Consider the following 55,432-nt stretch of genomic DNA (forward strand, 5'->3'; position numbering starts at 1 on the left):
GCGAGGGCGGGGTCGAGCTCGATGGCTCGTGCGGCGGAGGCGCGCATCGCTTCCACGAAGGTGCCCATCGGAAGCGAGTCGACCTGGGTCTTGAGGTCGAGCAGCTCGACGCGGGCCGCGTGGGCGTGGGCGAATTCGGGATCCAGCCGGATCGCCCGGTCGAACAGCGCGAGCGCCCGCTCGATCGACGCCGGGGTCATCTGCCAGTAGAAGTACCTCCCTTCCAGATACGACCGGTACGCCTCCGGATCGACGGGCCGGCGCTCGGCGATCTGCTCCTCCTCCTGCGGAGAGAGCGTCGCGCGGACCTCGGACGCCACCGACCGCGCGACCTCGCTCTGCACTACGAGAATGTCGCGAGTGCTTCGATCGAACCGCTCCGACCACAACGTTCGCTCGTCCTTCGTGCCGACGAGTTGCAGCGTTACCGCCACGCGGTCCCCTGCGGGGGTGACCGAGCCCAGGAGCAGGGCGTCGACCTTCAACTGCCGTGCGATGGCGGGGAGCGGCTCCTTCGACCCCTTGAACCGCATCACGGAGTGGCGCGCGATCACCCGCAGCGAGCCGACTCGGCCGAGGTCGGTGATCAGCGCCTCCGTCATGCCGTCGGCGAAGTACTCGTTCGCAGGATCGCCCGAGAGGTTCTCGAGCGGGAGGACCGCGATCGACTCGATCGGGGCGGGAGCCAGGAGCCACCCGAGCGCGAGAGCGGCGGCGGCGACGGCGGCCGGCGTCGCGATCCAGATCCAGGCCCGCCCGCGCCCTGTGGGGCGCGGCTGGGGCAACGGCGGCGCGACGATCGGCTCCAGGCCGCGCCGGAGTTCCCGCAGGTCGTCCCGGAGCTCGGCGGCGGAGGCATAGCGGTGCGCGGGGGACTTCTGAAGGGCCTTCGCGATGACCGCAGCCAACCCCGGCGGTGCGGCGGGGTTGAGCTCGGCGACGGGCGTGGGCTCTTGATGCAGCAGTCGGTCGTACACGACCGCCGGGGTCTCGCCGTCGAAGGCGGGCCGGCCGGTCGTCATCTCGTAGACGACCGCACCCAGCGAGAAGAGATCGCTGCGCGTGTCGAGCGCCTCGCCGCGGGCCTGCTCGGGGGACATGTACCCGAGGGTGCCTACGGTCGCGCCGTCGACGGTGAGCGGCGACGCCCGGGTGTCGTGAGCCGTCGGTGCGTTGGGCCCGAGCGCGATGGACTTCGCGAGGCCGAAGTCGAGGATCTTCGCCTGGCCGGCGTCGGTGACCAGGATGTTCGCCGGCTTGATGTCGCGGTGAAGGAGCCCCTTGCCGTGGGCGGCCTCGAGCGCGTCGGCGACCTGCTGTCCGAGGTCGAGGACCTCGTCGATCGCGAGCGGCCAGTCGGCGATGCGGTCGTGCAGGGTGGCCCCGTGGAGAAGCTCCATCGCGATCAACTGGCGGTCGTCGACGACGTCGACTTCGTACACCGTCACGATGCCTGGGTGATTCAGGGCGGAGGCGGCGCGGGCCTCCTGCAGGAAACGTCGCTGGCGCGCGGGATCGGCGGCCTTCTCGGGGTCGAGGAGCTTGAGGGCGACGAGGCGGTCGAGCTTGAGGTCCCTCGCCTTGTAGACGACACCCATGCCGCCCGCGGCGATGCGCTCGAGGATACGGTAGTGGGAAACCGTGCTCCCCGGCTCGGGGGAGCCCGTGGGCAGCGGGAACACAGGCGACGTATCCCACGCCGGTCGCACGGAGGAATCCTCCTTCCCGAACGACCTCGGATCGCGGGGCCCGCGAACGCCTCGATTCTAGCGCCGTCCGGACGGCGACACAGGGGTCCGAACCCCTCCTGCACGGTACCGGGTTCGGACCCCCGCGTCGCCGAAAAATCCGACGGGCTTCCCGGACTACGAGACGCGCCGCGCCGCGCGCGCCCGCTCGATCTCGTCGCGCATCCGGGTGGCTGCATCGATCACCGCGTCGGCCTTCGCCTTCGCGGAGACGAAGTCCCCGGCGTCGAAGGCGGTGCGCGCCTCCTTGAGCTGCGCGTCGAGGCTGGCGGCGTCGGTCCTGAGGCCGGCCAGATCGGCCTCGGTTCCCTTCCCGCGCGGCGCTTCGGCGACGGCCTTCTGGGCGGAGGCGATTTCCGCGGCGGCCCTGTCGAGCAGGGCGGCGACCTCGGTCTTCATCGACTCCTTCTTCGCGACCGCCTCTTGGGAGGCGGCCTGTCCGGCCCGGTCGAGCTCCGCCGCGAGGGCCGTCACCCGGTCGTAGGAGCGGAAGAGGGCGACCTTCTGTTCCTGCGCCTTGAGCTCGGCTTCGAGGGCCGCCTCCGTTCCGGTGGCGGTGTTCCAGGCGTCGGGGGCGTAGTCGGGGGCCTGGGCCTGACGGGCGGCCTCGAGGGAGGCCTTCGCGGCATCGATCTCCTTGACCGGGGCCTGCGAGCAGCCGGTCAGCGCGAGCAGGGCCAGGCACGGAGTGGCGAACACGAGTCGGTTCATGGGGCACCTCCGCGTCAGACCCCCGGCAAGAGGGTTGCCACGACGAATTCCGGCGCCGTCCCGTCAGTTCGCGAAGGAATTAAAGGAATGCGAGCCGCACACGGGTGTGGAATCGACACGGACCGGGGGAGCCCTTTCCCTCGCATGGGGAAACCGCGCCCCATCCCACCGAGGCCCGGGCCGTTGCGCCGAATCCGGCGATTCCGCTAGAATCCCGCGGTTCAAACCCCGGAAGATCATGAGGTTACGTCGATGAAGGCCCAGATCCACCCCGAATACCACGACGTCACGGTCGTCTGCGCGTGCGGCAACACGTTCCCCACCCGCTCGACCAAGAAGGAAATGCGCGTCGAGATCTGCTCCGCCTGCCACCCCTTCTTCACCGGGAAGCAGAAGCTGGTCGACTCCGCCGGGCGCGTCGAGCGTTTCCAGAAGCGGTACACCAAGGGCGAGGCCAAGGCCTCGAACTGATGGAACCCAAGCTCGAAGAGCGACTGCGCGGCCTCGTCGCCAAGCACGAGGAGCTTTCGCGGTCGCTCGCGGATCCCGAGGTCGTCTCGGACCGCACGCGCTTCCGCGAGGCCAGCAAGGCGTACGCGGACCTCGGGCCGGTGGTCGGGAAATACCGCGAGTACGACAAGCTCCGCGGCGACTTCCAGGGAGCGCGGGACCTCCTCGCCTCCGCCGACGACGCGGAGATGCGCGCGATGGCCACCGAGGAGGTCCGCGAGCTCGAGACGCGCCTGACGGCCCTCGAGGAGGAGCTGAAGGTTCTGCTCCTCCCGTCCGACCCCAACGACGCCAAGAACGTCGTGCTCGAGATCCGCGCGGGCACCGGCGGCGACGAGGCGACGCTGTTCGCCGCGGAGCTGTTCCGGATGTACGCGAGATACGCCGAGTCGAACGGCTGGAAGGTCGAGACGAGCGACCTCTCCGAGAGCGCGGTCGGCGGGATCAAGGAAGTCATCGCGATCATCGAGGGGACGCGGGTCTTCAGCCGGCTCAAGTACGAAAGCGGGGTGCACCGCGTGCAGCGGGTTCCGCAGACGGAGACGCAGGGGCGCATCCACACCTCCGCCGTCACGGTCGCGGTCCTGCCCGAGGCGGACGACGTCGAAGTGCACATCGACGAGAAGGAGCTGCGCATCGACACCTTCTGCTCGTCGGGACCCGGCGGGCAGAGCGTGAACACGACGTATTCGGCGGTGCGCATCACGCACCTGCCGACGAACACGGTCGTGCAGTGCCAGGACGAGAAGTCGTGGCACAAAAACAAGGCCCGGGCGCTGCAGGTGCTGCGTGCGCGCCTGTACGAGCGGATGCTGCGCGAGCAGCAGGAGAAGATCGCCGCCGAAAGGCGCGTCATGATCGGCTCGGGAGACCGCTCCGAGAAGATCCGCACCTACAACTTCCCCCAGGACCGCATCACCGATCACCGCATCGGGCTCACCGTGCACGACCTCCCCAGCCGCATGGGCGGGGAGATCGGCGACGTGATCGACGCCCTCGTCGCGCACGAGCAGGCGGTGCGGCTGAAGGAGGAGGTCCGCGCCTGACGACGGTGGGGGAAGCGCTCGCCGAGGCGAAACGCCGGCTCGAGCGCGCCCGCGTGCCCTTCCCGAACCGTGAGGCGGAGTTCCTCGTGGCGGCCGTCCTCGGCTGCACGCGCGGCGCGCTCCTCGCGCGCCGGCCCGATCCGATCGACGATCCGACGCGGCGGCGCCTCGACGCGGCGATCGCGCGGCGCGAGCGACGGGAGCCGCTCCAGTACATCGAGGGGGTGGCGGAGTTCCGCGGCCGGCCGTTCGCCGTGGACCGACGCGTGCTGGTGCCGCGCCCCGAGACCGAGCTCGTCGTCGACGCGGCGCTCGAGGGGTTGCCGGCGGGGGCGGCGGTCGCCGACCTCGGCACGGGGAGCGGCTGCATCGCGGTGTCGATCGCCGTCGAGCGGCCGGATGCGACCGTTCTCGCGGTGGACCTCTCCGCGGACGCCCTCGAGGTGGCGCGCGCGAACGCGCGCCGGCACGACGTCGACGATCGGATCGCGTTCGTGCACGGCGATCTCGCCGATCCGCCCGCGGAATGGCGCTCGCGCTGCGACCTCGTCGTCTCGAACCCGCCGTACGTGGCGGAGGGGGAGTGGGCGGGCCTCGAACCCGAGGTCCGGGACCACGAGCCGAAACTGGCGCTTGCGCCGGGGCCGACGGGAGACGAAGCGTATCCCCGGCTCGCGGTCGCGGCGGCGGCGCTTCTGCGGCGCGGGGGAAGGCTCGTCGCGGAGCTCGGCCACACCAACGCCGCCGGGGCGGAACGCGCCGCGCTCGAGGCGGGCCTGACCGCGGTCACGATCCGGCCGGATCCCCGGGGCATCGCGCGTATCCTGATCGCATGGCTTCCCTGATCGAGGTCGCCGAGGCGAGGCGTCTCCTGCTCGACGCGGTGGCGTCGACCCCCGCGGCCGACGTCCCGCTCGACGCCGCGCTCGGGCGCGCGCTCGCCGCCGACGTCGCGGCCGACCGGGACGTCCCCGCCACGGATCGCTCGGCCATGGACGGCTTCGCCGTCCGCTGCGCCGACCTCCTCGAGGCGGGGCGCCGGCTTCGCGTGGCGGGAGAGCTCCGGGCGGGATCGAGCGCCGCCGGTGTCCGCGTGGCTCCGGGGGAGGCGTGGCGCATCTTCACCGGCGGCGTCGTTCCCGAGGGGGCGGATGCGGTCGTCATGGTCGAGCTGACCGAGGAGGATCGCGGGACCGGGACCCTCCTCGTGCGCGAGGCGCCGTCCGCCGGGCAGAACATTCGCCGCCGCGGCGAGGACGTGCGTGCGGGAGAGCGAATCCTCCGGGCAGGATGCGTGGTCGGGCCGGCGGAGGTCGCCGCCCTGGCCTCGGTCGGGGCGGCGCGCGTGCGCGTCCACCGCGCGCCGACCGTCGCGATCCTGTCCACGGGCGACGAGCTCGTCGAGGCGGGGGAGACCCCCGAGCCGCACCAGATCCGCAACTCGAATGCCCCGATGCTCGCCGCGCGGCTGCGGGCGATGGCGATCGAGCCGGTCCCGCTCGGGAACGCGGGAGATTCCCCCGACGCGCTGGACGCGAAGCTCGCGCGGGGACTCGATCACGACCTGCTCCTGGTGACCGGAGGCGTCTCCGTGGGCGACTACGACCTCGTCGCGCGCCGCCTCGAGGCGGCGGGGGCGACGACCCTCTTCCACGGCGTCGCGATGAAGCCGGGAAAACCGATCCTCGCGGCGCGTTCCTCCGGCGGCATCGTCGTGGGGCTTCCGGGCAACCCGCTTTCCGCCTTCACCGGATTCGAGGTCCTCGTGGCGCCGGCTCTCCGGAGGATGGCGGGTGCGACGGCGACCGACGGGCTCGAGGTGCGCGCGATCCTCCGGGAGCGGCTGCGCCGCAGGCCCGGTCGGCTCACGTACGCCCTGGCGCGCCTGGTGTTCGAGGGGGGGCGCGCGTACGCCGATCCCGTGAAGTCCATGAGCAGCGGCGACGTGGTGTCGCTTTCGCGGGCGAACGCCTTCCTGATCGTTCCCGGAGCGAAGGACGCACTCGAGGCGGGCGTCGAGGTCGACGCCCTCCTCTGGGGGGAATTCCGACGATGAGTCCCTTCGATCGCCTCGTCGATGCCGCACGCGCCGTGCCGCGCGTGATCGCCCTTCCCGAAGCGGAGGATCCCCGGACGCTTCGCGCGGCCGCCCGGCTCGCGGCGGAGCGGATCGTCGTCCCGATGCTCGTCGGCGACGCCGACCGCATCTCCACGAGGGCGCGCGCCGAGGGGGTCGATCTCGCCGGCGTCGTCGTCGTGGATCCTGCGACGTCCGAGCATCGCGCCGCGGCTCGCGCCGCCGTGCTGGAGGCGGTTGCGCGGACGCGCCACACCCCGGAAGCCGCCCTCTCCTGGATCGAGGACCCCGTAGGGTTCGCCGACGCGCTGGTGCGCGCGGGGGTCGCCGCGGGTTGCGTCTCCGGGGCGGTGCACACGACGGCGGACACGCTGCGGATGGCGCTGCGCATCCTGCGCCCCGCGCCGGGGGTGTCGGTCGTCTCGTCGTTCTTCCTCATGGGGTTGCGCGAGGCCACGCCGGCGGGGGAGGACGTCGTCGCGTTCGCCGATTGCGCCCTGGTTCCGTACCCCGACGCCGGACAGCTCGCCGACATCGCCGCGGCCACCGCCGCGAGCTACCGTGGGCTGACCGGACGGGAGCCCCGCGTCGCCCTCCTGTCGTTCTCGACCAAGGGCAGCGCCGAGCACGAGGCCGTGGAGAAGGTCCGGCAGGCCGGTCGCATCCTCGCCGAGCGGGCGCCGGGGCTCGCCTTCGAGGCCGAGCTGCAGTTCGACGCCGCCGTGATCCCCGCGATCGGGGCGTCGAAGGCACCCGGAAGCGTCGTGGCGGGACGGGCGAACGTCCTGATCTTCCCGAACCTCGACGCGGGGAACATCGGCTACAAGATCGCCCAGCGGTTCGGGGGGGCCGTCGCCGCCGGCCCGTTCCTCCAGGGGCTCTCCCGGCCGGCGAACGACCTCTCCCGGGGGTGCACCGCCGACGACATCGTGCTCGTCGCGGCGATCACCTCCCTCCAGGCGGCGGGACGCTGATAGAATCGCCGGCCATGACGGATGATCGATCGCCCGAGGGTATCCGGCTTCCGCCGCCGCCGAAGCGGACGCCTCCTCCCGACACCACGGGGGAGGAGGCCAAGTACCTGCTGCAGCTGAAGGACTCGAAGGCCCGCGTGACCGTCGTGCTCGACGACGGCGAGTCGTTCTCCGGCTGGGTCGAGTATTACGACCGCGACATGCTGAAGATCAACCGCGACCCGGAGGCCGGGCCGAACGTCTTCATTCGTAAGGTCCACGTCCGGTACCTGTACGAGGACCCCGCGCGGTAGAAGCGACCCCCGCCGCTAACGCACGCGGGTTCCCGGCTCCACGTCCTCGTCGAACGTCGCGACGATCGGCCGCCCGCCGAGATCGGCCGCGAGCAGCATCCCCTGGCTCTCGATCCCGCGCAGCTTCGCGGGCTTCAGGTTCGCGACGACGATGATCTTCCGGCCGACGAGCTGCTCGGGAGCGTAGGCCTTCGCGATCCCGGCGACGATCTGGCGCGTCTCGGTGCCGAGATCCACGCGCAGCTTCAGGAGCTTGTCGGCCCCCTCGACCTTCTCGGCTTCGAGGACCTTCCCGACCCGAAGCTCCACCTTCAGGAAGTCGTCGATGGAGATCCGGGAGTCTTCCGCGGGCGCCGGGGTGGGGGCGGGAGTCGGCGTGGGCTCGGTCACGGTCTTGGTCTCCTGCTGGAAATAGGCGGCCTTGTCGACGCGGGCGAACAACGCGTCGCCGCGCCGGATCTTCCCTTCGGCGGGGAGGAGTCCCCACCGGAAGTCCGAGAGGTCGTCGGGGATCGTCGCCCCGAGACGGGAGGCGATCTCGGAGCAGGCCGCGGGCATCACGCACGACGCCATCGAGGCGACCTGGAAGAGGGCCTCCGCGGCCCCGCGCATCACCGCGGCGTGACGGTCGCGCTGGGAGGGATCCTTGGCGAGGGCCCACGGGGCGTGCCGGACGAGGAAACGGTCGAGCTCGCCGGCGAGCTTCCAGACCGACGCGAGCGCCGCGCTGAAGTCGTACCCGTCGAACCCGCGACGCCATCCCGCGTGCGCCTCGGCCGCCGCCGCCTCGAGCTCGTTCGCCTCCGGTCGGGCGGAGGGGGCGGGGAGCGTCGAGGCGAACCCCGTCTCGAGCAGCGCCAGGATCCGGCTCGTCAGGTTTCCCAGGCCGTTGGCGAGGTCGCCGTTGTAGCGGTCGAGCAGCTGCTCGTCGGAGTACGAGCCGTCGAGGCCGAAGGTCATCTCGCGGAGGAGGAAGTGGCGCAGGCCGTCGGCTCCGAAGGCCTCGAGGAGGGGGCCGGGGCGGACGACGTTTCCCAGCGACTTCGACATCTTCGCGTCGTCCTTCAGCCACCACCCGTGCGCGAAGACGCATTCCGGCAGGGGGAGGCCCGCGGACATCAGGAACGCGGGCCAGTAGACCGCGTGGAAGCGGAGGATGTCCTTTCCGATGAGGTGGACCTGCGCCGGCCAGTAGCTCCGGTAGAGCGCGTCGTCGGACGAGCCGAGCCCGAGCGCGCTGACGTAATTCGAGAGGGCGTCGAGCCAGACGTACACGACGTGCTCGGGATCGCCGGGCCAGGGAATCCCCCACTTGAGCGACGTGCGGCTGATGCTGAGGTCCTTGAGGCCTCCCTCGACGAACGCGAGGATCTCGTTGCGCCGCGAGGCCGGACGCACGAATTCGGGGCGGGAGGCGTACAGGTCCAGCAGCGGCTGCTGGTACTTCGACAGGCGGAAGAAGTAGGAGCGCTCGCTGAGCAGCTCGACGGGGTGCCCCTGGTCGGGGCACTTCCCGTCCACGATCTGGCTTTCGGGGTAGAAGGCCTCGCAGCCGCTGCAGTACCAGCCCTCGTAGCTGCCGAGGTAGACGTCGCCGGCGGCCTGCATCCGCGACAGGATCGCGTGCACGGTGAGGCGGTGCCGGTCCTGGGTGGTGCGGATGAAGTCGTCGTGGGAGATCGCGAGAACTCTCCAGAGCTCGTGGTAGCGACCGACGACGCGGTCGGCCAGCTCGATCGGCCGGATCCCGAGCTTGGCGGCGGCGCGCTCGATCTTCTGGCCGTGTTCGTCGGTCCCGGTGAGGAAGCGCACGTCCCAACCCGTCGCGCGCCGGTAGCGCGCGATCGCGTCCGCCACGACCGTCGTGTACGTGTGGCCGAGGTGCGGCTCGTCGTTCACGTAATAGATCGGAGTCGTGAGGTAGAAGGGTCTCCTGCCGCTCATCGTGCGTCCTTCCCCGTTCCCCGGAACGCGGCGAGCGCCGCCTGCTGCACGTCGAGTAGGCTCGCTCCCGAGCGGCGTGCCGCCTCGGCGCAGTCCTCGTATTCGGGCCACGCGTGCCAGGCGACGCCGTCCCGTCCCGCCGCCTTGACCCGGATCGGTCCGTAGGCCGTCTGCACGGCGGTGACGCTCCGCTCGAGCTCGACGCGACCCTCGCGGCGGAAACGCACGCCGATCGTCGTCGTTTCGCGCAGCACGGACTCGGTGACCGCCTCGAATCGCTCCGGTCGGGCGAGCAGCGTCAGCAGATGTCCCGCGCGCCCCTTCTTCATGACGACCGGCGTCGTGAAGGCCTCGAGGGCGCCCGCCGCGAGCGCGCGCTCGAGCGCGTAGGCGAGCGCCTGAGGAGTCGCGTCGTCGATCGTGCACTCCACGACGAGCACGTCCCCCTCGCCGGGAAGCGATCGCGAGCCCGCCTCCGCCTCGCCTACGATCAGGCGCACGCAGTTCGGCCGCTCGGGGAAGTCCCGCGTCCCGGCTCCGTATCCGACCGCCGTCGGGACCATCGCGGGGAGCGCGCCCCACCCGGTCGCGAGCGTGGTGAGCAGCGCGGCCCCGGTGGGGGTCAGGCGCTCGCCTTTCGCGTCGACGCCGGACAGCGGCACGCCGCGCAGCAGGTACGCCGTCGCGGGGCCGGGGACGGGGTACGTGCCGTGGGCGCATTCGACGGTGCCCCAGCCGGTCGTGACGGGGGAGACGATCACGCGGTCGGGGGCGAGGTGGACGATGCCGGCGCAGGTCCCGACGATGTCGACGACGGCGTCGGTCGCCCCGGCTTCGTGCAGGTGGACCGCATCGACGTCGAGGCCGTGCGCCCGTGCCTCGGCCTCGAACAGGCGGTCGAAGACCTTCGTCGCGCGGTCGCGGACCGGGGCCGCGAGGGATCCTCCGTCGAGGATCTCGAGGATCTCCCGGCGGGACCGTCCGTGATGCTCGTCGTGGAAGGGTCCGGGGCCGTCGGCGGGCCGGACGACGTGGGCGTCGGGGGGGCCGCCCGAGACGGAGACGTCCACCTTGGTCGCCGCCACCCCGCCGCGGATCACCCGTCGCGCCTCGAGGGTCCAGCCCGAAAGCGGGAGCGCGGCGACGGCGCCGCGGAGCACCTCGACCGGAACGCCGGCGTGCACGAGCGCTCCGAGCAACATGTCCCCGGAGGCGCCCGCGACGGCGTCGATCCACACCACGCGCTCGCGCGATCCGTGCGACATCAGGCGGCCTCGAACAACAGGGCGGGCAGGACCCGGCCCGAAGGACCCTCGACGTGTTCGTCGACGTCGGGGGTGAGCGCGGTGTTCTCGGGATTGACCTCGACGACCCAAGCGCCGCGGGAGCGCGCCAGGCGCGGGAGCTCGGCCGCCGGATAGACCAGCGACGACGTGCCCACCACGAGCACCAGCGACGCGCAGGCCGCGAGCGCGCGCGCGCGCTCGAAGGCGTCGACCGGGAGGCTCTCGCCGAACCAGACGACTCCGGGGCGCAGCGTCGCGCCGCACTCGCAGCGGGGGGGGAGCGTCGGGAACGGGGCGGTGGAATCGACGCGCTCGCGCCCCTCGCGCGTGCATCGCAGGGTCCACAGGCTCCCGTGCAGCTCGACCACCTCGCGGCTCCCCGCCCGCTGGTGCAGGCCGTCGACGTTCTGCGTCACCAGCGCCACGTTCGCGCGCTCGAGCTGCAGGCGGGCGATCGCCCGATGCCCGGGGTTCGGCTCGGCCTTGGCGGCCTCGGCCCGCCGCCAGTCGTAGAAGCGCCACACCTCCAGGGGATTCGCCCGGAACGCCTGCGGGGTCGCGAGCTCCCGGGCGGGGCGACCCTCCCACAGACCGCCCGGGCCGCGGAACGTCGCGAGACCGCTCTCGGCGGACACCCCGGCCCCGGTGAGGACGAGCACCGGACCGCCCGACTCCAACCGGCTCCGAAGCGTCTGCGAGAAGGAAAAGCGCGGCATGGCGCGGCATCGTACCATCCGCGCGGAAACGCGCCGCCATCGGAAGCTTGCTACACTTCGGGCGCGAAAGGAGCCGATTTCCCATGAGTGTCCACAACGCCACCGATCAGAATTTCGCCGCCGAGGTCCTCCAGGCCGCGGGGCCGGTCCTCGTCGATTTCTCCGCCACGTGGTGCGCGCCCTGCAAGAAGCTCGAGCCGGTCGTGCACGCGTTCGCCTCGGAGTTCGCCGGGCGCGTCAAGGTGGTGAAGGTCGACGTCGACCAGTCGCCGGCGACCGCGGCGAAGTTCGCGGTGATGTCGGTTCCGACGCTCATCTTCTTCCGCGACGGGCAGGTGCGCGACCAGCACATGGGCGTCCTCTCCCGGCAGCAGCTCGCGGACAAGCTGGCGCGGGTGTTGTGACGTGCACGCTCTCCTCGAGCGCATCAACGAGTGGGGGTACGCCCTCAGCGAGACGCTGCAGTCGCAGCTCGACGCCGGATCCGCGGCCGCGTTCTTCGTGGTGTTCCTCGCCGGGGTGCTGACGAGCTTCACGCCTTGCGTCTACCCGATGATCCCGGTGACGGTGACGTTCATCGGAGGGGCCGCCGGCGGCAATCGGCGGCGCGCGGTGCTGCTCTCCTCGGTGTACGTGCTCGGGATGGCGCTGATCTACGCCGCACTCGGCGTGGTCGCGGCGCTGATCGGGAAGACGTTCGGCGACTGGACGCGCAACCCGTGGGTCTACGGTGCGGTCGGCCTGCTCATCGTGGGCTTCGGCGTGGCGATGCTCGACATCGTCACCCTCCGCGTGCCGGCGTTCTTCGGCGGCCTGCAGCGGCAGGGAGTCCGGAAAGGCGGGGTCCTCGGCGCGCTCCTGATGGGCGTCGCCGCGGGTTTCGTCGCCGCGCCGTGTACGGCACCGGTGCTCGGGCTGCTGCTGACGTGGGTCTCGACGACCCGCAACGTCGTCCGCGGGAGCCTGCTCCTCTTCGTGTTCGCGCTGGGGCTCGGGATGCTCCTGCTCCTGCTGGGCATCTTCTCGGGGATGCTCTCGAGTCTGCCTCGCGCGGGCGCATGGATGGACCGCATCAAGAAGGGTTTCGGCGTCGCGATGCTCCTGATCGGCGCGTGGTTCCTCTACCTGGCCGTCGGGATGGCGCTCGCCTCCGGCGGCGGCGCTTGATCGGATCCGGGGTCCTTCTCGGCGCCGCGCTGTTCGCCGGCGTCGAGGTTCAGGAGGTCTCCGGGGGTGCCGCCGCGCGTCTCGACGCGCCGGACCAGGGGGTGCTGCACGTGGCGGTCTTCGCGACGTGGTGCCCCCCGTGCGTCGCCGAGCTCGATCGCCTCGCGGAGTGGGAGGCCCGCTTCGGCGCGGACGGGTACCGGCTCGTGGTTCTCGCGATTCCCGAGCGGCAGAGCGCCGAGCGCCTCCGCCGTTTCCACGACGAAAACCACGTCCCCGGGCGGTTCCTGTGGGATCCGGCGGGCCGCGGGCTTCGGGCACTCGACGTCTCGGGCGTTCCCACCCACATTCTCCTCGGACCCGGCGGCCGCGAGCTCTGGAGGGGAGGAGCCCTCGAGGAGCTCGGCGAGGCCGGGCTCGAGGCGCTGCTCGCGGGGCAGCCGCCGGCGGAGGAGTCCCGTTGAGCGAACGCAGAAAGAGGGTCGGCCTCCTGTTCGGCGGGGCCTCCGTCGAGCACGAGGTGTCGGTGGTCAGCGCGCGCGGGGTCGCCGCCGCGCTCGACGCGGCGAAGTTCGAGTGCGTCTGCCTGGCCGTGACCGGGGACGGTCGCTGGCTCCTCCCCGAGGCCGGTGCGGCGGTTCTCGCCGCGAAGGCGCCGCGGGTGGAGGCCCCCGCCCCGGACCCGGGGGGGCGCATCGTCGTCGATCCCGGAGGGGGAGGCCTCGTCGCGCAGGGGAACGGGGAGGGTACGCGCTCCGTCCCGATCGACGTCGTCTTCTCGGTCATGCACGGATGGGGAGGGGAGGACGGCAGGGTCCAGGGCCTCCTGGAGCTCGCGGGGGTCCCGTACGTCGGCGCGGGGGTCCTCGGCTCCGCGGTCGGCATGGACAAGCGGGTCGCCAAGCAGGTCTTCGAGGCGCACGGCCTTCCGGTCGGACCCTGGCTCGCGATCGACCGCGACGCCTGGTCGTCCGATCCGCGCTCGGCGCGCGAGGCGGTCGGGGCCGCGACCGCGTGGCCGGTCTTCGTGAAGCCCGCGAACGGCGGCTCGTCGGTCGGGATCTCGAAGGTGAAGGCCGCGCAGGAGCTCGACGCCGCGCTCGAGGAAGCGTTCCGTCACGACCGCACGGCCGTCGTCGAGCAGGGGCTCGACGTGCGGGAGATCGAGGTCGCCGTCCTGGGGAACGGCTCGCCCGAAGCGTCGGTTCCCGGGGAGATCGTGCCGTCGAACGAGTTCTACGACTACGCGGCCAAGTACCTCGACAATGCGTCGACGCTGCGCATTCCGGCGCCCCTCGACGCCGCCACCGCGCAGCGGGTGCGGACGCTGGCGATCGAGGCGTTCCGCGCCCTCGATCTCGCCGGGCTCGCCCGCGTGGACTTCTTTCTGGAGAACGGCTCGGGCAAACTCTTCGTGAACGAGGTGAACACCCTTCCCGGGTTCACGCCGATCAGCATGTATCCTAAGTTGTGGGAGGCGACCGGGCTTGCCTATCCGCTCCTCCTCGAGCGACTGATCGAACTCGCGCTCGAGCGGGCGGACGACGAACGGCGGCGGGCCACGCGTCGCGGAGGCCATGGCGGATAGCGCAGTACTGGTCCTGAACAGCGTCTTCCAGGCGGTTCAGGTGACGACCGTCCATCGGGCGTTCCGGCTCTTCTACGCCGGGCGGGCGAGAGCGGTCGCGCCCGATTTCGCCACCTACGATTTCGTCGATTGGTGTGATCTGCCGCCGGGGGCCGGCGACGACGTGATCCACACGCCACGCCGGTCGATCCGGATCCCGCGCGTGATCCAGCTGCTCCACTACGATCGCGTTCCGCGGCGGGAGGTGCGGTTCACGCGGCGGAACATCTTCTACCGCGACCGGAACCGCTGCCAGTACTGCGGCCGGGTGTTCGCGCAGCAGGAGCTGAACCTCGACCACGTCGTGCCGCTGTCGCGGGGCGGCGCGTCGACGTGGGAGAACGTCGTCTGCGCCTGCATCGCCTGCAACAGCCGCAAGGGGAACCGCACGCCGCTCGAGGCGCGGATGACGCTGCGGCGCACGCCGCGGCGGCCCGCGGGGCACCCGATCCTGCGGGCGGGCTGGATCGGGCCGCACTACGACGAGTGGCGGACCTTCCTCGACGTCGCGTACTGGAACGTCGAGCTCAGCGACGACCTCCTCCCGGCGCATCCCCCGGAATCGGACTGACCGCCGTCCGGACGCGCTCGAGCCGAAGCCGCCGCATGGCGCGATAGAGCTTCTGGCGCGTCCATCCGATGCGCCGCGCCGCGGATGCGACCGCCCCTCCGCTCTCCGCGAGCGCACGATGGATCATCGCCGCCTCGAGCCCTTCCCCTGGCGTCGCGATCGCAGGGGCGGGAGCGGCGAGCTCGAGGTCCCCGGCGGTGATCGTCCCGTCGGGTGCGGCGACGAGGGCGCGCGCGAGGACCGCCTCGAGCTCGCGCACGTTCCCCGGCCAGTCGTGGGCGAGCAGGCGCCGCATCGCGCAGGCGGCCAGGGGGCGGGCGAGGAGGCCGTAACGCGCGGCGAGCCGCTCGACGAGCAGCGGGGCGAGGTGTCGAAGCTCCTCGAGTCGCAGGCGGAGGGGAGGGACTTCCACGACGCCGAACGCGATCCTGTGGAAGAGATCCTCGCGGAAGCGCCCTTCGGCGACGCGTCGGCGGAGATCGCGATGCGTGGCCGCCACCACGCGAACGTCGACGTGCACCTCCGTGGTCGCGCCGACGGGCCGGACGGACGACTCCTGAAGGACCCGGAGGAGCTTCGCCTGCGCGGGCAGGGGAAGGTCGCCGATCTCGTCGAGGAACAACGTGCCGCCTCGCGCCGCCCGGACGAGGCCGGGCCGGTCGCGGTCGGCCCCGGTGAACGCCCCCTTCACCGCGCCGAACAACTCGGATTCCACGAGGGAGTCGGGGAGGGCCGCGCCGTTCACCGCGATGAACGGGCCTCGTGCGCGGCGACTGGCGTCGTGCACCTCGCGGGCGAGCAGCTCCTTCCCGGTCCCGGACTCGCCGAGGATGAGAACCGGAAGCTCGGTGGCGCCGAGGCGGCGCGCGGCGTCCAGCGCCGTCGCGGAGGCCGACGAGCGGGCTTCGAATCGGATCGGAGCGGGGGCTCGGTGCGCCGGAGGGCGGGGAACGGCCTGCGGGGTCGGCCCCGTGCGCAGCACGAAGCCCGCGATCGCCGCGCACGCCTCGACCAGCGTGCGCTCCTCGCGCGACGGCGGGAGCGTCGCGCGGCTGTCGAGCACGACCGCGCCGTCCCCGAAGCGGCGTGGAAGCGGGACGCAAACCGCGGAGCGGATCTCGAGCGCCCTCACCGAGGGGGAGTCGGCGAGGCGCGCGTCGCGGGAGGCATCGTCGATGGAGAGGACGCCCGACGACGCGACCGCCCGCCAGAGCAGCGTCCTGCTGGGGGCCGGGTCGGCGCCCGCGGCCCAGGGGAACGCCGCCAGGACCTCTGGATCGCTCCGGGAACCCTCCGTCGGCCGCCGCACGAGAAAGGCGCGTTCCGCCCCGACCGCACCCGCGGCGATCGCGAGAAGCCAGCGCAGGGCCTCGATTGACGCTCCGTTGTCGTGCGGGCTATGCTCCCTCGTCACTCGCATGAACCCTCCTCGGACGTTCGCCATCCGACTGATCCCAGCCGCCGTGTGCTTGCTCGTCGCGGCGGCGGCGGACGTCATTCGCGCCGACGTCGTGACCCGACGCAACGGAACGCGAGTCGAAGGTCGGGTCGTCTCGGTCGACGCCGACGCCGTGGTGGTCGAGACCGACTCCGGCAGGACGCGCCTCCTCCGCTCGGACGTCGCCACGGTCTCGTTCGAGGCCGTGGCGCCCCCCCTCAAGGTCGAGATCCGCAACGTGCGCGCCGACGACGCCGCCGACCTGCTGGTCGAGGGGGAGGCGGTGATCGTGGACGCGCGCGAGGGCGGATCGTGGATCGACGTCACCTCGAAGCTCAAGGAGGGGAACAACCGCCTGGGGTTGCGTATCCGTAACGATCGCGGCACCTGGGCCTACCGCTTCCACGTCCGGATCAACGGCACCGTCGTTCCGGTGGCCTGCGGCACGCCGATGAAGCAGGACGACCCTTGCACGGCCTGGGGGCACTCCGGACTCGAGACGGGGACGTTCGAAGTGGGCCCGATCTGGCTGAACGTCGATCGCGCGCTCGGTCGCGCGGAGCTTCTGCCATAACGCGAGCCGCAGGACGGACGATCCGTCCCTGGCTGGAGCTGCCGCTCTGGGCGACGGCGCTCGCGTTGCTCTCCCCGCTCGTCCTGTACGCCGGCGCGGGGGTCATGCCGCTGCCGGCGCTGTACGCGATCGCGGGGGGGATCGCCCTGGCCCTCGGGCTGATCGGGACCCGGCTGCATGCCGCGCTGCTCTCCGACGCCCTCTCCGGCCGCGAAGGGGCGGGTCGGTTCCTGCTCGTCGCGGGGTTGTCGATCCTGGCGATCTTCCTGGTGCTCCTGGGGGCGGCGATCGCGCTGCTCTTGATCCTGAGGGGCGGATCGCCCAACTTACCGGTCTGACAGGAAGGTCGATGAGCTACTACCGCAATCCGCCGTTCCGTGGATCCGGCGTCCAATTGGGACTGCCTCCGATCACGCCGGTCAACCGGGCGCTGATGATCGCCTGCGGGGCGGTCTGGGCGGTCCAATTCGTCTCGGCCGTCTTCTTCAGGTCGGCGTGGCCCGACTTGTTGTTCGGGCTGAATCCGGCCGACGTCCTCTCGGGGTGGGTCTGGCAACCGCTGACGTACGTGTTCCTGCACTCCACGGCTTACCCCACGCATCTCCTGTTCAATCTGCTCGTCCTCTGGATGTTCGGGGGCGAGCTCGAGCGCTACATGGGAGGGCGCCGCTACCTGACCTACTTCCTGATCTGCGGGGGAGGGGCGGGGCTATTCGTGGTGGGGCAGGCCCTGTTGCGTGGAGGGGCGGCACTCGACTCGATCACGATCGGGGCCTCGGGGGTGGTTTACGGTCTGATCCTCGCCTACGGCGTCCTCTTCGCGGAGCGGATCGTCCTCGTCATGTTCGTCTTCCCGATGAAGGCGCGGACGATGATGTGGATCTTCTTCGCCATGGCGTTCCTTTCCAACCTGAGCCAGAGCCCGGACGGCATCTCGCACATCGCGCACCTGGGCGGCATGGTCGTCGGCTGGGTGTATCTCAAGAAGGCCTGGCGGCTCGGCGAGATCGCACGCGAGATCCGCTGGAAGCTCCGCCGGCGCAAGTTCAAGGTGATGCCGCCCGGCGACGATCGCTGGATCCACTGAGGGTCGATCCGGGACGGGACGCTACGGAACCGCCGGGAGCCGATCGATCATCTCGCGCACGAGCACGATCGCGTCCGACGAGAAGCCCCCGGCCTCGCGCTTGATGACCCGAAGCGCCGGGAAGTTCCCCGCTCCGTCATCGAACGTGTACCAGAGTCCGCCCGACCATTCGAACCAGACCGTGAGCCGGCCTTGGATCATCGTCGCGTCGACACGGCGCAACTCGCGGGCCCCGTCCGGAAGCGAGAACGCCACCCGGAAGTCGATGGGGACCGGTTCGTCCCGAACGCCCCAGACGCCCAGGAGCGGCGGCTCGCCCTCGACCCGCCCCGGAACCTCCGCGGCGAAGTAGGTGACGCCGCCGGGGGGTTCTTCCACGGCCGCCGTCGCGCGCGCCGCGCCGTCGCCGGACTGCACGCAATCGACGCGCGCCGGCTCGGGCCCGAGCACCAGGACCAGGTCGCCCGCGCGAAGCGAGGCCCGCGCGATCCGGTGCGAGGTTCCTTCCCGATGCGTCCAGAAGACGTGCAGCAACGCGCCGTCCGCCTTGATCCTCGGACGAATCCGATCGGGGTTGGGCGTGAGGAGCGGTTGCGCGGGCGTCCAGGCGTCGCCCTGCAGGGAGGAGATATAGAGGTCGAAGCCGACGCCCAGCATCCGCGTCCAGACCGCCACGGGGTTCCCCGTGAGCGGGTCGAGCGTCAGGCTGGGTTCGCCGTCGAGCCAGTAGTCGTCGGTGCCAGGGATCAGGGTGGAGGTGAGTTGTCCGGTGGGCGTCTGGCGCGTGTAGCGGATGGCGGTGCCGGGTCCCGGATACGCCGGCCAGAACTCCGACTGGACGCGATGCACCGTCCCGTCCGGGCCGATGACCCGATCGGCGGCCGCGAACACGTCGCCGCCGCCGAGGGCCGCGACGGCCAGCAGGAGGAGCGGGAGCAAAGCGCGCAGTGTTCTCATCGTTTCAGCGTGATGATACCGGTGACGTCCACCGCGGTGAGGAACTCCCGGAGGAGCGGAACCTCCGGGTGAAGGGACTGGAGCGCCTCGAAATGGCGGTCTCGAAGCTCGACGTCGCCGGTCCGGCTGCCGAGCTCTCCGAGGAGGTAATGGCAATTCTCCTCGAGATCGCGATAGTTTCCCTCGCGCGCCGCGTCGAGCGCGCGGGCTCCCCAGGCGCCGGCCTCGGGATAATCCCCGATCATGAGGTGCGCGTAGCAGAGGTCCTGAAGGCACTCGGCGGCGCAACGCCGGTCCCCGACGTCCCCCGCGATCTCGAGGGCCGTCGCGATGCGCGTGATCCCCTCCGCGTGCTCACCCTGGAGAAGGAGGCAATACCCCAGGTTCTCCTCGAGAATGGCGCGCTGGAACCGCACGTCTCCCGGTTGGGCGAGTCGGAGCGCGAGCGAGGTTTCGTATTGCCGGCGAGCCTCGTCGAGGCGGCCCTGCTGCAGCAGCACGTTGCCGAGGAGGGTATGCACCGGAGCGACGGCGTCGACGTCGTCGAGCTCGGCGGCCCGCTCCTCCGCCCGGCGGGCATAACTCAACGCCCGGTCGAGTCGGCCCTGACGCCGAAGGCTCGAGGCCAGGTTGTACGCGGCGGTGAAGGCGACTCGCGTGTCGCTGGCGCGCAGCAGCAGCGCCCGAAGCCCCTCTTCGGCGCCTCGCGCGTCGCCCATCTGAAGGCGGGTGGTGGCGATGTTGAGGTCGATCCGATCCGCCGCGTCGTCGTCGTCGGCTTCGATCGCGGCGTCGCGAGCCATGCGATAGGCGTCGAGCGCCTCTTCGAAGTCGCCGCGGCGCAGCGCGTCGTGGCCGCGTTCCTTCCACGACGTGCCGGCGGAGTGCGTCACGACTGCCTTGCCTCACCGGTCCGGCGCACGGCCTTGTACGTGACGTAGTCGAGAACGTCCTGCTGACCCTCGTCGTCGAGCGCCCGCACCAGTCGGAGGATCTCCGCCTCGCGCTCCGTCGGGGTCGTGGGCGGCGTCTCGTCGCGGAAGAACTCGCCGATCGCCATGCCAAACACACCGAGCACGCGGAAGAGGGTGTCCAAGGCGACCTTGTATTCGCCGTTCTCCATCCGGCAGAGGTCCGATTGCTGCACGCCGATGCGCTGAGCGAGCTCGGCCTGGGTCAAGCCGCGCTCTTTCCGGAGTTGCCGGATCTTCTGACCGACCAGAATCGTCTGACGGCGTCTTGGCACTCGAGGCGTCATTTCACCACCCCTTGCTAAAACCGAAAGCCCCGAAAACCCGCGTCCGCACTGGATTCCTGACGGACTTCGCCCTTGACGGTGCGGGCGGCGCCCCATAAACTCGCAGTACCGGGGGAAAGATCGCGCTTGCGGGAACGCTCCGACGAGGTCTCGCAGGCATGGGGGTGGGGATGCTCGCGGGTCGCGATTGCACCGTGACGATGAAACGTGGTCAGCACGTTTCCGATCCCCCCGCCAGACTGAAATTCTTCAAATCAAGCGTGTTGAACGTACGATGAACCTCCGGACTCGTCAAGGGGCTTTGCGAAGGCGTGCCACGACCCGGGCCGTTACCCTATGTTGGCCTCGGCGGGAACGCGTCTCCGACGCCGTTTGATCACGGGAGATCATGGATGGAATCGACCAGCGATCGCGGTTCGGTGCTGTCTCGCTACTTCGCGGACATCCGCGAGTACCCGCTTCTCACGAAGGAAGAGGAGATGCGGCTCGCGGAGGACGTCAAGAAAGGTAGCCGGGAAGCGCTGAACGGGTTGATCGAGTCGAACCTCAGCTTCGTGGCCAAGGTGGCCAGCGAGTACCGGAACCTGGGCCTGCCGTTCGAGGACCTCCTCAACGAGGGGAACATCGGCCTGATCGAAGCCGCCCATCGCTACGACGCGAGCAAGGGCACCAAGTTCATCACGTACGCGATCTGGTGGATCCGCAAGTCGATCCTGAAGGCGCTCAGCGAGCACTCGAACCTGGTCCGCGTGCCCAACTATCAGATGAAGAAGGTCCGCGAGATCCGCGACGCCGAGGCGTCCCTTCGCCGGTCCCTCGGTCGCGCCCCGGAGCGCGAGGAGATCTCGGAGCGGCTCTCCCGCAGCGTCACGAAGATCGACCAGGTGCTCCAGTTCAACCTCCGCGAGGTCAGCCTCGACGACAAGGTCGGCAAGGACAAGGACAAGCCGATCGCCGATTTCCTCGTCGATCCCGGGAGCGCGGATCCCGAGGCGGACCTGATCGATCGCGAGTCGAACTCCCTCGTCGGCGAAGCGATGGCGCATCTGACCGAGCAGGAACGCACGGTCATCGCGTACCGGTTCGGTCTCGCCGGCGGACCGCCGCTCACCCTCAAGGAGATCGGCGAGAAGATGGGGATCAGCCGCGAGCGCGTGCGCCAGATCGAATGCCAGGCCAAGGCGAGGCTGCGCAAGGTCTTCGCGCGCAAACGCGTGATGAAGGCCCCCTCCAAGGCTCCGTTCCCCGTCAGCCCGATGGAGCGGGGGGATCACTGAGCGCCAACGCGGGGTTGATCCCGCCGATCGCCGTCCCGTAGACTCCGCTCGGCGCGTCGCGCGACGCCGCCGACGAAGATGATCGACCACGACCCCAGGTCCGACGCGAACCGCTCCGGAGCGCCCCCGTGGGGAGCATTGTTCCGGTGCGTCGGTGTCGAAGCGGCGCTCCTCGAGATCTCCCGCTGGCTGGATCCCGACGCGGGCGTCGACCTTGCCGTCGACGTCGAGCCTGCGGAGGGGGTCCGCGATCCCTTCTGTTCGCGAATCTCGGGAAGTCCGGCGTGGGTGCTCAGCGCGCGACGCGGGGGTGTTCCGGACCGCGAGCTCGCCGACCGCGCCGCCGTGCCGCTCGAGGCCTGGCGAGCGTCACGCCTTTCCGTGGAACGGGTCACCGCGCGCGTGGAGGCCCGCGCGAGGGATCTCGAGGCGCTGCAAGCGCTGTCCCGGGCGATGTCCGAGTGCCGCTCCCCGGCGGACCTCCTGGCCGCCGTCGCCGCGGCCGTTCACGATCGCGTCGGGGTCGACGCTCTCGGATGGGTCGCGACGTTCGGGCAGGGGGACCCGCCGTTCCACCTCGCGCGGCCGCTCGGGAGCCAGGCCATGCGCACGCTGCGCGAGGTGGGCCGCCGCGGGATCGACGATCAAGGTCCCGGCCCGGGCGCGATCGAGGTGACGAGGCTCGAGTCCTACGACGCGAGCCGCGGTCCGCGCGAGGAACTCGATCCGCGCGACGTCCTGACCCTCCCGATCGTCCGGCGCGGCGGGACGGCGGCGAACCTCGTCGTCGTGACCCCGGAGCGCCCGGGGGAGCGGGCGCTGCGATTCCTGTACGGCGCCGCAAACCATCTCGCCCTCCATCTCGACCGCGTGCTGACGGTGGCCGAGGCCGAGCAGGGCCGATTCCGCTCGATCCTCGATTCGATGCGCCAGGCCGTCGTGCTCACCGACACGAACCTGCGCGTGATCCACGCCAACCTCGCCGGCGACCACCTGCTCGAGCGGCTCGCCGTCCCGCGCGGAGCGTGCCTGGAGCGCATCGCATCCCTCGTCCTCGAGCCCGCGCGGCACCGCGCCCTGGACGCCACGCCCGCTCCCGCGGCCGAGGCGCGCCTCGAATCCGGGGAGCGGCTGGCGGTGACGGTGTCCGCGGTTCGGGACGACGCGGGACGCGCCGAGGGACTCGTCGTCGTCCTCGACGACGTGACCGAGTCGCGTCGCATGCTCGATCAGCTCGCTCAGGCCGAGAAGCTGTCGAGCCTCGGACGGATGTTGTCGGGAGTGGCGCACGAGCTCAACAACCCGCTCACGTCCGTCCTGGGGTTCTCGCAGATGGCGCGATCGACGCCTCCCGGCGAGAAGCTCGACCGTCGTCTCCAGCTCGTTCACGACGAGGCGCGCCGCTGCCAGAAGATCGTGCAGAACCTCCTTCGATTCGCGCGTCGGCACGAGCCGGAGTGCAAGCCGTTCTCGCTCAACGAGGTCGTCGAATCCGCGGTGCAGCTGCTCGGGTACCAGCTCCGCGTCGACGGGGTCGCGCTGGGGCTCGAGCTGGACGCCCAGCTCCCGACGCTTCACGGCGACGCGCACGAGATCCAGCAGGTGATCGTCAACCTGGTCACCAACGCACACCAGGCGCTCAAGGAGCGCGGTCGCGGCGGCACCATCGTCCTGCGGTCCTCTTTCGCCGGTGCCGGGCGCGTCCGGCTCGAAGTGGAGGACGACGGCCCCGGCATCCCGGAGTCGATTCGCTCGCGGGTCTTCGACCCGTTCTTCACCACCAAGCCGGCGGGTCAGGGGACCGGCCTGGGTCTCTCCCTCGTCTACGGCACGGTGACCGCCCACGGCGGGACGATCGAGGCCGGCGAGCGGCCGGGAGGCGGGGCCAGTTTCCGGATCGATCTCCCGTGCGCGATGCGCGCGCGTTCGACGGAGCCGGAACCTGCGCTCGCGGACTCCTCGGCCGGCGCCCCGGCCCGGATCCTCGTGGTGGACGACGAGCGGGCCCTCGCCGAGATGATCCGGGAGGCGCTGGAACACGACGGGCACGCGGTGGTCACCGCCTGCGAGGCGGACGTCGTCCTCGATCGCCTCGAATCGGGGGCCTTCGATCTCGTCGTGTCCGATCTCAAGATGCCCGGGCTCGGGGCCGAGCGACTCTGGCAGGAGCTGCGCGCGCGCCGGCCGGGCCTCGAGCGCCACCTGCTCCTCACGACCGGCGACACGGTGAGCCGCGAGCCGGAGTCGTTCGCCGCCCGGGTCGGCGCGGATCTCGTGCACAAGCCGTTCGCTCCGGACGAGATCCGCCGGCGCGTCCGATCCTCCCTGGACCGACGTGTCGACTGATCCGGCGCGGCACCGGGTCGTCGGCACCGCCGGCCACATCGACCACGGAAAAAGCGCGCTCGTCGCGGCGCTCACCGGAACCCACCCCGACCGCCTGGCGGAGGAGCGGCGTCGAGGCATCACGATCGACCTCGGGTTCGCCGACTTCGAGACGTCTCCCGGTCGCGTCATCTCGTTCGTCGACGTACCGGGCCACGAGCGTTTCGTGCGGCACATGGTGGCGGGCGCCGGCGGGGTCGATGCGGTCGTGCTCGTCGTCGCGGCGGACGAGGGAGTCATGCCGCAGACGCGCGAGCACCTCGCGATCTGCCGGCACCTCGGGGTGGAGCACGGCATCGTCGCGTTGACGAAGGCCGATCTCGCTCCCGAGGACGTGCGACAGGTCGTCGCCCTGGAGGTCGAGGAGTTCGTGCACGGGACATTCCTCGAGGCGGCCCCCGTACTCTTCGTCTCGGCTCGGACCGGCGAGGGGCTCGACGCGCTCCGGGGGGCCCTCTCGACGCTGTTCGACATCGTCCCCGACAGGCGTGCCTCGGGGGTGCCTCGCCTTCCGGTGGATCGGGCCTTCACCATGCGAGGTTTCGGCACCGTCGTGACCGGCACCCTCGTTTCGGGAACGCTGCGGGAGGGTGACGAGGTGGAGCTGCTCCCCGGCGGGGCACGGGCACGCGTGAGGGGATTACAGGTCCATCGCCGCAAGACCGCGGAGGCATCCGCCGGCCGGAGGGTCGCCGTGAACCTCCAGGGGATCGACGTGGCCGCGGTGCCGCGCGGCACCACGCTTTCCGCGCCCGCGGCGTTGACGACCACCCGGAGGATCCGGGCGCGGGTCCGGCTGGAACCCGGCGCGTCGGATCGCCTCGGCCGTGGAGGGCTGGTCCGTTTCCATCAGGCGACCTTCGAGCGCCCGGCCCGCCTCCGGTTGCGCGAGGCCGACCCTGCGGATGGAACGCGCGACGCGGAGATCGTTTTCCGCGAGGACACCGTCCTGGTTCCGGGAGATCGGTTCGTTCTTCGGCGCCCCGCTCCCGTCGACACCCTGGGCGGGGGAATCGTCACCGACATCCGCCCGATCCGTTCGATCGCGGAGGGAGGCGTCGGTCATGCGGCCGCGCTGCTCCGACGCCTGGATGCCGCGGGGACCGGCGGAGTGCGATCGGCGGAGGTCGCCGCGGAGCTCGGGATGCGGTCCGAGGAACTCGAAGAGGTCGGAGCCGTCCTGGAGGCGGAGGGCCGGGTCGTCCGGTTCCCCGGAGCGCTCTTCGCCGGGGCGGCTTGGAGGCGTTGTGGGGCTGCGGTGATCGAGGCGGTCGAGGCGTTTCATCGTGCGGAGCCCCTCCGACGCGGCGCCTCCCGAGAGGAGCTGCGCCGCGCGGTCGCGCCGGAGATGTCCCCCGAGGCGTGGCGGCAACGGCTCGAGTCGCTGCGGGAGGCGGGGGAGCTCCGGCTGGACGGGGATCGGGTAGCGTCGGCGCGCCACACGGTGGTACTGTCGGGCGCGGACGGCGCGATCGCGGCGGCCCTCGAGGCCCGCCTTCGTGACGCGGGACTCGATCCTCCCGACACCGCGAGCCTGGTCGCGGAGCACGGCGGGGGGCGGGCGATGCGCCTTCTCGAGTGGCTGGTCTCGGAGGGGCGTTTGGCGCGCCTGAAGGACGGTCGCTTGTGCCATGCCGAGGTCCTCGCCGACCTGCGCGCCAGGCTCGCGGAGCGCGCCAAGGTCTCGAGGAAGATCGATGTGGCGGCGTTCAAGGAGTTGGCGGGGGTGACCCGTAAGAACGCCATTCCGTTGCTCGAGTTCCTCGATGCCGAGCGCTCCACGCGGCGCGTCGGCAACGATCGGGAGATTCTGATCTGACGGCGGCGGCGGGTCCTCCGCCGTGGGAGCACAGCATGGGCTCGTTGGGCTGGACCGAGATTCTCGTCCTCGCGCTGATCCTGATCCTGCTCTTCGGCGCCAAGCGCCTGCCGGACATCGGCCGGGGGCTGGGGGACGGCATCCGGGGGTTCAGGCAGGCGATGCGGGGTGAAGAACCGGGAGGCGACGCCAAGGGCGGGGATTCGAACTCCGGCACGAAGCCCTAGACGCCGACCGCGTTGACCGCCTTGGGCACCGCGGCGGCGCGGCGGCTCGTCGGCAGACAGCGGTCGGCGGCGGAGCGGCTCCGCCGCGAGCTCGCCCGCGCCGACGGGACGCTCGACCACTCCTACTTCCGCGCCTTCCGCCGGGACACCGGTCGCGTCGCCGAGCCCATCCCCCTCGAGGCGATCTTCGGCGCCGCCGCGGAGTCCGACCTCGTCTACCTGGGGGACTTCCATGCCGTCCGAGCGTCGCAGTCCTTCGCGCTCCGCGTCCTGACCGCCCTCGCCCGCGGTGCGCGGGCGAACGTCCTGGGCATTGAATTCGTCTACACCCGGCAGCAACGATTGCTCGACCTGCGCCAGCGCGGAGATCTCGACGAAGCGGCCTTCCTCCGGCGCATTCACTACGAGGAGGAATGGGGCTGGCCCTGGGAGGGCTACCGCGAGCTTCTCGACGGCGCCCGGGCGCTCGGCGTGCCCGTGGTCGCGCTGGATCGCGCACCGCGCGGAGGCGTCGATCGGATCGCCTCCCGCGACGACCACGCGGCGCGACGCATCGTCGCCTCGCTCCTCGAGCGGCCGGGCCATCGCATGCTGGTGTTTTTCGGCGAGAGCCACCTCGCAGGCAGGCACCTGCCGCGCCGCGTGCGCGAGCACGCGGGACGAAACGGAATCGCGCTGCGCGACATCCGGGTCTTCCAGGATCCGGATCGCGCGTACTGGTCTTTCGTGTCGGCGGGAGAACCCGTTCCGGATGCGGTCGCCTTCGGCGAAGGGGGCTACGGCGTCTTTCATACGGCGCCCCTGGCGAAGTACGAGTCGTACCGTCAGATCCTCGACCGCTGGAAGGGGGACCTGCCCGGCGACGAGGACGTGGATCTCACCCCGGCGGTCCACCACCTGATCGACGTGCTGCGCGGCTGGCTCGGGCTCAGCCGCTCCGCCAAGCTTCGCCACCGGGCCGGTTGGGAGGAGGAACTCTCCGACGCCTACCCCGAGGTGTACGGCGGAGGAGAGGCGTTGCGCCTGCTCGGTCCGATCCTCCGGGAGCACGGCCGCTCCGACGAGGAGGTGGGCGAGGCGCGGGAGCGGCTCGCCGAGCGCGGCGTCTTCTACGAGTCCCGCTCGAACACGATGTTCATCGAGCGATATGCCCCGGGGCGGACGGCCGGCGAGGTCGCGCGGTTCCTTCGAACCGCGCTCACCGGGCGGCTGTTTCAGGAACCGGAGCTCTCGGAGGCCGACCCCGTCGATCGCGCGTACGGTGCCGCCTACAACGAGGCGCTGGCCTACCTCGGCGCCCGGCTGGTCGATCCCGGCAGCGACGTGGTGACCCGGGACGAGCGGCGCGTGCTCGCGGGTGCGGCGGCCGGGGGCGTCGACGAGGCGCGCGTCCGCCTCGCCTGGATCGAGTCCCACCGCCGGTTCGAGGAATCGGGTGCGAACCTGCCGCCGGCGACGCTCACCGCTCCCCTGCGGGCCTCGCGGGCGCTCCGCCGCACGCTGGCACGCGACCTCGGGCACCGGCTCGGTCAGTCGTGGTTTGCGGCGGTCGCCGGAGGGCGCCTGCGCACCGCCGCGCTGCGCCGCATCTTCTCCGCGCCTCTGGATCCGCCCCGCGCCCGCGGCGTGGTCGTGCGCTGGCTGCGTCGGCTTCGCGGCAACCGCTGAAAGAAAAACGGCCGCGCCCTGGGGCGCGGCCGCGTGTCGATCGGCAGGGACGAGAGGGGATCCGTCGTTCCCTGACGCTCGAACACTCCCGGATTCGATCCGACCTCAGTCCCAGAGGACCGTGTCGGTCCAGACGGCGGTGTCGCCCCACAGGGCGGTTTCCGTCCAGACGGCGGTGTCGCCCCAGAGGGCGGTGTCCGTCCAGACGGCGGTGTCGCCCCAGAGGGCGGTGTCGGTCCAGACGGCGGTGTTGTCCCAGAGGGCGGTATCCGTCCAGACGGCGGTGTTGTCCCAGAGGGCGGTGTCGGTCCAGACGGCGGTGTCGCCCCAAAGTGCCGTTTCCTCGGCGAGCAGCTTGAGGTCCCACAGCACCGTGTCGGCCCAGACGGCCGTTTGCTCCGAACCGATCACGTCCCACAGGACGGTGTCGGCCCAGACGGCGGTGTTGTCCCAGAGCGCGGTGTCGCCCCACAGGGCGGTGTCGGCCCAGACCGCGGTCGACTCCTTGGCCCAGAGATCCCACAGGACCGTGTCGGTCCAAACGGCGGTGTCGGCGTGGGCCAGGTCGCGGAGGACCGTCGTGGAGGAGGAAGCAAGCGCGCGCAGCGCCCCGTCGCCGAAGATCGCGGTGGAGTACCGCGGCGGCACGACCGACGAGGCCAGACCGAATCCCCCTTCCGGATTGCGGACGACGACGGGGGAGGCGGTCGAGAAGCGGGTGGAGGTTAGCCCCTGCGAGAGAGAGAGGGCCTTGGCGAGGTTGACGTATCCGGATCCGGTGGCGAAGGCGGTCTCGCCGGCCACCGGCTCGGCGGTCTTCATCAAGACGGCCTTGATCTGGTCGTTGGTCAGCGCCGGATTCCGCTCCAGCAGGAGCGCCGCGAGACCCGACACGACGCCGGTGGCCTGGCTCGTCCCGGACAACTCGATCCGACCCGGAGCGACGACGCGCTCGGGGAACATCGCGGCCAACGAGCAGCCGGGGGCGAGGGCGCCGAGGAGTCGGTTGCCCGGCGCCATCACGTCAGGCTTCAGGACGTTGTCGCCGTACGAGGGACCGCGGCTGGAGTAACTGGTGAGCAGGTCGTCGGTGCGAACGACCGTGTCCTTGTCGTTCATCGCCCCGACCGTGAGGGCGAAGGGGTTGTTGCCGGGGACGTTGATCGTCCGGAAGCCGTCGCGGCCGCGGTTGCCGGCGGAGGCGACGACCAGAAGGCCCGATTTCCAAGCGCGGGTGACGGCCTGCGAGACCGGGTCGGTGCGCCACGACTCGGCGGGGGGGTAGCCGAGCGAGAGATTGATCACGCCGATCCCGAAACGGCGGCGGTTCTCGATCGCCCAGTCGATCGCGGCGATCACGTCGCTCGCGAAACCGAGGCCGTTGCCGTCGAGCGCCCGGAGCGAGACGAGCGACGCGTCGGGAGCGACGCCGCGCATCGATCCATTGCGGCCCGAGCTCGCGATGAGGCTCGCCACGTGCGTGCCGTGCCCGCGTCCGTCCGCGTCCCGCGCACCGGCGTCGGTGAAGTCGATCGCGGCGACGATCCTCGACCGCTCGAGCCCGGCGACGAGGCTGATGCCGGAATCCACGACCGCCACGGTCACGCCTTTGCCGGTCAGCCCGAGCACGCGGAAGGCCTCGATCGCACCCGTCGACTCGACTCCCGGGTCGACGTCGCTCGAGCCGGCGATGGTCCGGTCGGGGGAGATCCGGACGACTCGCGGGTCGGCCGCCAGCGCCTCGATCTCCGCGGCGGCGTACGTCGCGGCGAGCGCGCGCCCCGCATCGAGTCGACGGTGGCTGCGGCTCGCGCGGCGGGCGAGTCCGTCGACCGCCTTCGCGTCGAGCCCTTCGGCGTAGGAGACGATCACCCTCTGCTCGGCACCGCTCGACAGCGCCGTGGCGAGATCGTCTGAGATCTTGGAGTTGCGCGGCGCCGCGGCGATCGCGGTCAGCGAACCCAGCAGGAATGGGACCGCCAGGATCAGGGTCCGGATTCGGCGGGTCTTCGTCATGGTGTTGCCCCCTCTCGTAGCCACTTTTTCGGTGGTGGCCGACCCGGAGAAGAGCAACCGAAGGGCCGTGTGAGGAGAATTCGCAACTATCGAGTGGAACCCGTTTCAAATGTGCGATTTACGCCCATGCGCGCGCCTCCGAGTCCATCTCCAGTCGAGTCTCACTCTGAGACCTGGTGAGGCCGTAGCAGTTGGAAGTCGTTGTAAATGTGACAGTTAATGGATGATACCCGGAATGGGTCGGTGTCGTCTCACGGTGAGACGGCGTGATGTCGGTCCGGTGGCTCGAATGCAAAAGTCCCTCGTCCGACACTATGTCCGGCCGTATACTCCGCGTATTCAAGCTGAACAAAGCAGATGGTTGGAGTGGTGGAATGTACGAAACGAATCTCGATGTGGCGCGCAGGGTCTACCGGGCCCTGAAGACCCCCACGGACAATAATCCGCGCACCGACCCCATCCTCGCCTTCCATTTCAAAGGGAAGGACGACTACATCATGATGCGGTGCAACAAGAACCCCGAGGTGTCCATCAAGGGCAAGGGGCAGGAAGCGGGCGAGGTCAAGTTCTTCGCCTACAGCGACTTCTCGGAGCATCGCGAAGACGACGTCCTCTTCAGGCTCAAGGACGAGATCACGCTCATCGAGTTGTACCGGAAGGGCGCGATCGAGGCGATGTCGTTCAAGTCCTGGGACGAGTTCTCGCGGTGGCTCGATACGCTCGACGAAAACGGGGTGCAAATCTCCCTGAAGCTGCCCTGCCTTGTTTACGCGGCGGTCCGGCACCAGCAGCCGTCGATGCAGAACTTCATCGTCGAGGCGATCAAGAAGGCTCTGAAGACGGGCCTCGAGTAGCGGGCGGGAACGCGTCGATCGCCTCGCGCACCGCCCGTCCTTCGTCGGGGCCGCAGGCGGGATCCTCGAGTGCGCGCTCGAGCCTGGCGCGCAGCCGGTGCCACGCGGACTCGAGGGCGATCGGCCCCAGGCTCTCCCCCTCGGGCCCGATCAGCGTGACGGTCCCCGAGTCGAGCAGCGAGCGACCCTCCGAAGAGTCGGGATCGACGAGCCGCACCAGCCTGCGTCCCCATCGTTCTTCGATGGGACCGGCGCGTCCGGTTCCCGTGAGGATCGCCCGGAGCGTGCGCCCGGCGTGGTGTGTTCCTTCCACGCCCGGATCGTACCACGCGACGCGTGGGTTCACGGCAGGGTGGACCAGTCGGGGATCTGGGGGGGTGCCGTGGGTCGCGCGAAAAGATAACCCTGCGCGCAACGCACGCCGAGCTCCATCAGCGTCGCGAGCTCGTCGCGCTCTTCCACGCCCTCGGCGACCATCGTGATCCCGGTGTTCTGCGCGAAGCGCGTCATCGTCGCGATCAACTCGCGCTTGATGACGCTTCGATGCAGGTCTCGGACGAGCATCATGTCCGCCTTGATGAAATCGGGTCCGATCTCCGCGATCGCGTGCAGTCCGGCGTACCCCGCGCCGACGTCGTCCATCGCGAGGCGGAATCCCTGCTCGCGGAAGTGGAGCAGCGTCCGCCGGAACGCCGCGTAGTCTTTCACCGCCGCGTGCTCGGTGAGCTCGAGCACGACCTGGCGCGGACCGAGGCCGGCGGCACGTAGGCGGTCGAGGAAATCCGATCCCACCAGGTGCGGATCGTGGATCGCGTCCGGCTCGACGTTGAGGAAGAGGCACTGGTCCGGTTCGAGGTGCGGGAGCCCCTCGATCGCCTTGCGACGGCACAGTCGCTCGAGCGCCCACAACACGTCGTTCTCCTCGGCCGCCTTGAAGAGCATCTCCACGTTCTCGAAGCGGCCGACGCCCACGCGCGTGAGCGCCTCGTACCCCAGGACGCGGCGGCGCGCGAGGTCGACCACCGGCTGGTACACCGTGCGGACGAGTCCCTGGTCGAGCACGCGATGGAGCTGGACCGCGTGACGGCGACCTTCGCGCTCCTTGTCGCGCAAGGCGTCGGCAAACGCTTCCTGGAGCGCGCGGTGGACGCGACGCTCGAGGCGGATCGCCTCGTCGTGGTGGAGGAACGCGCCGCCGACGTAACAGCCGAACGACTCGGACGTCTCCCGCGACAGGACGCGGCCCAGGTGGGCGCGCAGGCCGCGCTTGAGGCGCATCCGCACGCGGGCGACGTCGGACGCGTCGATCGCGCGTCCGGATCGCGGAGGTTCGAGGAGGATCACGAAGGCGTTCCCGTTCACCGACGGCTCGAAGACGTGGTCGTCGCGACGCATGCGCTGCGATCGGTACGCGACGAGGAAATCCGCGACGTGGCGGATCGTGTCCTCGTACGCGCTCCAGCTCTGTGCGGGGTCGACCGATCCCGACCGCTGGAGAACGGTGACCGTCAGGATCGCGGCGCGGCGGTCCGGGTCGATGCGCGACCCGACCCGATCGAGCAGTTCGTCGAGGGCGGGAAGCGATTCGGGCGCGGCGGATGCCCTGTCGGCCGTGCGTGTCCGTCCCAGGGTCATGCGCCGCGCTCCGGCCCGGCCGAGGTGTCCCGGGAGCCGGCGCTGGGCGAAGGCACTTCGTCGCCGTCGCCGAAGTCCGTCCCCCGGTGGAGGAGGATCCGGTTCCGGCCGGCCGACTTCGCGCGGTAGAGCGCCTCGTCCGCGCGGCGGATGAGCTCGACGCCGTCGGTCCCGTCGAACGGGAACACGGCCACGCCGCCGCTGATCGACAGCGACCCGAGCGGCTGCTTCTCGCGATGGGCGAAGGGGTGCTCCTCGATGACGCGCCGGATCCGTTCCGCGGCCAGCAGGGCGTCCCGGGCGTCCGTGCGGGGCATCGCGACGACGAACTCCTCGCCGCCGTACCGGCACGCCACGTCGCCCGGGCGGAGGTTCTTGCGCAGGAGCGCGGCGACATCCCGCAGCACGTCGTCCCCTTCGACGTGGCCGTTCGTGTCGTTGTAGTTCTTGAAATGGTCGATGTCGAAAATGAGAACCGCGACGCGCTCCGCGGAACGCTCCGCGTCGTGGATCATCAGGCCGAACTTCTCCTTCAGGAAGTGGCGCTTGTTCATGAGGCCCGTCAGTCCGTCGGTGTGGGCCTGCACGCTGAGCTTCCGGTGGTTCTCGGCGTTGGTCATGGCGATCGACGCGAGGTTCGTCACCATCTGGAGCATCAGCTTCTCGTCGCGCGGCCGGATTCCGGGGTTCCCCAGGGTGAGGACGCCGACGACTCGATCTCCCCCCTCCTCGTGCTGCACGATCGGCCCGATCATGTCGAGCCGGAGCGACGGGTGGTTCTCGTCGATCGCGCGGCCCTCCGTGCGGGTGAGGTTCATCCAGTCCTCGGCGAGCATTTCGACCCCGGCCTCCGCGACCCAGCCGATCTTCCCTTCGCCGAACCGGACGCGTCGGGGCACGCTCGTGCCTTCGAGCCCGCGCTGGTCGGTGAGGAACATCTCCTTGGCGTCGCCGTCCTCGCCTGCGGCCCTGGCCTGGTACATCGTGATCTGTTCGGGCTCGAAGATCGCGTCGACGAGGCTGATCACGAGACGGGGGATCTGACGCGCGTCGATATCGGAGCGGTTGAGCTCGCGCACGACGTTCGGGAGGTACCGGGAGAGGTTCGACAACCAGCGCTGCTCGTTGCGCATCCGGTGGATCTGGCGGGCCTGCTCGCGCCCCTGCGCCTCGGCCCGCGAGATGTCGGCCCTCGCGCCGTCGAGCTCCTGACGGAGTCGGTTGGTGCCCAACCTTCCGAGGAAGAACCCTCCCGTCGTCCCTGCGGCGGCCGCGAGGACGATCAGGAGCACGGAGTCCAGGCTGAGCGACATCCAAATCCCCTCGTGCGCACAGGTCGTACGTCGACCTCGCGGCCGAACCCAAATGTGCAATCCGCGTTCCGAATAGGCAAGAGGAGTGCTACATATATATCTTCAATTCCGTCAAGGAGTTATCGGGCCGACGGCCGCGCCCCGTTGCGGGCGCGGCAAAATTGTGTCGGCGCGCGGCCTCGGCGCCGCCGCGAAGCGTCCCTTTTCGGGGGGAGGCGCCGATTCGCTAGTATTCCCCGATGCTCCGCGTCAACGAGATCTTCCATTCCATCCAGGGGGAGTCCACCTGGGCGGGCGCGCCGTGCGTCTTCGTGCGCCTCACCGGCTGCAACCTGCGATGCAGGTGGTGCGACTCGGCATTCGCGTTTTACGAAGGAACCGATCGGACGGTGGAAGAGGTCGTCCGCGAGGTGGACCGATTCGGGTGCGGCCTGGTCGAAGTGACCGGAGGGGAGCCGCTCCTCCAGGCCGACGTCCACGAGCTGCTCGGGCGGCTCGTCGACCGCGGATTCCGGGTGCTCCTCGAGACTTCGGGAAGCCTGCCGATCGAAGGCGTTCCCGACGGCGTCGCCCGGATCGTCGACGTGAAATGCCCCGCGTCCGGCGAGGTCGATCGGAACCGCTGGGAGAACCTCGATCGGCTCCGGGCGGGCGACGAGCTGAAGTTCGTGATCGCGGACCGGGCGGACTACCTATGGGCGAGAGAGCAGGTGGCGCAGCGTTCGTTGACGCGTCGTTGTCCGGTCCTGTTCTCCGCCGTCCACGACGTTCTGGATCCGGCGAGTCTCGCGGCGTGGATCCTCGAGGATCGGCTGGACGTTCGCATCCAGATCCAGGTTCACAAGGTCCTCTGGCCCGGGATCCTGCGAGGGGTCTGATGCACGAGGCGATCGTCCTGCTCTCCGGCGGACTCGATTCCGCCACGACGCTGGCCATCGCGCGGGCGGAGGGCTTCCGGGTGCACGCGCTGACGGTCGCTTACGGCCAGCGGCATTCGATCGAGGTCGAACGGGCGAGGGAGCTCGCTGCCGCGCTCGGGGCGGCGTCCCATCGGGTGATCCGCCTCGACCTGCGTTTCCTGCGCGGTTCCGCCCTGACCGATCCGCAGGTGCCGGTCCCCAAGGACCGGGACGGGGAGACGATCGGCAGGGGCATCCCCTCGACCTACGTGCCCGCACGCAACACGGTCTTCCTCTCGCTGGCCCTCGCGTGGGCCGAGACGATCGGGGCGGGCGACATCTACCTCGGTGTCAACTCCCTCGACTACAGCGGCTATCCGGACTGCCGGCCGGAATACCTCGCGGCGTTCGAGTCGATGGCCCGGCTCGCGACGAGGGCGGGGGTGGAAGGGAACCGCCTGACGATCCACGCGCCGCTCCTTCACGCCACCAAGGCAGAGATCGTCCGTCGGGCCGTGCAACTCGGAGTGGACCTCGGCCGGACGATCTCCTGTTACGATCCGGGGGCCCGCGGCCGACCGTGCGGCGCGTGCGACGCGTGCGTGCTGCGGGCCCGGGGATTCGCCGACGCGGGGCTCGAAGACCCCGCCTTGCTCGAAGGAGGGGACTAGCCGAGTTGTGCGCGACGCCGCGTGGCGTGGCCGCGGAGCTCGCGAGCGGCTTCGGCGGCGGCGCCCGCTTCCCCCGAGCTATGCTCGAGCCGGGCGGCGACGGCCTCGATCAACTCGACGTCCTGCCAGGCCCTTTCCTGCATCGCTCCCGCCATCGCGTTGACCGACGCGGCGAGCTCCTGGAGGTTGTCCCCGCGACGAAGGCGCAGGCGCGTGTCCAGGCGTCCCTCCCGGAGCCGGTCGAGGGAACGTCCGATCTTGAACGCGGCGCCGGCGGTCCGGTGGGTCTCGAGGATGCTCACGAGGAACACCCCCACCAGGAACACGAGTGAGCCCGTCGCGACGAGCCCGATCTGCACCCGGTCCTGGGCCTCGATCATCTCGCGCAGCTCCGGGGCGATCGCCTTGACGTTGCGGGAGCCCTCGCGGGCGGAGAAGACGAGGCTGAGGTTCAGGATGATGAGGAGCAGGAGCGCGACCGCCACGGCAAGGAAGGCCGCACGGTACTGGTACCCGCCGTCCACCACGAACCGCCGGCGGCGGAGCAGGTTCCGCAACGCCCCCGCAGGCTGCGCTAGGCTCGCTCCTGGGTCCGCCATGATCCGGCCCTCCGGCACCTGAAGATGGGGTCCCGGGGGGCGACCGGTCAAGCGACGTTGCCGTGGCGCGCTTTTCGGGGTTACGATGCGCCCGTTCCGGTGCCGCCGGACGGAGGAGCCCATGGAACAGAAGATCGTCGTCCACCTGCGGGGCGGCGGGATCCACAAGGGGATCACGCACGACTTCGACCCCGAGCGGGAGACGTTCCACCTCCTGCCGGCGGAAGGAGGGGGTGTTCCGTTCCGCGTGCGGTTGGACGATGCGAAGGCCGTCTTTTACGTGAAGGACTACCTCGGGAACCGGGACTTCATCGCCCGGCGCCATTTCGATCAGGTCCAACAGCACGGCCGCCGGGTCATCCTGACCTTCTACGACGGCGAGCAGATGTGGGGCACGATCGCCGAGGGCGACGAGGACAAGAACGGCTTCTATTTCTATCCGGCGGACGAGCGGGACAACAACATCCGGCTGTTCGTGCCGAGAAGCTCGCTCAAGGATCTCCAGGTCGTCGCCTGACGGCGTGAAGGAGGCTGCTTGAACAAGGCGGAACTGACCGACAAGCTGGCGATCAAGACGGGGCTGTCCCCGAAGGACGCCCGAATCGTCATGGATGCGCTCTTCGACCCGGATCCCAAGATCGGCCTGATCGCCGAAGCCTTGATCGGCGGCGACAAGGTGGCGATCAGCGGATTCGGCACCTTCGAGGCGCGGGCCCGCAAGCCGCGGTCGGGGCGCAACCCGCACACGGGGGAGACGCTCGAAATCCCCGCGACGCGGGCGCCGGCGTTCAAGGCCGGTAAGCCCCTGAAAGAGACCCTCAAGGGCTGAACGCCTGGCGGCGCCGCACCGCCGCCGGGCCTGCCTTCCCGATGGCCCCCCGAAGCCGATCCGACGCAGGGTCCGGCGGCGCGACGCGTCGCCGGAAACGGAGGTGGGTCCGTACCCTGCTGCTGGGCGTTGCGCTGCCCGTCGTCGTGGTCGGCACGATCGTCGGCGTCGTCCTTTACGTCGAGATCTCGCGGACCTTCGAGGGTCGGGTCTGGACCCTCCCGTCGAGGATCTACGGCGAGCGCCTGGTCCTCCTCCCCGGCAGCGCGATGTCGCCGGCGACGCTCGAAGACCGGCTCGAGCGGATGGGGTACGCGAAGGTGGACGGGGAGCCGGCACGGCCCGGCCAGTATCGCCGGCGGACGTCCACGCTCGAGGTGCACCTCCGGGCGTTCGACACGGGAGGCAAGCCGCTCCCGGCGCGGCGTGCCCGGCTCCGATACGCCGGGCGCGCGATCGCTTCGATCGACGACGGGAGGGGTCGCGGGCTCGGCCGGCTCGAGGTGGAGCCGGAGCTGCTCTCGGTCGTCTTCGGCCCCAGGCAGGAGGAGCGCAGGATCGTCCGCCTGAAGGACGTCCCCCCGGGATTGATCGAAGCGGTGTTGGCCGCCGAAGACGAGCGGTTCTTCTCCCACGCCGGCTTCGACCCCGTCGGCATCGCCCGGGCCGCGTTCGCGAACCTCCGCAGCGGCCGGATCGTGCAGGGCGGCTCGACGATCACCCAGCAGACGGTCAAGAACCTCTACCTCGGACAGGAGCGCACCGTCTGGCGCAAGCTGCGCGAGCTCGCGATGGCGGTGATCCTCGATCTGCGTTACCCGAAGGAGCGGATCCTCGAGACCTATCTCAACGAGGTGTACCTCGGGCAGCGCGGCTCCGTCGCGATCTGCGGCATCGAGACGGCGTCGCAGTTCTATTTCGGCCGAGGGCTCAAGGATCTCTCCACCGCCGAGGGAGCCCTGCTTGCGGGGCTCATCCGGAGTCCGGGATCGAACAATCCGTTCGCCCATCCCGAGCAGGCGATCGAACGCCGGAACCAGGTCCTCGACGCGCTCCACGACGCGGGGAAACTCGACGAGGCCGCGTGGAAGAAGGCGAAGGCGGAGCCGCTCCGCCTCGGCAGCGGCGGCGCCGGATTCGCCCGGGCTCCGTACGCGGTGGAGCTCGTTCGCGGCCAGCTCGCGGAGGCGTATTCCGCGCAGGAGCTCGCCGAGGAAGGCCTCGAGATCTTCACGACGCTCGACACCGATCTCCAGCACGCGGCCGAGCGCGCCCTGCGCGAAGGGCTCGAGCGGCTCGAGCGCGACCTGCCCTCCGTCCGATCGCAGGTGCGACGCCGGCGACTCCAGGGTGCCGTCGTCGTGCTCGATCCGAGCAACGGCGCGGTGCTCGCCCTCGTCGGAGGCCGCGACTATCGCGAGAGCCAGTTCAACCGCGCGCTGCAGGCGGAGCGCCAGCCCGGATCGTGCTTCAAGCCGTTCGTGTACCTCGCGGGCCTCGAACGGGCCCAGCGCGGCGAGACCGGACTGACCGCCGCGACGGTTCTCGACGATTCGCCGTTCGAGATGGTCTCGGGGGGAAAGACCTGGTCGCCGATGAACTACGACGGCGAGTTCCGCGGACCCGTGTCCGCGAGGCAGGCGCTCGAGCAGTCGCTCAACGTCCCCACCGTCCGCGCCGCGCAGGCGATCGGACTCGAGGCGGTCGTCGACGTCGCGAGGCGTTGCGGCATCGCGCGGCGCCTGGAGCCGTTGCCGTCGCTCGCGCTCGGCGCGCAGGAGGTCACGCCGATCGAGCTCGCGCGCGCCTACGCGACGCTGGCCAACGGCGGCGTGCGGCCGTCCCTCACGGCGGTGCGGGAGGTGGACGCGCCGGGAGGGCGACGCCTCGATCGCGTCGCGCCGAAGGCGGAGCGCGCCGCGACGCCGGAGGCGACGTGGGTGCTCACGAACATGCTCGAGGGGGTGCTGGCCAGGGGAACGGCGGCCTCGTCTTCGGCCTTGGGCTTCACCGGAGCCGGTGCCGGGAAGACCGGCACCACGGACGACACCCGGGACGCCTGGTTCGTCGGCTACACCCCCGACGTGCTCGCGCTCGTGTGGGTCGGCTACGACGACAACTCCAAGACCGGAATGACCGGGGCCGTCGGCGCGTTGCCGATCTGGGTCGACGTCCTCGACGCGGCCTCCCATCGGCGTTCCTCGCGCGCGTTTCCGCCTCCCCCCGGCGTGTTCCCGGTGGAGGTCGATCCGGAGACCGGGGACCTGGCCGTGGCCGGGTGCCCGACCCGGGGGCAGGAGTGGTTCATCCAGGGGACGGAGCCCCCGCCCTGCACGCAGCACGAAGGGGGGTTGTTCCGCTGGTTCCGGAAGCTGTTCCGCAAGGACTCGGTGTGACCGGCACTAGACGCGGAGGCTTCCGGGAACGTAGGAAACAGACGTGATCCCCCAGACCAGCCGCAGCAGCCAGCGAGGGCTGACGTTCGTCGAGCTGCTCACCGCAGCGGCGATCCTCGCCATCCTCGCCGGACTTGCCATGCCCACCCTCCGCTGGGAGGAGAAACGCCGCAAGGAGGTCCAGCTCAAGATGGCGCTCGAGTCCATGCGCGGGGCGATCGACCAGTACAAGAAGTTCTTCGACGAGGGGCGGATCCAGCAACAGGACGTCGATCAGTGGGGGTACCCGCTGTCGCTGGAGGAACTGGTCGAGGGAGTCGAGCTTACGGGAGAGGAAGCGCTGACCAAGAAGTCGATGAAGTTCCTCCGCCGCATCCCCGTCGATCCGTTCACCGGCGAGGCGACCTGGGGGATGCGCTCCTATCAGGACGACTGGGACTCGGACTCCTGGGGAGGGGAGAACGTCTACGACGTCTACAGCCTGTCGGATCGAAAGGCGCTCGACGGGACGTACTACAAGGACTGGTAGAAACGACGAAGCCCGGCTCAGCCGGGCTTCGCGCGTCGCGAATCTTGGTGCCGAAGGGGGGATTCGAACCCCCACGCCTCGCGGCGCCACCCCCTCAAGATGGTGTGTCTACCAATTTCACCACTTCGGCAAGGACGTCGGAATTCTAGTTCCCCTGCGGGGTCGGCGTCGACGGCGCGGGGGGCGCCGGCGGAGCCGGGGCGGACGGCGCGGGCGCGGTCGGTGCCGGCACGCTCGTCGCCGGAACCTGATCGAGCACCGAGCCGGTGCCGGAGGCGCCCGAAGACGCCATCATCGAGAGCGCGAACGACGTGAGCATGAAGACGATCGCGCCGATCGTCGTCATCTTCGACAGGAGCGTCGCGGCGCCGCGCGCCCCGAACGCCGTCTGGCTGCCGCCTCCGCCGAAGGCACCCGCGAGATCGGCGCGTTTGCCGGTCTGGAGCAGGACGACGCCGATCAGGAGCAGGCAGCAGGCGACGTGAACGACTATCAAGAGACCGTAAAGCATGCGATTCCTCGGAAAGCCCCGTCCGGAGCCGGGGGAGCCTAGCACGCCCCCGGAGCGGCGGGCAAGGCTGCGCGCACGATGCCGAGGAAGCGGGCAGCGTCGAGCGAGGCCCCGCCGACGAGGGCGCCGTCCACCTCCTCCAGGGCGAGGATCTCGACGGCATTCTGCGGCGTCACCGAACCGCCGTACTGGATCCGGATCCGCTGCGCCGCCTCCCCTCCGAACATCCCGGCGAGTCGTCCGCGGATGAGGCGATGGACTTCGGCGATCTGCTCGAGAGTCGCCACCCGCCCGGTGCCGATGGCCCAGACCGGCTCGTAGGCGACGACGAGACGATCGGCCTCGGCCGCCGGGACCGCGGCGAGGCCGAGCCGCATCTGGCGCTCGACCACCTCGAGGGTTCCGCCGGCAAGCCGTTCTCCCTCCGTCTCGCCCACACAGACGATCGGGACCAGGGCGTGCCGGAATGCAGCGGCCACCTTTCGACGGACGTCCTCGTCGGTCTCGCCGAGCAGGTGTCGACGTTCGGAGTGTCCGAGGATCACGAACGAGGCGCTCATCGAGGCGAGCATCGCCGCCGAAACCTCTCCCGTGAACGCGCCCACGTCCTCCCAATGGACGTCCTGGGCGCCGACCTGGAGCGGGGCACCGTTTCTGGCGTCGAGGGCGGCACGCAGGAAAGGAAACGGGGGCGCGATGCCCACGTCCACGCCCGCGAGGTCGCGCGTCCCCGCCGCGACCTCGCGGGTGAGCGCGGCGCACCTGGGCTCGTCGAGGTTCATCTTCGAGTTGCCCACCACGAAGGGCCGACGGCGCGAAGGCGTCACGGGCGGTCGTCCAGCGCGACGACGCCGGGAAGCGGCAGGCCGGACAGGAACTCCAGCGAGGCGCCGCCCCCCGTCGAGACGTGGGTCATCTTCGACGTGAGGCCGAACTTCTCGACGGCGGCGGCGGTGTCGCCGCCGCCGACGATCGACACCGCTCCGGAGCGCACGAGCGCCTCGCCGACCCCGCGCGAGCCGGCCGCGAAGGCGTCGACCTCGAACCGGCCGAGGGGGCCGTTCCACAGCGCGGTACGGCAGCGCGAGAGCGCGTCGGCGAAACGCGCGACGGTGCGCGGGCCGATGTCCATCGCCGCCTCGTCGTCGCCGATCGCGACCCCCGTGGTCGTTCGAACGTTCGTGTCGTCGCCCCCCACCGCGACGACGTGGTCGCCGGGAAGGAGCAGGAACTTTCCGGCGTCGCGCGCGCGATCGAGGAGCTCCCTGGCGAGCTCGACCTTCTCGGCCTCGAGAAGGGACTTTCCGGTCGCGATTCCCTGCGCCTTGAGGAAGGCGTAGGCCATGGCGCCGCCGACGAGGAATCCGTCGACGCGGGGGAGGAGGTTCTCGATCAGCTCGATCTTGTCGGAGACCTTGGCGCCTCCGAGGATCGCGACGAAAGGCGTGTCGGGATGCTCGAGGAGCTTTCCGAGGTGCTCGAGCTCGGCCTCCATCAGGAACCCGGCGGCGGCCGGATGCAGCACGCCGGGGACCCCCGCCGTCGAGGCGTGGGCACGGTGCGCGGAGCCGAACGCGTCGTTGACGTACAGATCCCCGAGCCCGGCGAGCGCCGCGGCGAACCCCGGGTCGTTCGCCTCCTCCTCCTTGTGAAAGCGGAGGTTCTCGAGGAGCAGGCACCCTCCCTCGGGGACCTCGAGCGCCATGCGCGCGGCGACCTCGCCGACGCAGTCGGGCGCGAAGGCGACCGTGCGGCCGAGCAGGCCGGCGAGGTGCCGCGCGACCGGCTCGAGCGAGTACTTCGGATTCGCCTGGCCTTTCGGACGCCCGAGATGCGAGGCGAGAACGATGCGCGCCCCGGCCTTCGACAGGTGCTCGATCGTCGGGAGCGACGCCCGGACGCGGGTGTCGTCGGTGACCTTCCCGGAATCGAGCGGCACGTTGAAGTCGACCCGAACGAAGACGCGTTTGCCTCGGACGTCGCCGAGCTCGCGAACCGACAGCTTCCGGGCCATGAGGATCCTCCGGGGCGCGGTCAGCGCCCGAATCGCGCCCGGGCGGGGCGCGGCCGCGCGGGGGGGAGGACGGCCTCGAGCGCGCGGCGCTGCTCGGGACCGAGCGCGCGGAACAACCGGCTCGTGCGACGGATGCGCTCGCGGCGCATGATCGCGCGGACGGTCGTGCCGATGCGCTCCCGGATGTAGCGGTCCTCGCGCGACCATGCGCGGAGAAGCTCGGGGAGCTCGTCCCTCTTGCCGATCAGCTCGACGGCCTCGATCGCCTCGGGCTCGAGCCGGATGTCTCCCGCCGAGAGCATCTCGCGGAGGTCCTGCACGGCGCAGCGGCTGCCGACGCGGGCGAGCTCGAGGTGCGCCTTCGCGCGGACGCGGACCATGGGATCGAAGCCGTCGGCGTTCGCTCCGTTGCGGGCGCGCAGGCGCTCGATCACGTCGCGGATCCGGTAGACCAGGGACTTCTCGCCGGACGATCCCGCGACCTCGAGCAGGACGAGCAACGGCAGCGGCTCGTCCACGTGCTCGAGGGCGAAGGCGAGGGCGCGGACGTGGCGGGGCGCGAGGGCCCGCAGGGCGAGGCCCGCACGGGCGCAGAACTCCGGATCATGGGCGTGTCGCCGCATCGCCTCGACGAGCGGGACGATCGCCGACGCGCCGCATCGCGCGAGCTGGCGCACCGATTCGTACCAGACGGTGTACGACGGGCTCGCGAGGCGGGAGACCAGTCGCACGGGCGGCACCCGTCGCGTCCGTCGCGGCGCGAGAAGCGCCTCCTCGACGTCGGCGGCGCGACGGGATACCTCGGGGGAAGCATCCAGACGCAGCCGACGGACCAGAGCCCGGCGCTCCGCCCCCTTCAGGAGCGGGATGAGCTCGACCGCGACCAGGCGCAGCTTCCCGTCGGCTCCGGAGTCGACGAGCAGGGCGAGAACCGGGCGAAGCGCGCCGTCCTGTCCCGCCTCGCAGAGCTCGAGCAGCCCCTGGAGGGCCACGACGCGAAGCTCGGAGCTCCGCTCGCGCGTGAGCGCGCGCTCGAGGGCGGCGACCGCCTCCGGCGAGGGGAACCGCGCGATCGAGCGCAGCGCCACTTCCCGCAGCCGGGGGTCGCGGTCGACGAGCATGCCGGTGAGCGCTTCGCGGCCGCGAGGATCCTGGGTGAGGGCCAGAAGCGGCATGGCGTTCGCCCGGGTCCGCGGATTGTCTCCGTCGAGCGCTTCGATGAGCGCCGGGACCGCGCGGGAGCCGAACAACGCGAGCCTCGCGCGCGCGTCGTCGACGCGCGACGCCGAGCGGCTTCCGAGCCGTCGGACGAGTTCGGGAATCTCGTTTGCCCTGGGCGGAAGCGTCATCTAGAGTTCGTCCGCAACCCGAACCGCGCCGACGAGGTTCGGTTCCGCAACGGGTTTCGACCGAGGAATACCGTGCCGGAAAACCGCGGGATTATGAGTCGCCTCGCAGGACGCGTCAACCGTCGCGAACGCTCCTGCACATTGATCGCGGTCATGCTGGCCTCCGCGACGTTGGCATCGTCCGGCTGCGGCGGCGATCGACGCGCGGATCGTCTCTACCGCGAAGCCTCCGAGCTCGTCGAAAAGGGCGATACCGCGGCCGCCGTCCCCAAGCTCGAGGAAATTCTCCGCGACTACCCGGACAGCGAAGCGGCGTCGAAGGCCCGTCGCGAGGTCGTCCTGTACCGCGGGCTGTCGGAGGCGGTCGCGGCGTATCCCGTGCGGCGCGCGCGCGATGTCATGGTGCAGACCGCCCGCGCGCTCGAACGATACCGGGCCGGCCGCGGGGCCGCTCCCGACGCGCTCGACGCCCTCGTGCCTTCCTTTCTCTCGGAGGCCCCCGCCGATCCGTGGGGACGCTCCCTCGAGTACCGGAAGACCGCCCGCGGTTATCGTCTCGCGTGCCTTGGCTCCGACGGGGCGCCGGGCGGCGAAGGCGATGCGGCGGATCTCGTCGTCGAGAATGGAGCGTTCGTGAGGGTCGCGCGATGATCGCGGCGTGGCTCCTCGCGGCTGCGGTCGTCGCGCCGAGGTTCGCGGTGGCCGTCCTTCCCAACGGGACGGAGTTCGCGCTCGAGGTTGCCGCCGACCCCGAATCCCGGGCACGGGGGTACATGTTCCGCGAGAGCGTCGGCCCGAAGGAAGGGATGGTGTTCGTCTTCGACTCCCCCGAGCGGCAGGGCATGTGGATGAAGAACTGCCGCGTCCCGCTCGACCTCGTCTGGCTCGACGGCGCGCGGCGCGTCGTCCACGTCGCCGAGAACCAGCGGCCCTGCCCCAGCCAGGGCCCGTGCCCGGTCGTCGAGTCGATGCGACCCGCCCTGTACGTTCTGGAGTTCGCGGGGGGGACCGCCCGCCGCGAGGGATTGAGGATCGGCGACACGATCGCCTTGCTTTCGGATCCGCCCCTCCGATGAAGGCTCGGTTCCTCGCGGTCGCGCTCCTGCTCGCTCCGTGGGCGGTCGCGGCCGACCCCGTCGTCGTGCAGGGGGCGGACCTCAAGCTCCTCGGCGAGGTGAAGGCGATCGCCTCGCGCGTCGCGGGACTCCTCGGGATCCGGGACGCGGGGACCCCGGCCGCGATTCGAGCGGACGCTGCGGCGCGTCGCGCGCTGCTCGAGGCGGCGGAGTCACTCCCGGCCGAGCGGCTCGCCGCCCGCGGAAGGTCCTGGGAGGATCTGGGGCTGGGGGAGCGGGGCCTGCCCGCGCGTCTGCGACGGATCCTCGCGGAAGACCTCGAGGGGGCGGCGCTCGACGGCGACGGCCGCCGCCTCATGGTCGATCCCGGCCGCTTGAGCGACGCCGATTTCGCGCCGGGCACTCCCGGAACCGACGCGGCCTCGCTGCTCCTGGTCGCCGGCGTTCGGCCGGACGAGCCGATGCTCGCCCACTACGTCGACCACGCAAGGGCGGGGTGGACCGCCGCGCGGTTCCCGGACACGACCGACGCCTGGCTCGCCGCGGCGGCCTGGGCCGAGGGCAGGGCCAATCTCGCGGCGCTGTCTCTGCTCTTCGAGGGGGTCGGCCTGATCGATGCCGTCGCCGACGGCAAGGTCGTTCCGTCTTCGGTGCTCGGCGGCTCGCTGGTGCCGGAGCCGTTCCAGACCGGCTCCCCCGTCGAGCGCGCCCTGCTGTTCTTCGTCTATGAAGAGGGATTTGCGCAGGCCGCATTGCGGCTCAAGGCGGGAGGGTTCGGCCGCATCGTCTCGGAGGCCGGCGTCCGCCGGACGACCCGGGACGTCCTCCACCCCGATCGGGCCCCTTTCGGGGGGGACCTCCCCGAGGTTCCGCCCCCCCCGGCGGGGTTCCGCGTCGCCGACCGCGACGTACTCGGGGAGCAGGGGATCATCACCGTGATCTCGACGTTGACCGGCAAGGACAACCTCGGATTGCTCGCGGGGGACGGTTGGGCCGGCGACGTCCTCGTCCGTCACGAACCGGACGCCGGCAACGGGGATGGGTACACCCTCTGGGTGGTCCGCGCGGTGGACGAGCCGAAGGCGACCGACTTCGCGTACGGCGTGCTCCGCGGGTTCGAGGAGCGGTACGCAGGCCTCAAATGGGAGGGGGATGCCGCCTCGAAGTCCCTCCGGTCGGCCGACCGGATCGTCCGGTTCCGCCGGAACGGAACGGTAATTCGGATCCGGATTGCGTCTCCGACGGTCGATGCGGCCCTCGAAAAGTCGTCGGTCGAAAGCGCGCCGCGGCGCGCTCCGAGCTCCACAAAGTGACGGAATTAAAAGAATGGGACCGTTTCGTGAGTTGACGGCCCGCGGAACCTCCCCGTACCCTTACCCCCGATGAAATGGATCACCCGACCCTTCGCGACCCTCACCGTGCTCCTGGCGGTTGTCGCCGCGACCTTCTTCGCGGGACCCTCCTCCGAGCCGATGGCCGCAGCGCCGGTGCGCCAGCAGACGCTCGCCCTCGCCGGTGGGTTGCCCGACTCCTGGGAGCACCGGGCGATCGCCTGGCTCGACGCCCAGAGGGGCATCCCGATGTCGCGGACCGAGTTGGGCTCCCTCGTCCGGCTCGTCGACCGCACCGCCGAGCGGTTCGAAACCGACCCCCTGATGATCCTCGCCGTGATCCAGGTCGAGAGCCGTTTCGACCCCTTCGCGGTTTCCCCCCGCGGCGCCCGAGGGCTCATGCAGGTCCGTCCCGAGACCGCCCGGGAGATCGCCCCCCGACTCGGGATCGAGTGGACCTCGGACGACCTGCTCTTCGATCCTGAGGTGAACGTCCTGATCGGCACGTGGTACGTCCAGCATCTGCTCGAGCGCTTCGACGGCAACCTCGACGCGGCGTTCGCGGCTTACGAGGCGGGGCCGGGACGCATCGAGGGGCACCTCGCGCGATCGTCGGAGGTGCCGCTGCGCTACGCCGATCGCATCTGGAACGTCCTCGTCGCGCTGCAGACCCAGATCGCCGCCTGACGCGCTTTACCCCGTTCGGACCGCTGTGGTAGCGTGCCCGCCCTTCGCGCGCGCTAGGAGTCACGCGGGATGAATCCGTTCGGGGACCAGCTCCTCAACGTCGTCACCTTTCTGCCCCTCGTCGGGGCGCTGCTCCTGTTGCTGCTCCCCGGCGAGCGACACGGGTTGATCGCCAAGGCCGCGACCGCGATCGCGGGTCTCGGTTTTCTCGTGAGCCTGCCGCTGTGGTTCGGTTGGGCCAAAGCACCCGTCGATGCGCACGGGTTCCGGTTCGTCTTCGAGATGGACTGGATTCCCTCGCTGGGGGCCCGGTACCTGGTCGGCGTCGACGGCATCTCGATGCTGCTGGTATTGCTCACGACGTTGCTCGGCTTCATCGCGATCCTGGCCTCGTGGACGGCGATCCACCACCGCGTGAAGGAGTTCTACGTCTTCATGCTCGTCCTGCAGACGGGCATGCTCGGCGTGTTCGTCAGCCTCGACGCCTTCCTCTTCTACGTGTTCTGGGAGGTCGTGCTGATCCCGATGTACTTCCTCATCGGGATCTGGGGCGGCCAACGCCGCCTCTACGCCGCGGTCAAGTTCTTCCTCTACACGCTGTTCGGCTCCGTGCTGATGCTGCTCGGGATCCTCGCCCTCTACTTCTACCACCACGCGATGACCGGGCTGTACACCTTCGACATCCGTCAGCTCCAGGCGATGGGGTCCTGGACCGACTGGTTCGACCTCCAGAAATGGGTGTGGGTCACCTTCTTCATCGGCTTCGCGATCAAGGTCCCGATGTGGCCGCTGCACACGTGGCTCCCTGACGCTCACGTCGAGGCGCCGACGGCGGGCTCGGTGATCCTCGCGGGCGTCCTCCTGAAGATGGGGACCTACGGGTTCCTGCGCTTCAGCCTGCCGATGCTCCCCGATGCGACCCGCTACTTCCTGCCGTGGGCCCTGGGCCTGTGCGTCGTGGGGGTGATCTACGGCGCGATGGTCGCGCTGATGCAGAAGGACTGGAAGAAGCTCGTGGCCTACTCGTCGGTGAGCCACCTGGGCTTCTGCATGCTCGGCGCGTTCGCGCTCAACCACCAGGGGATCACCGGCTCGGTCCTCCAGATGATCAATCACGGTCTGTCGACCGGGGCGTTGTTCCTCCTCGTCGGGATCGTCTACGAGCGCCGGCACACCCGCGAGATCGCCGAATACGGAGGGCTCGCCAAGGTCATGCCGTGGTTCGCGGTCTTCTTCCTCGTGATGACGCTCTCCTCGATCGGCATGCCGGCCCTTCCCGGGAACGGATTCACGGGAGAGTGGACGATCCTCGTCGGCGTGTTCCAGCTTTCCGACAAGGCCTGGGCGGTCCTCGGCGCGACGGGGATCGTGCTCGGGGCGGTGTACATGCTCTGGCTCTACCAGCGCACCGTCTTCGGGAAGCTCGACAACCCCGAGAACGAGAAGCTCTCCGACCTGAGCGCCCGCGAGGTCGCGACGCTCCTTCCGCTCACCGTGCTCGCCTTCTGGATCGGGCTCCATCCCGCGCCCTTCTTCAAAGTCCTCGACGAGCCGGTCGCCAAGATCGTGCAGCAGGTCGAGAAGACCTGGACCTACCCCGCCGCCGGGCTGCGCGCGGAGCGATGACGCGGCCCGTCCGCTTCGCCCTCTACGCGTCCGGCGTCGCCCTCGTGTCCGCGATCTCGATCGCGATGGGGGTGTCCGCCGCCGGGGGGGCGGTCGGCTGGGCCTTCTCGGGGTGGGCCGCGGCGGCCATCCCCGGGATTGTCGGCGGGGCCGCGCTCGCCGCGACCCTCGGACGGCCCGGCACCGGTTTCCTGATCGGGCTGTTCGGGACGATGGTCTTTCGGGCGCTCGGGCTGATCGCCGTGCTGGCGCTCGCCCGCACGAGCGCGGAACCGGCGCTGCGGGACGCCCTCGTGGGGTTCGCGACCGGGCTCGTGCCGCTGTTCGTCTTCGAAGCGGCGTGGTTCCTCCGAGCGTCCCGGGGAGGCTCCGTCGAGCCATGAGTCCGCTTGACATTCCTGCTAAATTGTTCGGCCGCGAACGACTTTTGTGAGGAACGCTCCGCAAGGCCCCCGAGGGACGTCCGGGTTGAGCCTCGGTCGCGTCGCGGGGCTGGGCACGGAACTGCTGGTCGCCGTCGGGTTGGGCCTGCTCGTGGGCCGTTGGCTGGATGGGAAGCTGGGGACGGCGCCGTGGCTCCTCATGGCGGGCGCGGCTCTCGGCGGATTCTCGGCGTTCTGGAATCTGTACAGGCAGGTGGCGGCCTCGAACGCCTCCGCCGGGCAGGGGAAACGGGACGATGAGCGCAGCGACGACTGAAGCGGTGGCGGAAACCGCAACGCACGGCGCCGAGGCCTCGGGCAAGCTCGACATCGGCGGCCTGATCATGCACCACATCACGGACAGCCACGAGATCGAGGTGCCGTTCTTCCCCAGCCTCAAGATCCCGCTCCCCGAGATCCACGTCGGCGGGTACGACATCTCCATCACCAAACACGTCGTCATGATGTGGATCGCCACCGGGTTGCTGCTCTTCGTCGCCGCGTGGGCGGCCCGACGCTCCAAGGACCCGATCCCGCGGGGCTGGCGCAACGCCCTCGAGGCGATCATCGTCTACATCCGCGACGAGATCGGCCGCAAGGCGCTCGGCGACCACATCGATCATTACTTGGGCTACCTCGTCACGACGTTCTTCTTCATTCTCTTCAACAACCTGCTGGGACTCGTGCCCGGCATGGCGACCGCGACCGGCAACGTCGGCGTCACCGCGGCCCTCGCCGGGATCGCGTTCCTGATGATCCAGGGGTCGGGGATCCGCGAGTTCGGGGTGGTGAAGCACTTCAAGCACCTCGTGCCCTCGGGGCTTCCGCTCTGGCTCCTGCCGGTCATGATTCCCGTCGAGATCCTCGGCATGCTCGCGAAGCCCTTCGCGCTGTGCATCCGACTCTTCGCCAACATGACCGCCGGTCACGTGGTGATCCTCGGCCTGATCTCGCTGATCTTCATCCTGCAGACCGCGTTCGCGGCGCTCGTCTCGGTGCCGTTCACGCTGTTCATCTTCGTCTTGGAGATTCTCGTCGCGTTCATCCAGGCGTACATCTTCACGACCCTGGTCGCGACGTTCATGGGCATGTCGGTTCACCCCGCGCACTAAGGTCGCGGCGGAACAGGGAGGAGAGGGACGATGGAACCCGTTGGGATGGCGTATCTGGGCGCCGGCGTGGGCGCGGGACTCGCACTGATCGGCGCCGGTCTCGGCATCGGCAAGCTGGCCGCCTCCGCGATGGAAGGCATCGCGCGCCAGCCTCAGGCGGCGGGCACGGTGCAGACCGCGATGCTGATCGCGGCCGGCCTCATCGAAGGCGCGGCGCTCTTCGCGCTCGTCATCTGCTTCCTCCTCCAGGGCAAGTAGTGTCCGTGCGCCGCATCGCCTGCGCCGCGGTCGGTTCCTGCGGCTTCGCGTCGTCCGTGCTCGCGGCCGAGGGGCACGCGGGCGGCGGCGGCTCGCTGATCACACCGCAGTTCGGCCTGATCTTCTGGACGTCCCTCACCTTCATCATCCTGCTCCTGCTCCTCCGACGGTTCGCGTGGAAACCGATCCTCGGCGCCCTCGAGACCCGGGAACGACAGATCCGCGAGGACATCGAGCAGGCCAGGCGGGGCCGCGAGGAGTCCGAGAAGATCCTCGAGGAGAACCGCACGGTCCTCGTCCAGGCCCGCCGCGAGCGCGCCGAGGCGGTCGAGGTGGGCCGCAAGGACGCCGAGCGCCTCAAGGCCGAGATCCTCGAGGAGGCGCGGCGTCAGCGCGAGTCGCTGCTGGCACAGACGCAGCAGCAGATCCAGGCCGAGCTGCGCTCGGCCCGCGCGGAGCTCCGCAAGGAGGCGGCCGATCTCGCGATCGAGGCCGCTTCGCGGATCCTCGCCAGAAACCTCGACGACGCCTCGCAGCGCAAGATCGTCGAGGACTACCTCGCCGACCTGGAGAAGCTGCCTCCGGGGTCGGCCTCACTCCCCAGCTGATCGCCGCGCGGGCCCCTCACGGGGCCCGCGTCGTTTCATCCCGTGCGCCGATTCCTCGCGTCCGTTCCCGCGTCGTCCCGACGACGGATTCCCGTCGCCGTCGGGGCCGGGGCGCTCGCGCGACTCGAAGACGACCTCGAGCGCTCGGCGGCCGGCCGCCTCGTCGTGGTCGTCTCGGACTCGAACGTCGCGCCCCTCCACGGCGTGCCGCTCGTCGGGAGACTCCGCGGTCGCGGACTGCGCGCGGAGCTCGTCGACTTCCCCGCCGGAGAGGTCCACAAGACGCGCGAGACCAAGGCCGCCATCGAGGATCGGCTCGCCGCCTTCGGCGCGGATCGGTCGACCCTGCTCGTGGCGCTGGGCGGCGGCGTCACCGGGGACGTCGCCGGGTTCGTCGCGGCGACGTGGCTGCGCGGCGTCGAGGTCGTCCAAGCCCCCACCTCGCTCCTCGCGATGGCCGACGCCGCCCTCGGCGGGAAGACGGGCGTCGACGTTCCCGCGGGGAAGAACCTCGTGGGGGCGTTCCACCAGCCCTCGGCGCTTTATGCGGACGTGGAGCTCCTCGCCACGCTTCCCGACGCGGACTTCCGGAACGGATTCGCAGAGATCGTGAAGAGCGCGGTCGTCGGGGATGCCGCCGCGTTCGCGCGCCTCGAGCGGGACGCGTCCGCGCTCGCGCGGCGACGGGCCCCGGTCGTGGAGCGGACTCTCGCCGCATGCCTTCGACTCAAGGCGCGGATCGTCGCCCGGGACGAGCGCGAGGCCGGGGTGCGGATGATCCTGAACTTCGGTCACACCGCCGCACACGCCGTGGAGGCGGCTTCCGGGTACGCGGTGTCGCACGGCGAAGCCGTGGCGATCGGCATGACCGCGGAGGGGAGGATCGCGGTCGAGGCCGTGGGTTTTCCGGCGGAGGACGCGGCGCGGGTCGAGCGGCTCCTCGCCCGGCTCGGCCTGCCGCTTCGCGCGCCCGCGGGAACCTCGAGGGAGGAACTGCTCGCCGCGATGGCGCGCGACAAGAAGAACCTGGCGGGGCTCGTGCGGTGCGCATTGCCCCGCGCGATCGGCCGCATGGGGGATGCGGGTGCGGTCGCGACGGTGGTGGACGCGGAACGCCTCGCCGACGCCCTGCGCGGCGATTGACAGCACCGATCCCGCGCCCTAGGGTAGCCCCTCGCATGCCGCCGCAGGAGTTCGGACGTTATCGGGTCGAGCGGGAGTTGGGCCGCGGGGCCATGGGCGCCGTCTTTCTCGCGCACGATCCGGAGATCGACCGACGCGTCGCCGTCAAGACGATCCAGGTCTTCTCCGGACTTCCCGACGCCGAACGCGAGCAGGCGCGGCGACGGTTCCTGACCGAGGCCCGCAGCGCGGGCAGGCTCGTCCACCCCGGCATCGTCACGATCTTCGACGTCGGGGAGGCCGACGGCGCGCCGTGGATCGCGATGGAGTACATCGAGGGGCAGACGCTCGACGCCTTCTGCCGCCGCGACCGCCTGCTCGGTGTGGACGTCGTCGTCGACATCGTCGCGGGGCTCGCCGAGACGCTCGCCTACGCACACCAGGCCGGCGTCGTGCACCGGGACATCAAGCCGACCAACCTGATCCGGACCGGCGAACGTGCCGTCAAGATCATGGATTTCGGCCTCGCGCAGTCGGGGACGGCGGGACGGACCCAGGACGGGCATCTGCTCGGGACCCCGAACTACATGGCCCCCGAGCAGATCCGCGGCGACCGCGCCGACGCGCGCACCGACCTGTGGTCGCTCGCGGTCGTCCTCTTCGAGCTGCTCACGGGAGAGAAGCCGTTCGCCGGGGACTCGGTCTCGTCGGTGCTGTACCGCGTCGTGCACGAGCCGCCGCGGGAGCTCGGCCCCCACCTCGAGCGCGTCCCCGTCGCGCTCGCCGGCTTCCTGAAGAAGGCGCTCGCCAAGGACCCGCAGGCCCGTTTCGCGGACGGCGCCGCCTTCGCGTGGGCCCTGCGCGAGGCGAGGCGGGCGACGGCCGACCGCGCGACGCCGGCGGCGCGGAGCGTCGCGGCCCCCGCGGCGGAGCCGGCGGGATCCGGGCGGTCGTCGTTGCTTCCGTACCTGTTCGGTGCGGCCGCGGTGATCGCGTCGGTCGTCGGGGTGCTCGCCTGGCGTCATGCCGAGAGCCGCAGGCAGGCGGCGGCCTTCTTCGAGACGACCGTTCGCGCGGAACCGTCCGAGGCCGCGGTGACTCTCGACGGCGCCCCGCTCGCGGACCCTCGGCTTCGCGTGCCGTCCGCGGGCCCTTTCCCGAGGGTTTCCGCGGCGGCGGGGTGCCGGCGGGTCGAGCACCTCGTGGCCCCGTCGGACGCGGGGCGCGAGATCGTTCTCGTTCTCGACCCTGAGAAGGCGGCGGTCGCGGTCGACGCGGGCGTCGACGGCGCGGCGCTGCGCGTCAACGGCGAGTCCGCCGGAACGTCACCTCGCGAGATCGAGCTCGATCTGTGCCGCGAGAACCGCCTCGAGGCCGCAGCCGACGGGTACACCCCCGCCGCGGTGGTGGTCCCTGCGGGAGCGTCTCCCAAGGACGCGCGCGGCGCCGCGGCGGCGCTGCGGCTGGCGGCCATTCCGACCGGGCGCATCGTCGTTCCCGCGCCCGGCTCCCCGGTGCGATGGCTCGTCGACGGGAAACCCGCGCAGCGGGAGGACGGATCGCTGCGCGTCCCCGCGGGACGTCGCGAGGTGCGCGCCGTCAACGAAGACACCTTCGTGGACGTGACGGCGGTCGTCGACGTTCCGCCGGACGGCCACGTCGACGCCGACCTGCGCGTGCCGCCGCTCGCGGAGCTTCTCGTGCAGGCCTTCCCGCCGAACGCGAAGGTCTACGTGCGCCGCGGCGGCGGCTGGCGCTACCTCGACGACGTTCCACTCGAGCGACAGATCGCCGCCGGTTCCTACGAGTTGCGGGTCGAGTACGTTCCGACGGGGGCGACCCAGGAACGCAAGGTCTCGCTTCGACCGGGCGAGAACCCTCCGCTAAGATTCGCGTTCGAGTCGAAGCGATGAATCGTCGTCGATGCGGGTTCGTCCGGGGGGCTGTTGCCGCGACGTTGGTCGTCGCGTGCGCGGGCCCGGTGTACGCGCAGCAGCCCGCGCGCGATCCGGCCGCGGCCGAGCGCGAGTACCGGGTCGCGCGACGACTGGCCGCCGAAGGTTCGCCGGAGGCGGCGGCCGCGCTGGCGCGCGTCGTCAGCCTCGACCCCGCGGGTCCGTGGGCCGACGACGCGCTCGTGGAGCAGGCGTTGCTCGAGGGGCTTCCCGGGTGGCCCGAAGCGCTCGGTGCGATCCCCGAAGAAGCGATCCGCCGTGCGATTGTCCCGCTCGAGCGCGTCGTTTCGGCGCTCCCCGCCTCCGACCGCGCACCCGAAGCGCGTTATCGCACCGCTCTGGCGAAGCTCGAACCGCTCGCCGGTCGGGATCCGGTGAAGGCGCGTGCGGAGCTGCTCGCACTCGCGTCGACGGGTGCGGAGGGCGCGTGGACGCTCGCCTCGCGCTACGCGCTCGGCTGGCTCGACGAGCAGGATGGGGCGCACGAGCGCGCCTACGGCGCCTACCTGCGTCTTCTGGTCGATCACCCGGGGACCGAGGCCGCGGCGAAGGCGGCGCAGGGCGCGGGAAGGGTGGCGATGCGGCGCGGCCAGTTCGGGCCCGCCGCGGCGCTGCTCCAGGAGGCCGTCGACGCGACGGGCTCCTCGGCTCCCGAGGCGGCGCCCCTCCGGGACGCCGCGGTGCGGAACCTGCGGCGTTCCGCCTTCGCGGTGACGCGCTGGCCGGCGACGACCCCCACGAAGTGGAACTCGGCGATCAAGGGTGCGCTCGCGGCGGTCGCGCTTCCCGGAGGGGAGGTCCTCGTCGCCGACCGGCGCGCCGGGGCGATCGTGCGCTTCGACCGGTCGGGGCGCGAATCGGCGCGCATCGCGCTCGACGAGCTCGAGGCGCTCGCCGTCGACCCCTTCGGACGCGCCTGGGTCGCGGCCGGGGAGCGGATCTACGTGCTGCGCGGCGACCAGCCGGTTCCCGTCGCGAGCCAGGGGGCCTTCGCTCCGGCGGGTGCCCTCGCCGTCGACGCCGCCGGGAGGATCTATCTCACCGATCGCCGCGGCGATCGGGTCGCCCGCGTCCAGCCCGGAGCACCGTCGCCGGAGCTCCTTCGGGAGCGCCGAGGGGCGGCGATCGCGGCGCTCGCGTGGAGCGGGGGACGGCTCCTGGCGCTCGAGGAGCGCACCGGTCGCGTCCTGGACGTGCGTCCGGACGGAACCGACGAGGTGGTCGGGACCGTCGCGGCGTCCTCGACTCCGTCGTTGTCCGTCGACGCGGCGGGGCAGATCGCCGTGCTGGACGCGCGTGCGGGCGCGATCGTGCTCCTGGGCGTGGACGGTCAGCCCAAGGATCGCCTCGTGCTCGAGGCGGCCGGCGTCGGGCGCGTCGCCGCGCTGACGTTCGGTCCGGACGGCGCCCTCGATGTCGTCGACGCGGCCGGCGTCGTGACGAGGTTCCCGTGAGGACGCTTGGAGGTTTCGCGGCGGGGCTGCTCGGCATCGCGCTGTTCCTCGCGCCGATCCCTGCGCGAGGGCAAGCGCAAGGCTCAGCCGAGCTCGAGGCGGCCCGGGTCGAGCTCGAGGCGGCCCGCTTCGACAAGGCGCTCGCGGTGCTCGACGCCCTGCTGGCCCGCCCGGACCTCGAGCCTTCGATCGCCGGGTCGGCTCTGGCGCTTCGGGCGCAGGCCCGCGTGGCGACCGGAGACCTCGGCCGTGCGGAGCAGGACTGGAAGCGCCTCCTCCTCCTTCGACCCGACTACGAGCCGGACCCGACGACGACCGGTCGGAAGGCGCGGGAGCGTTTCGATCGGGTCGCGTCGACCGTCGTGGGGGGGCTGAAGTTCGAGATCGATCCTCCCGGTGCCCGCATCGCCGTGGACGGGAGGCTCGTCACTCCCGCCGCCGACGGGACGCTGCGCCTTCCCGCCGGAGACCGCCGGATCGAGGTCGAGCATCCGGGCTTCGACCCGGCCTCGCTCGGGGCCACCGTCATCGCGGGGGACATCGTGCCCGTCCGCGTGCGCCTCGTGCCGAACGCGCGTTCGGTCGTCCTGCGCACCGAGCCCGACGGTGTGGAGGTCCGCCTCGACGGGACGCTGCTCGGGGTCACGGCGCGGCCGTCCGAGTCCGCGCCCGCGTCCGCCCCCGCGTTCGCGCGGGCCGCTCGCCTCGAGATCGCGGATCTCCCGCTCGGCGAACACGTCTTCGAGCTCACGAAACCGTGTTACCGGACGACGCGCGTCCGCGTCCAGGTCCAGGTCGATGTGACC

General features: G+C 70.8%; 58 protein-coding genes and 1 tRNA gene (1 of these 59 cut by a window edge). 40 read left to right on the top strand and 19 right to left on the bottom strand.

Going from position 1 to position 55,432, the window contains the following annotated elements:
• On the bottom strand, positions 1 to 1,682 hold a 1,682-nt coding region (locus VF139_18235; protein ID HEX6853342.1), incomplete at its 3' end, for a protein kinase.
• 183 nt (positions 1,683 to 1,865) lie between these two features.
• Positions 1,866 to 2,459, bottom strand: coding sequence for a hypothetical protein (locus tag VF139_18240; protein HEX6853343.1), 594 nt, complete (start codon positions 2,457 to 2,459; stop codon positions 1,866 to 1,868).
• Positions 2,460 to 2,711: 252 nt separating this feature from the next.
• Between VF139_18240 and rpmE the strand changes: the two genes are divergently transcribed.
• The 6 genes from rpmE to VF139_18270 are packed head-to-tail and all read left to right on the top strand — an operon-like array spanning position 2,712 to position 7,359.
• The gene (rpmE, locus tag VF139_18245) at positions 2,712 to 2,930 is read left to right on the top strand and encodes a 50S ribosomal protein L31 (GenBank protein ID HEX6853344.1); all 219 of its coding nucleotides are present in this window, start codon (positions 2,712 to 2,714) and stop codon (positions 2,928 to 2,930) included.
• On the top strand, positions 2,930 to 4,015 hold the full coding sequence (gene prfA / locus VF139_18250) for a peptide chain release factor 1 (protein HEX6853345.1): 1,086 nt from the start codon (positions 2,930 to 2,932) through the stop codon (positions 4,013 to 4,015). Before rpmE ends, prfA begins: the two co-directional genes overlap by 1 nt.
• 5 nt (positions 4,016 to 4,020) lie before the next feature.
• Positions 4,021 to 4,860, top strand: a complete 840-nt coding sequence (gene prmC, locus VF139_18255) for a peptide chain release factor N(5)-glutamine methyltransferase (GenBank protein HEX6853346.1) — start codon at positions 4,021 to 4,023, stop codon at positions 4,858 to 4,860.
• Positions 4,848 to 6,071: a gephyrin-like molybdotransferase Glp gene (gene glp, locus VF139_18260; protein ID HEX6853347.1), complete on the top strand. Its 1,224-nt coding sequence runs from the start codon at positions 4,848 to 4,850 to the stop codon at positions 6,069 to 6,071. Before prmC ends, glp begins: the two co-directional genes overlap by 13 nt.
• The gene (gene pta, locus VF139_18265) at positions 6,068 to 7,066 is read left to right on the top strand and encodes a phosphate acetyltransferase (protein HEX6853348.1); all 999 of its coding nucleotides are present in this window, start codon (positions 6,068 to 6,070) and stop codon (positions 7,064 to 7,066) included. The genes glp and pta overlap by 4 nt, the downstream gene beginning before the upstream one ends.
• 14 nt (positions 7,067 to 7,080) lie before the next feature.
• Positions 7,081 to 7,359: a hypothetical protein gene (locus tag VF139_18270; protein HEX6853349.1), complete on the top strand. Its 279-nt coding sequence runs from the start codon at positions 7,081 to 7,083 to the stop codon at positions 7,357 to 7,359.
• Between the two features lie 15 nt (positions 7,360 to 7,374).
• Here VF139_18270 and metG read toward each other — a convergent pair whose 3' ends face one another.
• From metG to VF139_18285, 3 genes are read right to left on the bottom strand one after another with little or no spacing between them, the layout of a single operon-like run.
• Complete coding sequence (metG, locus tag VF139_18275) at positions 7,375 to 9,303, bottom strand: methionine--tRNA ligase (GenBank protein HEX6853350.1); 1,929 nt, start codon at positions 9,301 to 9,303, stop codon at positions 7,375 to 7,377.
• Positions 9,300 to 10,568, bottom strand: coding sequence for a nickel pincer cofactor biosynthesis protein LarC (larC, locus tag VF139_18280; protein ID HEX6853351.1), 1,269 nt, complete (start codon positions 10,566 to 10,568; stop codon positions 9,300 to 9,302). Before larC ends, metG begins: the two co-directional genes overlap by 4 nt.
• A complete protein-coding gene (locus VF139_18285) occupies positions 10,568 to 11,305 on the bottom strand; it encodes an NAD-dependent deacylase (GenBank protein HEX6853352.1) in 738 nt (245 codons plus the stop codon). The genes larC and VF139_18285 overlap by 1 nt, the downstream gene beginning before the upstream one ends.
• Positions 11,306 to 11,388: 83 nt before the next feature.
• Between VF139_18285 and trxA the strand changes: the two genes are divergently transcribed.
• From trxA to VF139_18310, 5 genes are read left to right on the top strand one after another with little or no spacing between them, the layout of a single operon-like run.
• Positions 11,389 to 11,709 (top strand): thioredoxin, encoded by a 321-nt coding sequence (gene trxA / locus VF139_18290; protein ID HEX6853353.1) that lies wholly within the window; start codon positions 11,389 to 11,391, stop codon positions 11,707 to 11,709.
• A gap of 1 nt (position 11,710) precedes the next feature.
• Positions 11,711 to 12,472: a cytochrome c biogenesis protein CcdA gene (locus tag VF139_18295; protein ID HEX6853354.1), complete on the top strand. Its 762-nt coding sequence runs from the start codon at positions 11,711 to 11,713 to the stop codon at positions 12,470 to 12,472.
• A complete protein-coding gene (locus VF139_18300) occupies positions 12,469 to 12,936 on the top strand; it encodes a TlpA disulfide reductase family protein (GenBank protein HEX6853355.1) in 468 nt (155 codons plus the stop codon). Before VF139_18295 ends, VF139_18300 begins: the two co-directional genes overlap by 4 nt.
• Positions 12,933 to 14,060, top strand: a complete 1,128-nt coding sequence (locus VF139_18305; protein HEX6853356.1) for a D-alanine--D-alanine ligase family protein — start codon at positions 12,933 to 12,935, stop codon at positions 14,058 to 14,060. Before VF139_18300 ends, VF139_18305 begins: the two co-directional genes overlap by 4 nt.
• A complete protein-coding gene (locus VF139_18310; protein HEX6853357.1) occupies positions 14,050 to 14,670 on the top strand; it encodes an HNH endonuclease in 621 nt (206 codons plus the stop codon). Before VF139_18305 ends, VF139_18310 begins: the two co-directional genes overlap by 11 nt.
• On the opposite strand, the gene VF139_18315 is transcribed toward VF139_18310, so the two are convergent.
• Positions 14,627 to 16,090: a sigma 54-interacting transcriptional regulator gene (locus VF139_18315; protein ID HEX6853358.1), complete on the bottom strand. Its 1,464-nt coding sequence runs from the start codon at positions 16,088 to 16,090 to the stop codon at positions 14,627 to 14,629. The two genes, VF139_18310 and VF139_18315, sit on opposite strands and share 44 nt — an antisense overlap.
• Here VF139_18315 and VF139_18320 point away from each other — a divergent pair.
• From VF139_18320 to VF139_18330, 3 genes are all read left to right on the top strand, one after another.
• Complete coding sequence (locus tag VF139_18320; GenBank protein HEX6853359.1) at positions 16,089 to 16,682, top strand: hypothetical protein; 594 nt, start codon at positions 16,089 to 16,091, stop codon at positions 16,680 to 16,682. The two genes, VF139_18315 and VF139_18320, sit on opposite strands and share 2 nt — an antisense overlap.
• A 65-nt stretch (positions 16,683 to 16,747) precedes the next feature.
• Positions 16,748 to 17,020, top strand: coding sequence for a hypothetical protein (locus tag VF139_18325; protein HEX6853360.1), 273 nt, complete (start codon positions 16,748 to 16,750; stop codon positions 17,018 to 17,020).
• A gap of 11 nt (positions 17,021 to 17,031) precedes the next feature.
• Positions 17,032 to 17,769, top strand: a complete 738-nt coding sequence (locus tag VF139_18330; GenBank protein ID HEX6853361.1) for a rhomboid family intramembrane serine protease — start codon at positions 17,032 to 17,034, stop codon at positions 17,767 to 17,769.
• A gap of 21 nt (positions 17,770 to 17,790) precedes the next feature.
• Here the strand turns inward: VF139_18330 and VF139_18335 are convergent, their stop codons facing one another.
• From VF139_18335 to VF139_18345, 3 genes are read right to left on the bottom strand one after another with little or no spacing between them, the layout of a single operon-like run.
• On the bottom strand, positions 17,791 to 18,726 hold the full coding sequence (locus VF139_18335; GenBank protein HEX6853362.1) for a hypothetical protein: 936 nt from the start codon (positions 18,724 to 18,726) through the stop codon (positions 17,791 to 17,793).
• Positions 18,723 to 19,619, bottom strand: a complete 897-nt coding sequence (locus VF139_18340) for a tetratricopeptide repeat protein (protein HEX6853363.1) — start codon at positions 19,617 to 19,619, stop codon at positions 18,723 to 18,725. Before VF139_18340 ends, VF139_18335 begins: the two co-directional genes overlap by 4 nt.
• On the bottom strand, positions 19,616 to 20,080 hold the full coding sequence (locus tag VF139_18345) for a helix-turn-helix transcriptional regulator (protein ID HEX6853364.1): 465 nt from the start codon (positions 20,078 to 20,080) through the stop codon (positions 19,616 to 19,618). Before VF139_18345 ends, VF139_18340 begins: the two co-directional genes overlap by 4 nt.
• A 296-nt stretch (positions 20,081 to 20,376) precedes the next feature.
• Between VF139_18345 and VF139_18350 the strand changes: the two genes are divergently transcribed.
• The 5 genes from VF139_18350 to VF139_18370 all read left to right on the top strand — a co-directional run bounded on the left by VF139_18350 (position 20,377) and on the right by VF139_18370 (position 27,360).
• Complete coding sequence (locus VF139_18350) at positions 20,377 to 21,261, top strand: RNA polymerase sigma factor RpoD/SigA (GenBank protein HEX6853365.1); 885 nt, start codon at positions 20,377 to 20,379, stop codon at positions 21,259 to 21,261.
• Between the two features lie 78 nt (positions 21,262 to 21,339).
• Positions 21,340 to 23,607: an ATP-binding protein gene (locus VF139_18355; GenBank protein HEX6853366.1), complete on the top strand. Its 2,268-nt coding sequence runs from the start codon at positions 21,340 to 21,342 to the stop codon at positions 23,605 to 23,607.
• Entirely contained in the window at positions 23,597 to 25,465 is a 1,869-nt protein-coding gene (gene selB / locus VF139_18360; GenBank protein ID HEX6853367.1) for a selenocysteine-specific translation elongation factor, read from the top strand. The genes VF139_18355 and selB overlap by 11 nt, the downstream gene beginning before the upstream one ends.
• Before the next feature lie 35 nt (positions 25,466 to 25,500).
• Complete coding sequence (locus tag VF139_18365; GenBank protein ID HEX6853368.1) at positions 25,501 to 25,692, top strand: twin-arginine translocase TatA/TatE family subunit; 192 nt, start codon at positions 25,501 to 25,503, stop codon at positions 25,690 to 25,692.
• Positions 25,693 to 25,704: 12 nt separating this feature from the next.
• Entirely contained in the window at positions 25,705 to 27,360 is a 1,656-nt protein-coding gene (locus VF139_18370) for a ChaN family lipoprotein (GenBank protein ID HEX6853369.1), read from the top strand.
• Positions 27,361 to 27,465: 105 nt separating this feature from the next.
• Here VF139_18370 and VF139_18375 read toward each other — a convergent pair whose 3' ends face one another.
• Complete coding sequence (locus VF139_18375; GenBank protein HEX6853370.1) at positions 27,466 to 29,376, bottom strand: S8 family peptidase; 1,911 nt, start codon at positions 29,374 to 29,376, stop codon at positions 27,466 to 27,468.
• Positions 29,377 to 29,750: 374 nt separating this feature from the next.
• On the opposite strand from VF139_18375, the gene VF139_18380 reads away from it, so the two are divergent.
• Positions 29,751 to 30,230: a hypothetical protein gene (locus VF139_18380; protein HEX6853371.1), complete on the top strand. Its 480-nt coding sequence runs from the start codon at positions 29,751 to 29,753 to the stop codon at positions 30,228 to 30,230.
• Here the strand turns inward: VF139_18380 and VF139_18385 are convergent.
• The 3 genes from VF139_18385 to VF139_18395 are packed head-to-tail and all read right to left on the bottom strand — an operon-like array spanning position 30,199 to position 33,178.
• Positions 30,199 to 30,543: a hypothetical protein gene (locus tag VF139_18385; GenBank protein ID HEX6853372.1), complete on the bottom strand. Its 345-nt coding sequence runs from the start codon at positions 30,541 to 30,543 to the stop codon at positions 30,199 to 30,201. The genes VF139_18380 and VF139_18385 overlap by 32 nt on opposite strands.
• Before the next feature lie 29 nt (positions 30,544 to 30,572).
• Complete coding sequence (locus VF139_18390; protein ID HEX6853373.1) at positions 30,573 to 31,865, bottom strand: EAL domain-containing protein; 1,293 nt, start codon at positions 31,863 to 31,865, stop codon at positions 30,573 to 30,575.
• Positions 31,862 to 33,178, bottom strand: a complete 1,317-nt coding sequence (locus VF139_18395) for a sensor domain-containing diguanylate cyclase (GenBank protein HEX6853374.1) — start codon at positions 33,176 to 33,178, stop codon at positions 31,862 to 31,864. The genes VF139_18390 and VF139_18395 overlap by 4 nt, the downstream gene beginning before the upstream one ends.
• Positions 33,179 to 33,417: 239 nt before the next feature.
• Between VF139_18395 and VF139_18400 the strand changes: the two genes are divergently transcribed.
• Together VF139_18400 and queC are read left to right on the top strand one after the other, a co-directional pair.
• A complete protein-coding gene (locus VF139_18400; protein HEX6853375.1) occupies positions 33,418 to 34,056 on the top strand; it encodes a radical SAM protein in 639 nt (212 codons plus the stop codon).
• Positions 34,056 to 34,748: a 7-cyano-7-deazaguanine synthase QueC gene (queC, locus tag VF139_18405; GenBank protein HEX6853376.1), complete on the top strand. Its 693-nt coding sequence runs from the start codon at positions 34,056 to 34,058 to the stop codon at positions 34,746 to 34,748. Before VF139_18400 ends, queC begins: the two co-directional genes overlap by 1 nt.
• Here queC and VF139_18410 read toward each other — a convergent pair.
• Entirely contained in the window at positions 34,745 to 35,347 is a 603-nt protein-coding gene (locus VF139_18410; protein HEX6853377.1) for a hypothetical protein, read from the bottom strand. The two genes, queC and VF139_18410, sit on opposite strands and share 4 nt — an antisense overlap.
• Positions 35,348 to 35,468: 121 nt before the next feature.
• Between VF139_18410 and VF139_18415 the strand changes: the two genes are divergently transcribed.
• From VF139_18415 to VF139_18430, 4 genes are all read left to right on the top strand, one after another.
• Complete coding sequence (locus tag VF139_18415) at positions 35,469 to 35,864, top strand: hypothetical protein (GenBank protein HEX6853378.1); 396 nt, start codon at positions 35,469 to 35,471, stop codon at positions 35,862 to 35,864.
• An 18-nt stretch (positions 35,865 to 35,882) separates the two neighbouring features.
• Positions 35,883 to 36,176, top strand: a complete 294-nt coding sequence (locus tag VF139_18420; protein ID HEX6853379.1) for an HU family DNA-binding protein — start codon at positions 35,883 to 35,885, stop codon at positions 36,174 to 36,176.
• 146 nt (positions 36,177 to 36,322) lie between these two features.
• Positions 36,323 to 38,572 carry a PBP1A family penicillin-binding protein gene (locus tag VF139_18425; GenBank protein HEX6853380.1) on the top strand — a complete coding sequence of 750 codons (2,250 nt, stop codon included), beginning with the start codon at positions 36,323 to 36,325 and terminating at the stop codon, positions 38,570 to 38,572.
• Between the two features lie 43 nt (positions 38,573 to 38,615).
• Positions 38,616 to 39,101, top strand: coding sequence for a prepilin-type N-terminal cleavage/methylation domain-containing protein (locus VF139_18430; GenBank protein ID HEX6853381.1), 486 nt, complete (start codon positions 38,616 to 38,618; stop codon positions 39,099 to 39,101).
• Positions 39,102 to 39,146: 45 nt separating this feature from the next.
• Here the strand turns inward: VF139_18430 and VF139_18435 are convergent.
• The 5 genes from VF139_18435 to VF139_18455 form a co-directional block, all read right to left on the bottom strand.
• A tRNA-Leu gene (locus tag VF139_18435) sits at positions 39,147 to 39,231 on the bottom strand.
• A 15-nt stretch (positions 39,232 to 39,246) separates the two neighbouring features.
• Entirely contained in the window at positions 39,247 to 39,612 is a 366-nt protein-coding gene (gene secG, locus VF139_18440; protein ID HEX6853382.1) for a preprotein translocase subunit SecG, read from the bottom strand.
• A 38-nt stretch (positions 39,613 to 39,650) separates the two neighbouring features.
• Complete coding sequence (tpiA, locus tag VF139_18445; protein HEX6853383.1) at positions 39,651 to 40,439, bottom strand: triose-phosphate isomerase; 789 nt, start codon at positions 40,437 to 40,439, stop codon at positions 39,651 to 39,653.
• Positions 40,436 to 41,626 (bottom strand): phosphoglycerate kinase, encoded by a 1,191-nt coding sequence (locus VF139_18450; protein ID HEX6853384.1) that lies wholly within the window; start codon positions 41,624 to 41,626, stop codon positions 40,436 to 40,438. Before VF139_18450 ends, tpiA begins: the two co-directional genes overlap by 4 nt.
• A 20-nt stretch (positions 41,627 to 41,646) precedes the next feature.
• On the bottom strand, positions 41,647 to 42,975 hold the full coding sequence (locus VF139_18455) for a HEAT repeat domain-containing protein (protein HEX6853385.1): 1,329 nt from the start codon (positions 42,973 to 42,975) through the stop codon (positions 41,647 to 41,649).
• Between the two features lie 153 nt (positions 42,976 to 43,128).
• Between VF139_18455 and VF139_18460 the strand changes: the two genes are divergently transcribed.
• From VF139_18460 to VF139_18525, 14 genes are all read left to right on the top strand, one after another.
• Entirely contained in the window at positions 43,129 to 43,626 is a 498-nt protein-coding gene (locus VF139_18460) for a type II secretion system protein GspG (GenBank protein ID HEX6853386.1), read from the top strand.
• Entirely contained in the window at positions 43,623 to 44,051 is a 429-nt protein-coding gene (locus tag VF139_18465; protein ID HEX6853387.1) for a DUF192 domain-containing protein, read from the top strand. The genes VF139_18460 and VF139_18465 overlap by 4 nt, the downstream gene beginning before the upstream one ends.
• Positions 44,048 to 45,364: a hypothetical protein gene (locus tag VF139_18470; protein ID HEX6853388.1), complete on the top strand. Its 1,317-nt coding sequence runs from the start codon at positions 44,048 to 44,050 to the stop codon at positions 45,362 to 45,364. The genes VF139_18465 and VF139_18470 overlap by 4 nt, the downstream gene beginning before the upstream one ends.
• Before the next feature lie 69 nt (positions 45,365 to 45,433).
• Complete coding sequence (locus VF139_18475) at positions 45,434 to 46,069, top strand: lytic transglycosylase domain-containing protein (protein HEX6853389.1); 636 nt, start codon at positions 45,434 to 45,436, stop codon at positions 46,067 to 46,069.
• Between the two features lie 69 nt (positions 46,070 to 46,138).
• The gene (locus VF139_18480) at positions 46,139 to 47,695 is read left to right on the top strand and encodes an NADH-quinone oxidoreductase subunit M (GenBank protein HEX6853390.1); all 1,557 of its coding nucleotides are present in this window, start codon (positions 46,139 to 46,141) and stop codon (positions 47,693 to 47,695) included.
• Positions 47,692 to 48,078: a hypothetical protein gene (locus VF139_18485; protein ID HEX6853391.1), complete on the top strand. Its 387-nt coding sequence runs from the start codon at positions 47,692 to 47,694 to the stop codon at positions 48,076 to 48,078. The genes VF139_18480 and VF139_18485 overlap by 4 nt, the downstream gene beginning before the upstream one ends.
• A gap of 85 nt (positions 48,079 to 48,163) precedes the next feature.
• Positions 48,164 to 48,394 carry an AtpZ/AtpI family protein gene (locus tag VF139_18490; GenBank protein HEX6853392.1) on the top strand — a complete coding sequence of 77 codons (231 nt, stop codon included), beginning with the start codon at positions 48,164 to 48,166 and terminating at the stop codon, positions 48,392 to 48,394.
• Positions 48,375 to 49,229: a F0F1 ATP synthase subunit A gene (gene atpB, locus VF139_18495; GenBank protein ID HEX6853393.1), complete on the top strand. Its 855-nt coding sequence runs from the start codon at positions 48,375 to 48,377 to the stop codon at positions 49,227 to 49,229. The genes VF139_18490 and atpB overlap by 20 nt, the downstream gene beginning before the upstream one ends.
• Positions 49,230 to 49,259: 30 nt before the next feature.
• Positions 49,260 to 49,487, top strand: coding sequence for an ATP synthase F0 subunit C (atpE, locus tag VF139_18500; GenBank protein HEX6853394.1), 228 nt, complete (start codon positions 49,260 to 49,262; stop codon positions 49,485 to 49,487).
• A gap of 5 nt (positions 49,488 to 49,492) precedes the next feature.
• On the top strand, positions 49,493 to 50,095 hold the full coding sequence (gene atpF / locus VF139_18505; protein HEX6853395.1) for a F0F1 ATP synthase subunit B: 603 nt from the start codon (positions 49,493 to 49,495) through the stop codon (positions 50,093 to 50,095).
• A 42-nt stretch (positions 50,096 to 50,137) separates the two neighbouring features.
• Positions 50,138 to 51,238 carry a 3-dehydroquinate synthase gene (gene aroB, locus VF139_18510; GenBank protein HEX6853396.1) on the top strand — a complete coding sequence of 367 codons (1,101 nt, stop codon included), beginning with the start codon at positions 50,138 to 50,140 and terminating at the stop codon, positions 51,236 to 51,238.
• Positions 51,239 to 51,273: 35 nt separating this feature from the next.
• Entirely contained in the window at positions 51,274 to 53,130 is a 1,857-nt protein-coding gene (locus tag VF139_18515; GenBank protein HEX6853397.1) for a serine/threonine-protein kinase, read from the top strand.
• A complete protein-coding gene (locus tag VF139_18520) occupies positions 53,127 to 54,626 on the top strand; it encodes a hypothetical protein (protein HEX6853398.1) in 1,500 nt (499 codons plus the stop codon). Before VF139_18515 ends, VF139_18520 begins: the two co-directional genes overlap by 4 nt.
• Positions 54,623 to 55,432: the beginning of a PEGA domain-containing protein gene (locus VF139_18525; protein HEX6853399.1), read on the top strand. 1,167 nt of this gene lie beyond the right edge of the window; 810 of the gene's 1,977 nt are visible here — the first part of the coding sequence; its start codon is at positions 54,623 to 54,625; its stop codon lies off the right edge, out of view. Before VF139_18520 ends, VF139_18525 begins: the two co-directional genes overlap by 4 nt.

It is taken from the genome of Candidatus Polarisedimenticolaceae bacterium, from assembly GCA_036376135.1.
In the GTDB taxonomy this organism is placed as follows: domain Bacteria; phylum Acidobacteriota; class Polarisedimenticolia; order Polarisedimenticolales; family DASRJG01; genus DASVAW01.

Coding starts and splice junctions, on each gene's coding strand:
- VF139_18315 (HEX6853358.1), bottom strand. CDS start 16,090: ATGCGAGTGACGAGGGAGCATAGCCCGCACGACAACGGAGCGTCAATC.
- VF139_18355 (HEX6853366.1), top strand. CDS start 21,340: ATGATCGACCACGACCCCAGGTCCGACGCGAACCGCTCCGGAGCGCCC.
- metG (HEX6853350.1), bottom strand. CDS start 9,303: ATGAGCGGCAGGAGACCCTTCTACCTCACGACTCCGATCTATTACGTG.
- VF139_18365 (HEX6853368.1), top strand. CDS start 25,501: ATGGGCTCGTTGGGCTGGACCGAGATTCTCGTCCTCGCGCTGATCCTG.
- pta (HEX6853348.1), top strand. CDS start 6,068: ATGAGTCCCTTCGATCGCCTCGTCGATGCCGCACGCGCCGTGCCGCGC.
- VF139_18400 (HEX6853375.1), top strand. CDS start 33,418: ATGCTCCGCGTCAACGAGATCTTCCATTCCATCCAGGGGGAGTCCACC.
- VF139_18345 (HEX6853364.1), bottom strand. CDS start 20,080: ATGGGGCGCCGCCCGCACCGTCAAGGGCGAAGTCCGTCAGGAATCCAG.
- queC (HEX6853376.1), top strand. CDS start 34,056: ATGCACGAGGCGATCGTCCTGCTCTCCGGCGGACTCGATTCCGCCACG.
- VF139_18380 (HEX6853371.1), top strand. CDS start 29,751: ATGTACGAAACGAATCTCGATGTGGCGCGCAGGGTCTACCGGGCCCTG.
- rpmE (HEX6853344.1), top strand. CDS start 2,712: ATGAAGGCCCAGATCCACCCCGAATACCACGACGTCACGGTCGTCTGC.
- VF139_18375 (HEX6853370.1), bottom strand. CDS start 29,376: ATGACGAAGACCCGCCGAATCCGGACCCTGATCCTGGCGGTCCCATTC.
- VF139_18310 (HEX6853357.1), top strand. CDS start 14,050: ATGGCGGATAGCGCAGTACTGGTCCTGAACAGCGTCTTCCAGGCGGTT.
- VF139_18475 (HEX6853389.1), top strand. CDS start 45,434: ATGAAATGGATCACCCGACCCTTCGCGACCCTCACCGTGCTCCTGGCG.
- VF139_18320 (HEX6853359.1), top strand. CDS start 16,089: ATGAACCCTCCTCGGACGTTCGCCATCCGACTGATCCCAGCCGCCGTG.
- VF139_18450 (HEX6853384.1), bottom strand. CDS start 41,626: ATGGCCCGGAAGCTGTCGGTTCGCGAGCTCGGCGACGTCCGAGGCAAA.
- trxA (HEX6853353.1), top strand. CDS start 11,389: ATGAGTGTCCACAACGCCACCGATCAGAATTTCGCCGCCGAGGTCCTC.
- atpE (HEX6853394.1), top strand. CDS start 49,260: ATGGAACCCGTTGGGATGGCGTATCTGGGCGCCGGCGTGGGCGCGGGA.
- prfA (HEX6853345.1), top strand. CDS start 2,930: ATGGAACCCAAGCTCGAAGAGCGACTGCGCGGCCTCGTCGCCAAGCAC.
- VF139_18480 (HEX6853390.1), top strand. CDS start 46,139: ATGAATCCGTTCGGGGACCAGCTCCTCAACGTCGTCACCTTTCTGCCC.
- VF139_18465 (HEX6853387.1), top strand. CDS start 43,623: ATGATCGCGGCGTGGCTCCTCGCGGCTGCGGTCGTCGCGCCGAGGTTC.
- VF139_18270 (HEX6853349.1), top strand. CDS start 7,081: ATGACGGATGATCGATCGCCCGAGGGTATCCGGCTTCCGCCGCCGCCG.
- atpB (HEX6853393.1), top strand. CDS start 48,375: ATGAGCGCAGCGACGACTGAAGCGGTGGCGGAAACCGCAACGCACGGC.
- VF139_18330 (HEX6853361.1), top strand. CDS start 17,032: ATGAGCTACTACCGCAATCCGCCGTTCCGTGGATCCGGCGTCCAATTG.
- VF139_18390 (HEX6853373.1), bottom strand. CDS start 31,865: ATGACCCTGGGACGGACACGCACGGCCGACAGGGCATCCGCCGCGCCC.
- VF139_18460 (HEX6853386.1), top strand. CDS start 43,129: ATGCTGGCCTCCGCGACGTTGGCATCGTCCGGCTGCGGCGGCGATCGA.
- secG (HEX6853382.1), bottom strand. CDS start 39,612: ATGCTTTACGGTCTCTTGATAGTCGTTCACGTCGCCTGCTGCCTGCTC.
- VF139_18240 (HEX6853343.1), bottom strand. CDS start 2,459: ATGAACCGACTCGTGTTCGCCACTCCGTGCCTGGCCCTGCTCGCGCTG.
- VF139_18455 (HEX6853385.1), bottom strand. CDS start 42,975: ATGACGCTTCCGCCCAGGGCAAACGAGATTCCCGAACTCGTCCGACGG.
- glp (HEX6853347.1), top strand. CDS start 4,848: ATGGCTTCCCTGATCGAGGTCGCCGAGGCGAGGCGTCTCCTGCTCGAC.
- VF139_18415 (HEX6853378.1), top strand. CDS start 35,469: ATGGAACAGAAGATCGTCGTCCACCTGCGGGGCGGCGGGATCCACAAG.
- VF139_18395 (HEX6853374.1), bottom strand. CDS start 33,178: ATGTCGCTCAGCCTGGACTCCGTGCTCCTGATCGTCCTCGCGGCCGCC.
- VF139_18470 (HEX6853388.1), top strand. CDS start 44,048: ATGAAGGCTCGGTTCCTCGCGGTCGCGCTCCTGCTCGCTCCGTGGGCG.
- VF139_18335 (HEX6853362.1), bottom strand. CDS start 18,726: ATGAGAACACTGCGCGCTTTGCTCCCGCTCCTCCTGCTGGCCGTCGCG.
- VF139_18285 (HEX6853352.1), bottom strand. CDS start 11,305: ATGCCGCGCTTTTCCTTCTCGCAGACGCTTCGGAGCCGGTTGGAGTCG.
- VF139_18515 (HEX6853397.1), top strand. CDS start 51,274: ATGCCGCCGCAGGAGTTCGGACGTTATCGGGTCGAGCGGGAGTTGGGC.
- larC (HEX6853351.1), bottom strand. CDS start 10,568: ATGTCGCACGGATCGCGCGAGCGCGTGGTGTGGATCGACGCCGTCGCG.
- VF139_18485 (HEX6853391.1), top strand. CDS start 47,692: ATGACGCGGCCCGTCCGCTTCGCCCTCTACGCGTCCGGCGTCGCCCTC.
- VF139_18410 (HEX6853377.1), bottom strand. CDS start 35,347: ATGGCGGACCCAGGAGCGAGCCTAGCGCAGCCTGCGGGGGCGTTGCGG.
- VF139_18350 (HEX6853365.1), top strand. CDS start 20,377: ATGGAATCGACCAGCGATCGCGGTTCGGTGCTGTCTCGCTACTTCGCG.
- VF139_18520 (HEX6853398.1), top strand. CDS start 53,127: ATGAATCGTCGTCGATGCGGGTTCGTCCGGGGGGCTGTTGCCGCGACG.